The organism is Shewanella sp. SP1S2-4 (genome assembly GCF_031932075.1).
Taxonomy (GTDB): Bacteria; Pseudomonadota; Gammaproteobacteria; order Enterobacterales; family Shewanellaceae; genus Shewanella; species Shewanella baltica.
Genome location: NZ_JAUOET010000026.1, coordinates 1 through 57,671 on the forward strand (window position 1 = coordinate 1; position 57,671 = coordinate 57,671).

Here is a 57,671-nt window from a genome sequence, read left to right on the forward strand (position 1 = left end):
GCTACTGATTAATGCTCGCAAATGAGTGACTACACATTAAAGCTAAGCGTCGCTATTAGCGATTGATCTGTTGCTTCAATGCCGTTGAGGCTTTAAAGCTGGGCTGATTGTAGCCGTCGATTTCTATAGCTTCGCCCGTTTGTGGATTTCGGCCCGTTTTAGCGACATGGTATCTGAGTTCAAAGGTGCCAAATTGCGGCAGGAAAATTTTCTCGCCTTCGCTTAAGGCGACGTGGATCTGTTGCAATATCTGCTCAACCACAGGTTTAGTGCTCGCTTGCGATGCATTGAGCTCGGCGGCAATACGTTGGATAAGTTGTGCTTTGTTCATAGATACCTCTGAAGTCAGCTTAGGTTCAATCGAAGGGGAGTTATAACAAGCTCGCCTTAAGATTGAAAGTCATAGCTAGCTTAGCGCGGTTGATTGGTGTTTTATTGACAGACTTGTGATGCTTTTGGTGGCTGAGTGTTGCGAAAGTGAGCAGTAGTTTGTCAGTATTGAGTGGCCTAGAGGCTGAGTTAAAAGGCTTAAGCGCAAGGCGTGTTGCGCTTAAGCCATGAGTAACACTATTTAACAGCTGGCTGATGAGAAGCGAGCTGTTAAAAGCTCGCCTATGAAAAGAGCGTTTCTTCCAAGGTACGGCCTTTCAGCAGCATCTTGTATTGCCACTTATGTTGGTTGAATAGGGTAAATAGGCGCATTTCAATATCACTGCTCTGTGCTTTTTCTTCATCCGTTGCGAGCTTAATAATAAACACCTTGCTCTGCTTTGAGCTGACGTTCACCACGCCCGCCAGTTTCGCCACTTCCGCTTGCAGCAAATCACTGTCACAGCTTTGCATGGTTAACGTCAGGTAATCACTGTCGGTCGATGCATGCATAGACACGGCTTGGCTCAATTGTCCCTTGTCTAAATACAACACTTGATCGCACAGCTTTTCGAGCTCATCGAGATTATGCGAGCTGATCATAAAGGTCGTGGTGGGCGATAGGGCTTTGACCAGCTCGCGGACTTTTTTCGCATTGGCAGGATCGAGCCCCGCGGTCGGCTCATCCAATAACACTAATTCTGGCGAGCCAATGAGCGCCTGCGCAATCGATACGCGTTTACTCATACCGTGGCTAAGACTGGGTGGTTTTTGCTCGGCGACGTCAGCCAAATCGACTAAGGTCAATACGCGAATGGCCTCTTGTCTGGCTTGTTCAACGCCCATGCCCTGCAAACGCGCGAAAAAGCTTAATTGGCTAACAATGGTCAAATTGGGATCGAGCACCGCATCCTGGGGTAAAGCGGCAATTTTACCTAAAAGTTTAGGGCTATTAGGCGCTTCACCTAGCAGGGTTATTGTCCCGGCACTTGGCGACATATAGCCGCATAACAGGCTAAAAAGCGTGGTTTTACCCGCACCATTGGGACCAACAAGGGCGATGGGGGCACCCGCTTCTAGGCTGAAGTTAACATCATTCAGCGCCTTTTTGCTGCCGTAAAGTTGCGACAGCCCTTGGCATTGGATCAGACTCATAGCGAGCTCCTTTGCATATAAATTCTGCCGAGCAAGAGGGCCGCAGCGGTTTGGATTAGTGGAATAGGGGTATAGACTAAGCTGTTGATTCCATTGGTATTGAGCATGTCAGACAGCTGGGCTCCGGGTAATACCCATTGCAGCTGTGCCAATAAGCTAGATTGGCTGCCTAACACCATGATGGCGATGGAAATCACTGTCCATAAAATGGTCGCAAACACCATAGCTTGACGTGCCGTGCGCGCATACAGGGACAATAAGGTCATCACTGCCGTATAGGGCAAGATTACTATGATGAGGTTAAGGCCGACTAAGGCGCCAGAGGTTAACGCTGGCAAAAAAAGCTGGCTGTCACGGCTGAGTGCGAGGGCGACTGTGGCGATAATCGTCAATAGGATCAGCAAGCCTTGGATCAGAATTTGGCCGAGAAAACGCCCGAACAATAAGCTGTCACGGCTAGTGCGCAGGGTTAAAAAGCGCAGTGTGCCACGGGTTTTATCGGAAGAGAATTGATCGGCGGCGATCAAAATACTGAACAGTGGGAATAAATACAGCGCAAAGCACCAAAATACCGCCATTTCGGCTACAGGCCACTCAAAGAGCACGTTGAGGGTATTGGCCCCAAATAAGCTGTCGATGACATCTTTAACATTGGGCTGCAATAACATCGCCGATGCGCTTTGAATGGGATAAAGCAGGAGTACGCCCCACACTAAACCAAAGGCGACCAAGGCGATGATCCCTCGGGTATTAAATAAAAATTTACGCAGTTCAAACATGGCGATAATAAGCATGTTGTTGAAACTGCTGGGTGGATTATTGGTCATTTGCTGTCTCTATTATTCTTGACGCTATGATTAGCTTTAAAAGACGATTAACTCAACGAGGCGATTAACTCATCGAGCTTTTGCGTCAGTTCAGCCACCTGTTGCTCAAGCTCTGTCACTCTTTGGGTTAATTCATGCGGCTCAGCAGCCAAAGACACAGCGACATGGGCGGCACTATGGTTGGTAGTCTGGCTGGCAATATGAGTATTATCGAGCTGCGACGAGGCGGCAGAGAATAATTCCACATAACGGGATTCGCGGCGACCAGCTTCTCTGGGCAACTGTTTTAAGAAAGGTTTTTCGCGGCTCATTAATTGGCGGATGCAATCTTCCACTTCGATCACGTCTTTAAATTCGTGTAGGCGATTACTGCGGGTGCGCAGCTCTCCTGGCGTTTGTGGGCCACGTAATAGCAACAAACAGACGATGGCGAGTGCGGCGGAGGACAGTTGAAGTTCACTGAATTCGGTATTGCAGAATCTGTGCTTGTATTTCACGACGCGGCTGCCAAATCCCGACTGTTCGCTGATCAAACGTTTACGATTAAGGGAATCGACGGCAATTTGCACTTGGGTTTCACTGAGTTCGAGTATCGGCTCGCGACTGGTTTTTTGATTGCAGGCTAAGGTCAATGAGTTTAGCGAGAGAGGATATTGCTCTGGGGTGGTGATTTCTTTCTCAAGCAGGCATCCGATGACTCTGGCTTCGTGTAACGTGAGTTCCATATAAGCTCCAAAGAAAAAAGCATGGCTTTGTTTATAACAGAGCCATGCTTAATATCCTAGGAGTTGTCAGTCAAACTTTGCCTTAGTGGCGGTAAACTGTACAATTTTAACGCTAAGTACTGAACAGAGTTGATTATTCTGCTGTTTCAGTTAAACGCAGGCCATCATTATCTATACTCAGTTGACCATTCTTAAATAAGCCACCTATGGCTTTTTTGAAGGCTTTTTTACTCATACCAAGCTGATCGTAAATGATTTCAGCATCGGTTTTATCAGTCAGAGCTAAGAAGCCGCCAGCCTGTTTGAGTTTGATCAGAATGATGTGGGCGTGCTTATCTAATTCTTGTTTACTGCCTTGTTGCAGCACAAGATCAATTTTACCATCACGGCGCACTTGTTTGATGAAACCTTTGAGTCTTTGGCCGAAACGCAGTTTTTGGAACACTTCGTTTTCGTAAATCACGCCCCAATGGGCATGATTAATAATGGCTTTGTAGCCTAAATCTGTGGTGCCGCCGATATATAAATCGACCTGCTCACCGACAATGTACTCTGGCTCTGTCTTATCGAGGAACTTATCGATTTTTGATGAGGCCATGATGCGTTCATCGGCGCGGTTAGCGTGCACATAAACCAGATAAGAGCGACCTTCTTCGATAGGCTTGTGTTGCTCACCAAAGGGCAGCAATAAGTCTTTATCTAAGCCCCAGTCTAAAAAGGCGCCATAAGGACCGGTTGCAACGGCTTTTAAATAGGCAAATTCACCTACCTGTGCCAATGGACGGCGCGTGGTGGCAATCACGATATCTTCAGAATCTAGATACAGAAACACGTCAAGCAGATCACCGACTTGGCAGTCTTTTGGGGTGACTTTGTTTGGCAGCAGTACTTGCCCTAATTCGTGGGCGTTTAAATACACGCCAAAGCTGACTTGTTTTACAACCTCAAGTTTGCAGGTTTTACCTATCTGTACCATGGATCTCTCTGTGCATAATGGAATGTGATTCGGCTGCGATTATACACTTCGGTGCTGAAACTGCAGCATTATTGTCTTTGGGTTTTATCTTAGGGCGATTCAGCCGTTAATCATCACCGCTGTTTAGTTGGATGTTGGTAAGGGCTATGACAAGAAATGTGGTTGGAAAAGTGATGAGGATTGTTACTAGGAATGACCTCATATTGGTATCTGGGATTGTCTTAAGTTTTAAGGTGGAATTGCGCCTCGGTTTATGGCTTAGGTTTATGGCTTATTGGGGCTGAATTTTGCAATGTGATATTGAGCGCTAGGCTTTAGCCAATGACTGCACGTGGGCGGGGCTAAAGTGACACACAAAATGAAGGGTTATTTGCGGCAATAAATGTCAAAAAAGTTACAAAGGCTATTAAAAAATATTGAACAGACGAGTACGGCGTTCATGCGCTAACTAGCTAATATTATTCAGCTTAATGCTAATGCTCAGTAGGTGGTTGTTAAGCGGGTGTTTATTATATTTTAATGCGAAATATTAAATGAGATTCTTGCTTGCATTCTGTGACATTGCGCGGTTTAATTGCGCCGTTCAACGACTTCGCTCGTTAGAGACATTACAAATATTACGTGAGTAATAAAGGTTTTATGGTTCAGCAGTCATTAACCGTGTAATTGACAACATATCGAATTACATGGGGTTAAGAGGGTTTTTATTAGCTAATGCACAAGCATCCATTTTTTGCACTTTGCCTAAAAGTGTCACAATGCCAACGCTCGATTGTCGTGCCATACGATGATACTGGCCTTAAGCATCTCACGTTGATCCGCATCAATTCTGGCCGCGAAGAAGCCAATAGTCCCCTGTTAAAATAATCTTGCCTAGAGATAAGCTGGTTTGGCGTTTTCGCTAGTTCGGTTTTGTCGGTTTTCGTTTTCTACATGTGTTATCGGTTTCTGAAGGTCTTAACTTCTTTCGAACGTCTTTAAGCTGCTTATTAGCTTGATGTTTTAAGGATGCGACTTAGGACTTCATTCGGCTTTTTGGCGGTATTTTCGGCCTTTAGCCTTAAGATAAATACAAGCGAGGCAAGTAAAGATAGCTTTACTGGGAGAAGGGAATAAGCTTCTCCATCAATATGATAGGATATAGTGCGTTAAGATGAATTGTCTCTTGCGCTATTAATGAAAATCGCGGCAATGTCACTTACACTAGCGTGACGTTGCGGCATTAAGTAGAAGGTGAAATCCACCTTCGTGTATGTCAGGTAAGGTGTCCCTTTGCCTGGGTTTGTCGAACGGGCGGTTGTGCTATTAAGTCATAACCGTTTAACCCATTTTTTAATAGACGGGCTAAATAATAATGAATGATTGGTCTATTGATGATGCTCGTGCTGGGTACAATGTTACTCACTGGAGCCAAGGTTTTTATGGGATCAGCGATCACGGTGAGGTGACAGTGTCACCGGACCCAAAAAATCCTGATTACAAGATTGGCTTAAATGAGCTAGCCAAAGACATGGTTAAAGCGGGCGTCGCTTTGCCTGTACTAGTTCGTTTTCCGCAGATCCTGCACCACAGAGTGAACAGTTTGTGCCAAGCATTCGACCAAGCGATACAGAAGTACGAGTATCAGGCGGACTATTTGCTGGTTTACCCGATTAAAGTAAACCAACAGCAAACTGTGGTGGAAGAGATCCTGGCGAGTCAGGCATCAAAAGAAGTACCACAACTGGGTTTAGAAGCGGGCAGTAAGCCTGAGCTGATGGCTGTGTTAGCCATGGCGCAAAAAGCCAGTTCAGTCATTGTATGTAATGGTTATAAAGATAATGAATATATCCGTTTAGCACTGATTGGTGAAAAGTTAGGCCATAAGGTTTACATCGTTTTAGAAAAACTGTCTGAACTGAAAATGGTGTTAGCTGAATCTAAACGTTTGGGCGTTAAACCGCGTTTAGGTTTGCGTGCGCGTTTAGCATTCCAAGGCAAAGGCAAATGGCAGGCTAGCGGTGGCGAGAAGTCTAAGTTCGGTCTATCAGCAGCACAAATTTTGCTGGTGGTTGAACAACTTAAGCAACACGACATGCTGGATTCGCTGCAGTTACTGCATTTCCACTTAGGTTCGCAAATTGCGAACATCCGTGATATTCGCCAAGGTGTGAGTGAAGCGGGTCGTTTCTATTGTGAATTACGTGCATTAGGCGCAAGCGTTAACTGCTTCGACGTCGGTGGTGGTTTAGCGGTGGATTACGATGGCACACGTAGCCAAAGTAATAACTCGATGAACTATGGCCTGACCGAATACGCCAACAATATCGTTAACGTATTGACCGACATCTGTAATGAATACGAGCAGCCTATGCCACGTATTATTTCAGAGTCTGGCCGTTACTTAACCGCGCATCACGCTGTGCTGATCACCGATGTTATCGGTACTGAAGCCTATCAGCCTGAAGATATTCAACCGCCAGCGGAAGAGTCACCACAGTTATTGCATAACATGTGGCATTCATGGTCTGAGATCAGCGGCCGCGCCGATCAACGTGCTTTGATAGAGATTTATCACGATAGCCAAAGTGACTTACAAGAAGCGCATTCGCTATTTGCTCTTGGTCAATTGAGCTTGGCAGAACGTGCTTGGGCTGAACAAGCTAACCTGCGTGTGTGCCATGAAGTGCAAGGGCTATTGAGTGCGAAGAACCGTTATCACAGACCGATTATTGATGAACTCAATGAAAAGTTAGCCGATAAGTTCTTTGTTAACTTCTCATTATTCCAGTCATTACCCGATGCTTGGGGTATTGATCAAGTGTTCCCAGTATTGCCGTTATCGGGTTTAGATAAAGCCCCTGAGCGCCGTGCTGTGATGCTCGATATCACCTGTGACTCCGACGGTATTGTTGATCAATACGTTGATGGTCAAGGGATTGAAACTACATTGCCAGTACCAGCCTGGAGTGCGGATAGCCCGTACCTGATTGGTTTCTTCCTTGTGGGCGCATACCAAGAAATCTTGGGTGATATGCATAACCTGTTTGGTGATACTAACTCTGCGGTTGTTCGCATCGAAGATAACGGTGTGACTAACATTGAATCGGTATTGGCGGGTGATACTGTCGCTGACGTATTGCGTTACGTTAACTTAGATGCAGTGGCCTTTATGCGCACTTACGAAGAGTTAGTGAATCTGCATATTGCCGAAGATGAACGCGCACAAATTTTAGAAGAACTGCAAGTTGGCCTGAAAGGCTACACTTACTTGGAAGATTTTTCTTAAGATATTTTTCTTAAGATTTAGTGTGTTAAAATAAATCAGCCTAAGGTCACTTAGGCTGATTTTTGCTTTCTGGACGATATTTATTTATCGTTCGTGGGAGCCAAATTGGTATAAAGGATGTCGACAGCAAGGGCGCATAGCGTTTAATGGGGTTAAGGATTTGATGTTTTTTGAAGGCTCAGAAAAGAAACTTGAGATCATCGTGGCGGCGTCTGCGCTGAATTTACGCGAACTCGATGTGAGCTTTTGGTCAGCCTTAGTCAATTGTGCCCATGCCGAGATTTTGTCGCAGATTAGTAATGCTGACTGCGATGCTTACCTGTTGAGCGAATCCAGCTTATTCGTATGGCACGACAGATTTGTCATGCTCACCTGCGGCAATAGCACTTTAGTGGATGCCGCTTGTTATTTTATCGATGCGCTTGGCGTATCTGCGATGGCGCTGGTGAGTTATCAGCGTAAAAACGAATACCAAGCCCACCTGCAAGCCAGCAGTTTTGCCGATGATGTCGGCAAGCTGCGTCAGCGTATCGCGGGTAAGGCAATGAGAGTGGGGCATTTAGACAGTCACCATCATTATTTTTTCTGCTCTGACAGTGATTATCGAGCACCAAAGGATGATCAAACCAGTGAGCTGCTGATGTACCACATTCGTGGTGAATTGGCCGACAATCTTAATGGTGGCTCGCAAAGCAAAGCTGAAATTTGCGCCGCACTCGAACTTAACGATTTACTCCCCGAATTTGAGATTGACGCCCATTTATTTGACCCCTCAGGTTTTTCGATGAATGGCCTCTGGGGCAAATATTATGTCACCTTGCATATCACGCCCCAAAGCGAGAATGCCTGCGCCAGTTCCTATGTGAGCTTTGAAACGAATCTTGATTTAGCCCAGTATCCGCAAGATATCTTGGGACGGCTATTAGCGCTGTTTTCTCCCATCAGCTGGGACACCATCCGCTTTAATACCGACGACTTAACGCAGGGATTTCCTGCCCATTTATGCTTAGGGCGTGGCTCATTAACGACCGAGCAAGGTTATGACATTAGTTTTAGTCACTATCAGCAGCTTGAGGCTGAAGTGCTGATCCCTGAATTCATGTAATTTTTTGACATTTGTTTAAGGAAACCCCATGACAGATCTCAGTGATATCCGCCGCGAGTATGCTAAAGGCGGCTTAAGACGTGCCGACTTACCGCAAAACCCGATGGACTTGTTTGAATTGTGGATGACGCAGGCGAGGGATGCGGAACTTAGCGATCCAACCGCTATGTGTGTGGCGACTGTGGACGAACACGGCCAACCTTTTCAACGGATAGTGTTACTTAAGCGTTTTGATGACACTGGCTTCGTGTTTTTTACCAACTTAGGCAGCCGCAAAGCCCAGCAAATTGCCGCCAATAATAAAGTCAGTTTGCATTTCCCTTGGCATCCTTTAGAGCGCCAAGTATCGGTGCTCGGAGAAGCGCAGGCGCTGTCTACCGCCGAAGTGCTTAAATACTTTATGACCCGTCCTAAGGACAGTCAAATTGCCGCTTGGGTGTCGCAGCAGTCGAGTAAACTCAGCGCGAGACAAGTACTTGAAGGTAAATTCTTCGAAATGAAGGCTAAGTTCGCCAAGGGCGATGTGCCTTTACCCAGTTTTTGGGGTGGTTACTTAGTCAGACCTTCGAGTATCGAATTTTGGCAGGGTGGAGAACACAGGCTGCATGATCGTTTTATTTATACACGCCATGATGCTGAGTGGGAAATCGATCGTTTAGCACCATAGTAGGGCGCATAGTACGGCATAGCACTGTGTATAATTGAGCCAGTGAACCTAACACCAACAGAGTGAAAAGACATTGAGTGATTATAAAATTTGGGTTGACGCGGACGCATGCCCCAATCCCATTAAAGAAATTCTGTTCCGCGCGGCGGAGCGTAAAGCTTTGCCGCTGGTGCTGGTGGCCAATCAAATGATCCGTGTACCGCCATCGCCCTATATCAGCCAAATTCGCGTTGGTGCGGGTTTTGATGTGGCGGATCAATACATTGTCGACCATGTCGAGCCGACGCATTTAGTGATCACCGCGGACATTCCCTTAGCGGCTTTAATCATCGAAAAGGGCGCCTTGGCACTCAATCCCCGCGGCGAGCTTTATACCGTCGATAACATAAAACAAAAGCTGACGATGCGCGATTTTATGGAAGATTTGCGGGGTTCAGGTGTGCATACCGGCGGGCCGGATTCGTTTTCCCAAGCGGATAAACAGGCTTTTGCCAATAGCTTAGATAAATGGCTAGTTAGAGTATGAAGCATAGTTTACTGGTCGCTAATGGATAAAAAGAGTATCTTTAGCTTAAGTTAGGTGATGTGGGTCACGTTTAACTGGGCAGGATTTTCGCCTGCTGCAGATGTCGATTTGCTTTACTGCATGGCTTTTAAACTCACTTTTTGAGGACTGATACGATGAAAAAATGGATGGGAATTGTTGCCTTATCGGCTATGGCCAGTTTTAGCTGCGCCGCGCAATGGCAAGTGATGGATCAAGATTCGCGAGTCAGTTTTATTTCGGTAAAGAAAGGTGACATTGGTGAAGTCCATCACTTTAAACAACTCAAAGGTACGTTAAAAGAGGATGGTCAATTCGAATTAACCATTCCGTTAATTGGCGTCGCCACAGGTATTGATGTCCGCGATGAGCGGATGCAGAACTTATTGTTCGAAGTGTCTTTATATCCTGAGCTTAAACTGTCGTCTCAAGTTGACACTAAAATGCTAAAAGATCTCGGCATTGGTGAGACTAAAGTCGTTGATATCGATGGTAAAATTGCATTGCATGGTAAATCGCAAACTAAAACTTTTTCGGTAATTATCACTAAAGTTTCTGATAAAAAGCTGTTAGTGAACAGTTTTCAGCCGATAATTGTGAATGCCAATGAGTTTGATCTTGTCGCAGGCATTGATAAATTACGTGAAATTGCGGGTTTATCGAGCATTAGCCAAGCTGTTCCTGTGTCATTTGTACTAACCTTAACTCAGTAACTTCAATAAGATTGGTGTAGATCAATACGTCAGTTATCGAAGATAGGCTAGAGTTAAATAAGTGGCGTATGCTGGATCTCGATGAGAAGCCGAATTTTCGGCTTCTTTGATATTTCCGATTGTGGTATTAATAGCACCACACTAGATATTAAGTTAATGAGTTTAAAGGGTAAAAAATGGTCACAGATAAAGATGGTTACATGCATTTGGTCCAGTATTTAACTGAACATCTTGGCTTATTTGAAACACCAAGTTCTGAGGTGATTTCAGACGATACTGTGATGGAATTGTTTGAAGAGCAATTGTCGGCGCAGATCATTATGGTGTGTGGTCAAAATCCGTCATTGTCTTTCGCGCAGCGCAACATGATTATCCGCGAAGTTGATGCGATTGTGTATGATTTAGAAGAGATTTTAGCTTCAGTTGCCAATCATAAAGCTACACCTGCTCAGACGTTATTTATTACCGAATTTTCCGGTTTAATTAAGAATTTGTTCGATCAAGAAATCGCTAAACAACAAGTCAGCGCCTAATCAGAAGGGCGCTTTAGCTTTGAGTGGCAAGCCGCTCAAATCGGCTTAACGTAAAATAAACTACTCTCTTTTCCAGCATTTATGTCATTGTCTGTGTATCTTTAGTGTGTGAGCTTTAACTATTTCCCCTTCGTGTATTGATAAGGAGTATCCAATGCTAACGATCTCTTCGGGCCATGCCCATGACATATTGGCAGTCGTCGCATCTGGTCGTATTAACCATAAGGATATTGAAGGCTATCTAGTTCCCGCCATTGAAGCTAAGCTGCAAGATCACGCCAGTATTCGCCTCTGGTACGAATTTTCCCCTGAGTTTGAAGGTATATCCGTCGCTGCTCTGTGGGACGATGCAGTACTTGGCTTATTTCATTTAAGTGATTTCTCAAGAGTGGTGATGATTGCTAACCAAGCTCAAACAAGCGCTATGGTCAATGCGCTTGCCTGTATGCTGCCGTGCCCTGTAAAGGTATTTGCTGCCGATGAGCAAACCCAAGCAAAAGCATGGCTTGATCAGTAAGCCGACTTCTTTATTGCGACGCTAAGCTTATACTAAGCGGCCAATGACATTGTATGTGTGTGCCTTGGTTTAACAGGCTGCTTATGGTCAGGCTGCCATTAAGATCGTTTTTGAGCCAAAGATTGATACAGGTTAAGGTCCCGAGGCAGAGTTCTTGCTCCAGTTCCTGCCGCAATTGTGTGAGCTGCGCCTCCGTCATACCAATGCCATTATCGATAATACTGATCTGCAGCACGTCGTTCGATTTGTCGATGGCGATGGTGATTTCACGCTGTTCGTTGTGAGTCTTAAAAGCATGATTCAAAGTGTTAGTGATTAAGCGATAGAAGAGTTGCAGATATTGCCAAGCAGGGCCATCGATGATGATGTTTTCCTCGCAATTGAGCACTATCTCTACGTTTGCTTTCGTTAATTGCACTTTTAGCAAACCTAAGAGATGGCGCATAAATTGCGCGAGATGTAATGGACGAATATCGTTTTGATGATTGGTCAGCAGCTGGGCAATATGCCGCAATTTCTCGGCCTGAGTTACCATGATTTCGGTGATCTGAGCTCTGTAATTTGCCTCGTCCGTGTGCTGCAGTTGGCAAACTTTGGCGAGTAGCTGATCTTGCTCATGCATGAGCTGCGTCATCATTTCAGCTAAGAAGTTTTGCATTAGCTGTTGGCTTTGTTCACGGCTGAGATTGAGTTGATGATGCTTCTCAAGCATTTTAGTTAATGCTTCTTGCTCTTGGTAAAGCTCATTATTATTTTGATTGATAAGGCGAATTTGCTCTTGTAGATGATTGAGCGTCTCGACTTGCCCTAAGAGTAATTTATCCTGTTCTTGCTCTTTAATCTTTTTCAACGTGATATCAAAGGCGATAGCGCCGACCGCAATCACAGTATCGTCATCATCTTTTATCTTAAATTTGGTCACGATATAAATAAGATTCCCCAGTGGCGAGGGGATGGCCTCTTCAAAATTAATGGCTTCGTTATTGTGCAGTACGCGCCGATCATTTTGTTGATACTCGTGGGCAAATTGGCTGGGAAATACCTCAAAATCCGAGGCGCCAATAATGCGTCTGCGTTCTATGCCTAAAATTTCACAATACTTGTCATTCACCAGAATATATTTACCGTGCAGATCTTTGACATAGATAAGGTTTTGGGAAAATTTCAGCAAAGCCCTTAGTTGTTCTTTATGGCGCTTTAATTCAAGTTGGAATAGGTTCTGACTCTGTAATTGTTGCTCTAGGGCAAGATTACTGGCATCTAAACTCGCCATTGCCACTTCAAGTTGTTGAGTTCGCGACAGGAATGTCTTGGCTAATAAGCCAATTTCGTCGTGACTGTCTTTGGCTTTAAGTTCAATTGATGCGGAATCATTACGCTTTAAGGCTTGGACGATTTCAATAATCGGGGTAATAAACAGCCGGTGTTGGAGTAAGAATAGCAGGACCAAGCCTAAAAGCTGGATGCACACTAAATAAATACCAACCTTTTCAACTAAGTGTTTGGCGGTATCTTGCAGCGGCGAAATCGGGGTGACAACTAACACTTTCCAATAGGTATTGGGCATCAAAAATACCGAAACCAGGGACGCCGTTTTCAAAATGGGATCATGGGCTAAGGTCACTGAGGTCAGTAGTTTTGGGGTGGTGAAATGGTTTAAGGCATTGTTATTGACTATGGCGGCTAACATGTCGCGCTCATCTTGATGACTTAGCCGGGTCAAATGTTGCATCTGTTCTTGGGTAAAGACGCGCTCGGCCACGGCTTCTTCGATAAAGGCTTTATCCGCATTGTGTAATGCCGCTTCGATGGGGCTGAAGTCTGGCTGCTGGTCAACGAGATGATTAAAAGTGACAAAGGTGTGGCTGGTATTGGCTTGATGCTGAAGATTATTATTGCCATGGGGATAGGCGAGCACTTGGTTTTGATGATCTAAGGCAATGACATAACCCCTGACATCGACCATAGCATTGCGTAGTAGGGCATTGAGCTTTTCTAAGCTGATATCCACAGTGGCGGCACCAATAAACTGATGGTCCATCCACATAGCGCCTGAAGCCGTGATCATGGATTCATGGGTGGTGGGATCGAAATAAGATTTTGACCAGAAAATTTTGCCCGCGGGGAAATAGCGTGTCGGGCGATACCATTCTTCGGTGTGATAACTAGGAAACGTGTCCTTGTTATAGCTATCAATCGCGACTAACTCGTCGTTTACATTGTGGGCCCAGAATAGGCTATCGCGAAATTTTTGCTGATTAAACGCGCCGGGCTCCGGCCAGACGCCACCGCCAGAGATGATGCGTTGCTGGTTATCGAGCGTCAGCAAGCTGGGGATGGTTTTCACCAGTTGCTCATGATCATAGCGATAAAGTTTTGCAATACTGGAAATGGAGCCGACAACGGTTTCGACCTGTGAAGTCATTTCCTGCAGTTTGGCGATGATTAACTGGCCATAGTTTTGGTTTAACACGGCTTGTTGATCAAGCACTTGTTGACGCTGAATACTCAGAATCACCCAAGCTGTGCTGCAAATCAAAATAGCGGCAATGACGAGTTGGATAAGGCTAAATTTGAACGGCAAACTGTTTTGCCATTGGGTTAAGGCAGTATGTGGCTCAGAAGTCGAACTTTTTCCCATAATCACCAGTTTCCAAATCACCACTTTTCATTGAGCCAGTGTAGCGCGTTCTCGCTGTTTTGCTATGAGCAGATGTTTAAGTTGCGGGTATTGAATGGAATTAGCGGCGGGAATCAGTCGTAAACTGTGAATAAAATCGTTAATAAAAAAGGCAGGGTTGATCCCTGCCTTATCTCAAAGTCGTTACTTATAAAGAGAAGGTTTATTTGAACCACTCAAGATAGGCACAATAAAGAGTAACCAAGCCACTAAGAAGCCACTGAAAGCGACTACCATCCATTCGGCCATGGTTATACCCATAAAGACCCAAGGCACATCAGTACACATGCCAGTAGGCATCATAATGGAGGGGAACCATTCGTGTAATGGCATCCAAGCTGGGAATTCAGGTAAGAATGAACATGTTGAGAACGGCGATGGGTTGGTTTGCATGTCTACCAGCGATAGCGCCAGCTTTAATCCCCAAGTCGCACTGACTGCCCAAACAATAGCCGCGAGAATCCTTACGATGCGATACTTTGGCGCCGTCATGCCGATAAGGCCGGCTGCCAATAAACCAAAGACAGCAAGTCTTTGATAAATACACATAACACAGGGGTCGAGTTTCATTATATGTTGAAAATACAGTGCGCTTAACTCTAAGCCTAAGGCTGTGCCTGCGAGAATAAACCAAGATGAACGGGAATGGGCAAAGCGAGTAATAACAGTCAAAGTGAGCTCCATATCAACAAAAAACGCCCTCAGACATGGGGCGTTTTTTGGACTCTACTTATTTAATAAAGTTCAGTCAATAGAGAAGATTAATGTCCGGACACTGTGCCCAACACTTCTTTTGCACTGTGATGGATGATTGTATGGGAATCATAGAAATATTGAGTGGCTTGTTCTAAGAATCCCGTTTGGATCGCCATAACGCCCACAATGGATAGCACGATAGTGTAGGGCAATGCCATCCATACCATTCTGCCATAGGATAAGCGGATCAGCGGTGCTAAGGCTGACGTCAGTAAGAACAAGAACGCCGCTTGACCATTAGGTGTCGCCACCGAAGGTAAGTTAGTTCCGGTATTAATCGCAACGGCCAGTAAGTCGAATTGATCACGGGTGATTTGGCCGTTAATTAATGCCGCCTTCACTTCATTGATATACACAGTACCGACGAACACGTTATCACTCACCATAGACAATAATCCGTTGGCGATATAGAAAATCACTAATTGGGTATTGCCTTCATAACCCAGTGCCCATTGGATAACGGGGGCGAATAAATGTTGATCGATAATCACGCCAACAACCGCAAAGAACACCGCTAATAATGCGGTAAAAGGCAGTGCCTCTTCAAAGGCTTTACCAAGGGCATGCTCATCGGTGACGCCGTTAAAGGCTGTGGTTAAAATAATCACAGAAAGACCAATTAAGCCCACTGAAGCTAAATGCAAGGCAAGACCTGCGATCAACCAGACACCCACTAGGGCTTGGACGATTAACTTCATGTTGTCTTTGTTGGTACGGCGCGCATCTTCATGGGCGGCATATTCACATAAGATCCGATGAACGGCCGTTGGTAATTTAGCGCCATAACCAAAAATACCAAATTTTTCAACTAAGTAGCAGGTTAAAACACCAGAAATCAATACCGGAACAGTAACCGGTGACATACGTACGGCGAATTCACCGAACTGCCAATTGGCCTGTGCAGCAATGATCAAGTTTTGAGGTTCGCCCACCATAGTACATACACCGCCGAGTGCAGTACCGACACCCGCATGCATTAACAGATTACGCAGGAAGCCACGGAATGCACCGAGTTCTTCTTCGTTTAACTGATCTTCGCCCGCAGCGTTTTTACCTTCGGAGGTATGATCGTGATCGGCGCCGAAATCTTTTCCAGAAGCGACCTTGTGGTAAATAGAATAGAAACCCACAGCGACCGCGATAATCACGGCAATAACCGTTAACGCATCTAAGAAGGCAGATAAAAACGCCGATGCCAAACAAAACATCAGTGACACTAAAACTTTAGAACGCACTTTGGTAATAATTTTCGTGAAGCCAAATAGCAGCAATTGCTTCATGAAATAAATACCAGCGACCATAAACACCAAGAGTAATAATACTTCTAGGTTGGCTTCTATTTCATGTAAGACTTGGCTTGCCGATGTCATGCCAATTGCGACAGCTTCAATTGCTAATAATCCGCCAGGCTGTAATGGATAACATTTTAATGCCATTGCTAAGGTAAAAATAAATTCAAGCACCAATACCCAGCCGGCCACGAAGGGGTCGACATAGAAAAAGAGTAGTGGATTGATAATTAAAAATGACAGTATTGCGGTTTTGTACCACTTAGGAGAATTTCCTAAGAAGTTCCCAATAAACGCCTGACTCATTGTCGCCGGCATGGCAGCCTCTCTTCTAATTATGTTAAAAATTGCACGTGTTTAATATCAATACCTGCGTTTGTTAAATCAGTCTAGCCTAAAGAGAAAGCTAATGTAACGAGATACTGATACCCACATTTCAAAAAGCGGAGCTAATCGGCAAAATTGACGTTTGTTGCCTTGATCTTGGTCGTTTTTTTGAGCGATTGTGTGACATTTACACGGCGATAACACAGTGAATTTAAGTGAATGGTTTCCATTTTTTACCGCTCTGGTATGATCAGTGACCATTACGACGCACAACAACTGGATAAGTGGGCTGATGATTATCAATGCCAAAGGACCTGCAAGTTTTGCAGAGAAGTATATTGTGAGATCCATTTGGGATAATAAATTTCCTCCAGGGTCCATTTTACCGGCTGAACGTGAGCTTTCGGAATTGATCGGTGTGACTCGCACCACTCTGCGTGAAGTGCTACAGCGCTTAGCCCGTGACGGATGGTTGAAAATCCAACACGGTAAACCAACGCGAGTGAACAATTTCTGGGAAACCTCGGGCTTAAACATTCTTGAGACGATTGCCGATCTTAATCCAGAAGGATTTCCGGTATTGGTTGACCAACTCTTGTCGGCCCGTACTAACGTCAGTGCTATCTATTTCCGCGGTGCCCTGCGTTATAACCCAGACACGGCTGTGAATGTGCTCGCCAAAATTCATCAGCTTGAAGATACGGCTGAATCCTATGCCGAATTCGACTATTTATTGCATCATACCTTAGCTTTCTCCTCCGGGAATCCACTTTACGTATTGATATTAAATGGATTTAAGGGATTGTATAGCCGAGTCGGTCGCTATTATTTCACCAGTTCAGATGCGCGATTATTGGCCTTAAATTTTTACAAAGAGTTAGAGTTACTGGCTCAAGCGAAAAATTATCTCGACGTCCCAGCGCTGATGCGCACCTATGGCATGAACAGCGGTAAGATGTGGTTACAATTACGTGATGATATGCCCGCGTCTATTGCACAGGACAATTAATTGCGGCTATTGATGTCGCATTAAAATAGCGATAAATACACAAAAGCCGTTTCCAATGGAAACGGCTTTTTTATTCGGTTTATTATTCTGGTTTAGCCGCTTCAGGGCAGGATGCTAATACGGTTACACTCGCATCCTCATTTTTTTGCTCTAAGGTGACAGTGAAACCCCATAATCTATGTAAATGCTTTAATACTTCTTTATGGCTGCTGGCTAAGGGAATATCGTTATTCGGCACATAACGCAAGGTTAAGGATCTATCACCGTTGATCTCTACATTATGCACTTGGATATTCGGTTCAATATTCGACAAGTTATATTGCTGCGATAATAACTGGCGAATATCTTGATAACCTTGTTCATCATGAATTGCCGATACCGACAGATAATTGCGTTTCTCATCATCATGGATACCAAACAACTTAAATTGGCGGATGACTTTAGGTGAAAGATATTGGCTAATAAAACTTTCGTCTTTAAAGTTTTGCATTGCAAAGTGTAAGGTTTCAATCCAATTGCTGCCGGCGATGTCGGGAAACCAGGCTTTATCTTCATCGGTTGGATTTTCACAAATACGCCGAATGTCGGTAAACATGGCAAAACCTAAAGCATAGGGATTGATTCCACTGTAATAGCGGCTGTTGTAGTCGGGTTGGGCAACCACGCCTGTATGGCTTTGCAAAAACTCGATCATGAAGCGGTCAGTGACCACGCCATCATCATACAAGTGATTCAAAATAGTGTAGTGCCAGAAGGTGGCCCAGCCTTCATTCATTACTTGAGTTTGTTTTTGCGGGTAAAAATATTGCGCCATTTTACGTACAATGCGGATAATTTCCCTTTGCCATGGTTCCAGTAAAGGGGCATTTTTCTCAATGAAATATAAGATATTTTCCTGCGGTTCTGCGGGGAAACGACGTTTCTTCGATTGTGACTGTTCATGTTGCTGGGTAGGAATCGTGCGCCATAAATCATTCACTTGGCTTTGTAGGTACGCCTCGCGATCTTTTTGTCTTGCCTGTTCTTCTCGGAATGAAATTTCAGAGGGACGTTTATAGCGATCGACACCATAGTTCATTAGCGCATGGCAGGAGTCGATGACGCTTTCGACCTGTGCTACGCCATGTTTTTGCTCGCAATCACTGATGTAGTTTTTGGCAAAAACAAGGTAGTCAATAATCGAGCTGGCATCTGTCCATGTCTTAAATAAGTAGTTGTTTTTAAAAAAGCTGTTATGTCCGAAACAGGCGTGGGCGATCACCAGTGCCTGCATTGTAATAGTGTTTTCCTCCATAAGGTAGGCAATACAGGGGTTAGAATTAATCACAATTTCGTAGGCAAGCCCCATTTGGCCGCGCTTGTAACCTTGCTCGGTTTCGATAAAACGTTTACCAAAGGACCAATGGGTGTAACCAATGGGCATACCAATGCCCGCATAAGCATCCATCATCTGCTCAGCGGTGATGACTTCAATTTGATTTGGGTAAGTGCTGAGCTTATACAGTGCTGCTACCCGTTCAATTTCCTTGAGGTAGTCCTGCAGTAGCTCGAAGCTCCAGTCAGGACCATCGCTCAGTGGTGTCCAAGGTGTTGATTTAGTTATCCCCATAGTGCCTCCTTAAACCGCTTGTTTCTTGAATAGCTCCCTAAAGACAGGGTAAATATCTTCGGCTTGACGTATGTGCTGCACGGCGATGTTGTCGTAATGCTGTTGCAGGGATTCATATTCACGCCACAAGGTTTGATGGGCGCGATTGGTGATTTCGATGTAGCTGTAGTAGCGCACCAGTGGCAAGATTTTTTGTTCTAACAATTGCCTACAGGTTGGTGAATCGTCGGCCCAGTTATCACCATCGGATGCTTGGGCTGCGTAGATATTCCATTCATCGGCTGGGTAGCGGGCTTGTTGAATTTCATGCATTAATTTCAATGCACTGGACACTATGGTGCCGCCCGTTTCTTGGGAGTAAAAGAACTCGTGTTCATCGACTTCTTTAGCTTGGGTATGGTGGCGAATGTAGACCACTTCTAAATTTTTATAGGTACGGGTGAGGAACAGATACAGCAATATATAGAAGCGTTTTGCCATATCTTTAGTTGCCTGATCCATAGAGCCAGACACATCCATCAAGCAGAACATCACGGCTTGGCTAGAAGGGATTTCCCTTTTGGAATAGTTATTAAAGCGTAGATCGAAGGTATCGATAAACGGCACTCTGGCAATCTTTTGTTTTAACTCCTCAATTTGGGCTTTTAAATCCAAAATCAACTCGGCCTTAGTACCTGGAATATTTTCCAGTTCGGCAAGTTCTTGTGCTAACTCTTTTAACAATTTCTTTTTACTGGCTGACATCGCAATACGACGTGCTAGTGATGAACGTAATGAACGGACAATATTGATGTTAGCGGGGACGCCATCATTGGTGAATCCCGCACGGTAGATTTGGTATTCCACCAGTTTATTAAGGCGATTTTTTTGTAGATTGGGGAGTTCTAAGTCCTCAAACAGTAATTCTAGATACTCATCCTTAGAGATTTCGAACACAAAATCATCGTCGCCTTCACCCGAATTTGAGGCTTCACCTTTGCCCGAACCGCCGCCAGAGCCACCAGGTGGCCGATCAATTTTATCGCCACGGGTAAATTGGTCATTACCGGGATGCACTCTGTCTCTGACACCGCCTTTGCCTTGGTGAAACATAGGTTCACTGATATCCCGAGTGGGGATACTGATTTTTTCGCCTTTATCTACATCCGTTACGCTGCGGCGAGTCACTGCATCGCTGACGGCTTTTTTAATTTGTTGCTTATATCTATTGATAAAGCGTTGGCGGTTGACTGTGCTTTTTCCTTTCGCATTCAACCGTCTATCGATAAAGTTCGCCATACGCACCTCCCAAAACCCAGCGAAGGCTTTGGCAACACCAAAGCCCTGTACTTAGTTAGCGCAAGTTTAAGAAGATTTACGAACCCGTAAATACCACTCAGACAAGAGTCGGACTTGTTTCTTGGTATAGCCTTTCTCCATCATGCGATTGACGAAATCATCGTGTTTGCGTTGATCGTCGTTTGATGTTTTGGCGTTAAAGGAAATAACAGGCAGTAAATCTTCTGTGTTGGAGAACATTTTCTTCTCGATCACAGTGCGTAGTTTCTCGTAGCTGGTCCAGAGTGGATTATTACCCTCATGGTTCGCGCGGGCGCGCAGCACAAAGTTGACGATTTCATTACGGAAATCTTTTGGATTGCTGATCCCCGCGGGCTTCTCAATCTTCTCAAGTTCTGCATTGAGGGCGGCGCGGTCGAATAGCTGACCCGTTTCTGGGTCGCGGTATTCTTGATCTTGGATCCAAAAATCGGCGTAAGTGACATAGCGGTCGAAGATATTTTGGCCGTATTCAGAGTAAGACTCTAAGTAAGCGGTTTGAATTTCTTTACCGATAAACTCCACATACTTAGGGATCAAATAACCTTTTAGAAACTCCAGATAACGTTCGGCGGTATCGCCGGGGAACTGTTCTTGTTCAATTTGCCGTTCGAGCACATAGAATAAATGCACTGGGTTGGCGGCGATTTCTGAATGGTCGAAGTTAAATACCCGCGACAAAATCTTAAAGGCGAAACGGGTGGATAGCCCATTCATGCCTTCATCGACACCCGCATAATCACGGTATTCTTGGTAAGACTTAGCCTTAGGATCGGTATCTTTCAGGCTTTCACCGTCATACACCCGCATCTTAGAGTAGGTGGAGGAGTTTTCAGGTGGCTTGATGCGCGACAACACACTAAATTGCGCTAGGGTTTCTAAGGTCCCAGGCGCACAGGGCGCTTTTGATAACTCAGAGTTGATCAGCAGTTTTTGATAGATTTGCAGCTCTTCCGAAACCCGTAAACAGTAGGGGACTTTGACTATGTAAACACGGTCGAGGAAGGCTTCGTTGTTTTTGTTGTTTTTGAAGGTTGACCATTCTGATTCATTTGAGTGAGCCAGAATAATCCCGCTATAGGGCAGGGCCGATAAGCCTTCAGTGCCGTTATAGTTGCCTTCTTGCGTCGCAGTTAGTAGTGGATGCAGCACTTTAATCGGTGCCTTAAACATCTCGACGAATTCCATCACCCCTTGGTTTGCGCGGCACAATGCACCCGAATAAGCGTAAGCATCGGCATCATCTTGGGAGAAATGCTCAAGCTGACGAATATCCACTTTACCGACGAGGGATGAAATATCTTGGTTGTTTTCATCACCGGGTTCTGTTTTTGCTATCGCCACTTGGTCCAGAATCGATGGAAAAACTTTCACCACGCGAAATTTGGAGATATCGCCACCAAACTCATGCAGACGTTTTACCGCCCAAGGCGACATGATGGTTTTGAGATAGCGGTTGGGAATGTTGAATTCATCTTTTAACAGCTGACCATCTTCTTCTAAATCGAATAGACAGAAGGGATGATCGTTGACAGGGCTACGTACCCCATTTGCGCTCAGAATATAAATGGGCACTTTTTGCATCAGGGCTTTGAGCTTTTCGGCGAGCGATGACTTACCGCCGCCCACAGGGCCCAGTAGGTATAAAATTTGTTTGGATTCTTCTAATCCTTGAGCCGAGTGCTTTAGATAAGCCACTATTTGCTCTATGGCATCTTCCATGCCGAAGAAATCTTTAAATGCGGGATAGCGTGAAATAAGTCGATTCGAAAAAATACGGCTAAGTGTTGGATTTTTTGCGGTATCAATGACTTCTGCTTCACCGATTGCAAGCAGTAGTCGCTCTGATGCTGACATGTAAGCGCTGCGATCTCCTTTGCAGATATCCAGAAACTCTTGCAAAGAATATTCTTCATCGAGTTTTTGTTCGTAGCGCTTTTGGTAATGCTCGAAAATGCCCATATAAACCCCCTGAAACGCCAGTGATGTCATGGAACGGATAACTGGCTAACCAGCCTCCTACTCTAATCTTAGACATAAACTCACTATCTGTGTCAAAAAAATATCAAATAAAACAATAACAAATAGTTGCAAACGCAATTATTGCACTTGTAGTTTACGGCGGGGTAATCTGCGGGATAAGGGATGAACGGCAAATGAGGGGTATAAAAAAAGAGCCACTAGGGCTCTTTTTACTGGGATTAACTCACTGCTCGTACAGCAGTCAACTACGTTAGGTTAAATGAATTAACCAGCGAAGTTTTGGTTAACGAAGTCCCAGTTAACTAATTGCCAGAAGTGGGCAAGGTAGTCAGGACGCACGTTACGGTAATCGATGTAGTAAGCGTGTTCCCACACATCCACAGTCAGGATTGGTGTGACTGTGCTGTCAGTCAGTGGCGTTGCAGCATTGCTAGTGTTAACGATAGCAAGTGTGCCATCGGCTTTTTTCACTAACCATGTCCAAGCGCTACCGAAGTTGTTTACTGCTGAATCAGTAAATTGGGCTTTGAATGCGTCGAATGAACCGAAAGCAGCATTGATTGCATCAGCAACTGGGCCAGTTGGCTCGCCGCCAGCATTTGGTGCTAGGCAGTTCCAGTAGAAAGTGTGGTTCCACACTTGAGCTGCGTTATTGAATACGCCACCCGTAGAAGTTTTGATGATATCTTCTAAAGATTTACCAGCGAAATCCGTTCCTTCGATTAAGCCGTTTAGCTTAACAACATAAGTGTTGTGATGCTTGCCGTAGTGGTATTCAATGGTTTCTTGAGAAATGTGTGGTTCTAGTGCGTTCTTTGCATATGGTAATGCGGGTAATTCGAAAGCCATTAGTATCTCTCCATGGTCTTAGGTTATCGTTTTTAAACGTGCTCACTTAGGACTATTGTACCGATAAAATTTGTGATGTGAATCATTGTTTAGCTAATTGACTAGATAGACGCCATCGAAAAATCAAATGTCGGCATAACCTTACAAACTGTGGGATTTTGTTCTGCCTCTAGCTGACGTACAATAGCAGCATTGAGTCAATGTCATCCTACTTAGGAATCAAAATGGAAACAGTAGAGAAAATTAAGCAACAGATCACGGAAAACCCTATCATTGTTTATATGAAAGGTTCTCCAAAGTTGCCTAGCTGTGGCTTCTCGTCACAGGTCGCTCAGATCATGATTAACTGCGGTGAGCAGTTTGCATTCGTGGATATTCTTCAGCATCCAGACATTCGCGCAGAATTACCTAAGTTTGCTAACTGGCCGACTTTCCCACAATTGTGGATTGAAGGTGAGTTGATCGGTGGCTGTGATATCGTCGTGGACATGTTCCAAAAAGGCGAATTACAACCTTTGATTAAAGCCGCTGCCGCTAAGATCAAGACTGAAGAATAAGCGTTAATGCTTATTTTATAATTATGAATGAAAAAGCCGCTATGATTATTATCATGGCGGCTTTTTTGTCGCTGCTTTTCAAAGAGCTATCGCTACAAAAAACATGACAACAAACACTTCAATAAAACGGCGGTTCCTCAAACAACGACTAGTGAGGGGTAACATCTGACTCATTGTGTTTATCGTGTGGCTTGGTTGCGGGCAATAATAAGTTCATGGTAATCGCGACAATGCCGCACAAGCTGATACCGGTCAGACTAAACGAGCCTATGCCAAATGCCATGCCGCCGATACCAAATACTAAGGTGACACCGACAATGCTTAAATTACGCGGCTCAGACAAATCCACATGATTGCGAATAAGGGTGTTGAGGCCAACGGCTGCTATTGAGCCGAATAACAAACACATAATACCGCCCATCACAGGGACTGGAATGGTTTGCATCAGCGCACCTAACTTGCCAACAAAGGCCAACGTGATGGCGGTAATAGCTGTCCAAGTCATGATTTTCGGATCAAAATTGCGAGTTAAGGTCACTGCGCCTGTCACTTCTGAGTAAGTGGTGTTTGGCGGGCCACCAAAGGCTGCCGCCGCAATTGTGGCAATACCATCACCTGTTAGCGTGCGGTGTAGTCCCGGTTTTTTCATAAAATCTTTACCTGTGACATTAGATATCGCCAGAATATCGCCAATGTGTTCAACCGCCGGAGCGATGGCGACTGGGATCATAAAGGCGATGGCATGCCAGTTAAATTCGGGTGCGACAAATTTAGGAATCGCAATCCAACTGGCGGCAGTCACAACCGCAAAGTCAACAATACCAAAGGCAAGGCTTAAGCCGTAACCCACGATAATCCCCGCTAAAATCGGCATGACTCTCAGTAAGCCCTTGGCAAAAATCGCCACAGCTATAGTGGTGCAAAGTGATGCGAGCGAAATAAATAGCGCAGTATTGGTGTCAACGAGAGTCAAGCTGCCATCGCCACTTTTACCTAAGGCCATATTCACGGCGACAGGTGCTAAGCCAAGGCCGATGATAATGATCACAGGACCCACTACCACAGGCGGTAATAGCCTATGGATGAAGTCGGTGCCGCGCACTTTGACCAAGGCGCCGAGCATGACGTAGACCACGCCCGCGGCCATAATGCCGCCCATGGTGGAGGGAATTCCCCAAGTCTGCACGCCATAGAGTATGGGGGCAATAAAGGCGAAGGATGAGGCAAGGAAGATAGGCACTTGGCGTTTAGTGATCAATTGGAATAGTAGGGTACCGATACCAGCGGTAAACAATGCCACACTAGTGTCGAGTCCTGTCAGCAGCGGCATTAACACTAGGGCACCGAAGGCCACAAACAGCATTTGTGCGCCCTGTAGGGGGATAGCGAGTCGTCTCATTTATTATTCTCGTTAATTTTAGGGTAAACCGCCAGATGATATCAGTTTGTTGGATTTTCAGCAGAAGAAAATCGCCCGTTTTGCCGACTCGGATCACTGTTTGGGTTTTCCATGCCATGGTTGGCACTGAAATGGGGCTAAATTTTGTCAAGACTCGCTTAAGGCGCTAACTATGGTACAATTTGCCCCATCTGACGTTACTTCAACTACTCAAAGATGCTGAAATTCCTATTGAAGCCGAGCTTAATTGCATTTCTATATTGTCTGTTCACGATTAATAGCGTCAATGCTGTTGAGGTGAGTAAATTAGATGAGGCCAATGTGCCTGTGTCTTCGCGCGCGGTTGCTGAACGCGACAAAGCCCTAAAAAGTGCACTTGAGCAAGTCATTATCAAGAACACTGGTACGGCGCGGTCCCTCGATAACAGTCTGATCCAATCTCAGCTCAGTAATCCTGATACCTTGCTGAGCCAGTATGGTTATATCGAGCAGAATGGCCAATTACTGTTAACGGCCAGTTTTGAACACCGTCGCATCGTGGCGCTACTGCGTCAGGCGCAATTACCGGTTTGGGGAACACAACGCCCGCTGACCTTATTTTGGGTCGCAATGCCAGGTGATGGCGACACTGTGATATTGGGTGACTCGTCTGCGTTAGCCGAACGTAAACTCTTTAGTGATTTTTCCGATGCACGTGGTATTCCTGTACTTTTGCCTATCTTAGATCTTGATGAGTTGATGGGGATTAATCCTAACGATATCAAAGGTATGTTTGCAGATATCGTGGCCAGTGTCTCCGGCCGCTATCAAGCTGACTTTTTGGCGCTGGTGGCGATTGATGCCGCTGGCAGTCAAGTTCGTTATCGTTTAAATCTCTATACTAAGGCCACCATTGACTCTTTGACGCCACCGTTATTCAGCTACAACGGCACTGCTGAAAATTCGACTCAGGCGATTGAAGCCATGATGGCGGCGTTAGGCGAATACTATTTTACTAAGTACGCGATTGCCGATACTGGTACACAGCAAGGCGCGAGTGTCACTTTTGTTAATATTCAAAAAATGGCGCAATTAGTAGAAGTTGAAAGATATTTGAAGCAACTTAGCGCGATTAAAAATGCCACTTTAACGCATATTCAAGGCCATACCGCGACCTTCTCGTTAGATTTGTTTGGCTCAGAAACGGATTTACAACGTTTATTAAGCTTAGAGCCGCGGATTTCTGTGGTCGCACCTGTGGGTGCGGGGGAATTTAGCCCTGTCTCTTACCAAACAGGCAAGCCTGTATATGAATGGCGTTTACCTTAAAGATGTTATCGGCCGTGCTGAGTTATGCTAAGCACGGCATTGTTTTTATTTGATATTGAGAAGACCGAGTGCCCTTAAACTCACCTCTGCAACTCTCGTTACCTGTGCATTTGCCAGATGACGAAACCTTTAATAGTTATTACCCCGCCGCGGGTAATGATGAACTTATTCAAAAACTGAGAGCCAATGCCGAAGGACAGGGTGAAGCCGCCATTTATTTGTGGGGCCCAGTTAAATCGGGTCGAACTCATTTAATGCACGCCGCTTGTGCTCACGCCAACGAAGTTGAGCGTCGCAGCTTTTATATTCCCTTAGGCATACATGCGAGCATTTCGACCGCATTGCTTGAAGGACTAGAACAGTTAGATTTAGTCTGTATCGATGATGTCGATGCCATCGCTGGTCACCCCGTCTGGGAAGAAGCGATTTTTGATCTCTACAACCGTGTCGCCGAACATAAAAATTGTGCCTTAGTGGTCAGTGGCAGTTCGTCACCTGCGGACGCGGGTTTCCTGTTACCTGATCTCGTTTCACGCATGCAGTGGGGGTTGAATTATCAACTGCAACCTATGGCTGATGATGAAAAGCTTGCCGCTCTGCAACGCCGCGCCGCTATGCGTGGTCTGCAATTACCGGAAGACGTTGGGCGTTTTTTGTTGAACCGAATGGCTCGGGATTTACGTACCTTGTTCGATGTATTGGATAAGTTAGATAAAGCCTCATTAGTGCATCAGCGCAAGCTCACTATTCCCTTTGCCAAAGAGATGCTGCATCTATAAAAGCATGATTGGTTAGAGACACGGTTTGAGTGGTTTTGAATTAGCCTTGAGCGATGTAAACGCTAGAAAATGTAAAAAACCTAAAACCTAACAATCAAAAGCCCGTCATGCTGAGTGCAGACGGGCTTTTGTTTATCTACAACTTAAACACTCTATTGCTGAGGATGACGGTGACGGTCGCCACTTAAGCGAAGTTCAGGCTCAAAGCGTGGTTCTGCATCACGTGCTGGTGCATTATTTTGGCCTTTGAGCTGTGCATTTGTAGGTGATATAGCGAGCGCTTGACGCCAGCTTTGACCTTGGATCATGGCAATCGGCTCGGGCAGACTTTCAATCAGACTGATGCCATCAAGCTCTGGCAGAATTTCATCAATCACCAGTGCAGCGCGATTCTCTAGGCTGTCTTGTGCAATTCTACCTCTTTGTCCCCAGTCAATAATCAGCGTATCAGCGGTTAACACCGCAGGCTTATTGGTGACGGCGACATCACGTAATATTTTATAGCGATAACTCATCATGGCTTCTTCAAACAGCATAGCCGTGTCTTCACGGGTGCTGGAATAGGCATAGAAGTCACTGGCGATATCGGTAGAAAAGAAAGTGCTCACATCCGATGCTTGATAGGCTTTTTGCACATTATTCGCCGCTGCGCCGAGGAAACGGACATTGGCAAGTCCCATCATTTCATCACTCATTAATGGATAACTGCTGCTGACTTGATCGGATATCAGGCTCTTGTTGGCATTGCGGCGACTGTAATCATCTAGCAGTCTTGGTCCTGTGAGTGAGCCATGTACGCTGCGGGGGAAGAAGTCATTGGCATGGGCAAGCTCGTGATACAGCAATGAGGCTAGATCGGGATTGATTTGCGCTAACGTGCGGTCTGCCCTGACGGTGATAGGTACGCCAAGTGACGCATATTGATTGTCTTTCACATAACGCCAAGGCATCACAAAGTTAAGATCATCACCGAAATTACTGCGGTAATCCGGCGCTTCATTAATTGTGTCACGCTGGCTTGGCGTAAGCCATAAATCGTCGGGATCGAGATAAATCGCTCCTGTAACGACCCAATAGAAGGAAGGGCGCACGTCATAGCTAATCACCACGGCCGTGACGGATTGTAACAGGCGAGCAAAATCGCTGTTGGGGTCCATCTGAGCTAAAAAGGCGGCAAAGTTATCGCCCATCCAGTCGTGGGAAACCAGTACACGATTAAGAATGGTCTCGCGATTTAGATCGCTTGAGGTCTGGCCTATCAAGGGTAAGGTATTGATAGTGCAACTATCATTAAGCTGATTAGAGTAAACACAGCCCGCTAGTACATTAGCGTAAGGCGAGGCTGGACGATAGGCGTGGGTGCGCGCCACTGGAGTATCGAAATACTGCGAGCTGATCGCCGGCGCGGCGGTTGTTAGCACAAAAGCATCATCACTGAGTGGATTACCGTTGATGCTGGCGTTCACTTTGAGCCGAGTGATTGTATCTTGGGCGACGGTTGGCGCGGTAAATAAAGGTCTAAATGGGTCGCTCAAATCGACCATTAAATCCGGGCCAGACGCTACGCACCAAGAGATATTCGCAGCACTTAATCCTGATTGTTGTCCGAGCCTTAAGCTGACACTGTTGCCTTCAACCACTTGGTGATCTTGGCGAACGTTCAGTATAGCCGACGATGCGGGGTCGACATTAATGCCGATTTCTCCGCTGACATCTAGATGACTTCCCGTCACATGCAAGCTAAAACGGTAGTCGCCAGCGGTAGGAGCATCGAATGCTAATACAGGACTGTTTTGACTGACTAATTGTATGTTCGGCCCATCGATTTGCTGCCAGCGAAAGGTTAAGTTTTGGCTATCGCGATTAAGGATGTTGGCAATGATGGCACTGGATTGACCTGCCACATACGTCGGCTCAGTTTGAAAACGGATTGAGGATGATGTGGTAACAAGAAGCGGCGAAATGCTTTCTGTGCAGCGTGGCAACGAGCTAGAGGGGGGCGTGACTCCGCCATTATCTGTGTTGCTGTCTCCACCGCCTCCGCACGCCATAAGTAGGCTAGAGCAGGTTATTAATCCTAAAAGTTTCAGTGGTATCGATATCCCCATTACAACATTCTCCCATGTTAACTCAGCGGTGCAATCAGGCTTTTTGTGACTCGCGGGACATCAATACTCCACGATGAAAAACTGACTATAGCACGGGGGTTAAGTTGCAAAAAGTCGCTACAAGTATGTTAATTGTTAATTTTCATGCGATTTAGTTGTTCGATTAACTGTGCATTGAACTGAGGATGAAGAGGGTATTTGAACGCAGATCTTTAGCTGAGTTTGGCGTTGCGATTTAAAAATGCCGTCAAACCTAGTAAGGCAAGACGGCGCTGAAATCACATTGTATGCAATGGCTTATTCTTTGGATTTTTTCTTCAGGCCTAATCCCAGTTCTCGACCACGGATCCGAGCGTAGAAGGGGAAGGCAATCAGCAGCACGCCAATCAACAATACTTCGATTAATGCAAAGGCGAAGGCATCGGTAGTGACATAAAGCAGCGTCAGCCCATGTAGCATATAGAGGCACAGAATAAAACTCGCCCAAGCATAAGTATATGGATTACCTTGAAAAACCCCTTTTGCAGGCAGTAACAATGGCACTATCCATAAGAGGCTAAATAGCAGAGTATACTCACCGCTAATACCCTGACCAACAAACCAGCCGCCTAATAGCAGGACGAGCGCAAAGTAACCTAAACGGCTAAGAGTAAATAAGGTGTTGGACGTCATATGTCTACCTAAGAATTAAAATTAAAGCGATTTTATAAAAATCATAATTAAAGAATAGCGAGCACATTCTCTGGAGGACGGCCGATGGCAGCGCGTTGATTGGCGAGCACAATTGGCCGTTCGATGAGTTTAGGCGTGTTCACCATGGCTTCAATCAATTGCTGCTCAGTCAATGAGGTGTCGGCAAGCCCCAAGGCTTGATATTCCGTTTCTTTGGTGCGCATTAATTCGCGAGCACTGATGCCTAATTTTGTCAGAATGTCGCCAATGACTTCAGCCGTAGGAGGCGTTTTTAAGTATTCCACTAGGGTAATGTCACAACCTTGTTGCTCAAGTAGAGCTAAGGTTTCACGGCTTTTTGAACAACGTGGGTTATGGTAAATCGTCGCTTGGGTCATAGTGCTAGAGGCTCAATACGGGCTGAAATAACAATTGAGCGGATGATAACAGAAAAAACAACGCCCCGTCAGTGTGTTCGGGGCGTATAAATGGGTAATGAAGTTAAATCAATTTGTAAAACAACTGATTACTTAAGCGCTTCCATCTCTTTATCGGCCATTTTGAACTGGCGTATACGGGCTTCAATACGTGCAAGCTGTAAGGGATTACTTTCAGATGCACGGTAGGCAAAGTTTAGCTGATCGATAGCGCCCTTATAATTAGCTCCCAAAGCCATGAGCTCAGCGGTAGAAAAATATTCTAACGCCTGATTGCCTGTTTTTTTATAAACAGCGCTCAGTAATTGGTAGGGCAGCTGATTTTGTTTATCGAGGAATATCATGTCCTCCAATAAAGGAATAGCCTTAGGGGCTTGGTCAGCTTCGATGTAAATATTGGCTAAGTTGGCGTTAATCACTTGCGATGTTGGCTTCATTTTTCGCTGGGCTTCAAGCATAGCAATCGCCTTTGCGTAGTCCTTACGTTCGGTCAATAAGTCGGCTTTAGTATCGATATAAAACAGATTGTTATCATCAATTTTTAACAGTTCATCGACGATTTTTTCCGACTCATCAAACTTCTTCAATCTAAATAACGCCAGCGCTTTGCCATAGAGCGCCGCCTCTTTAAAGCTGTAGGTCTGTTTGTTTAGTTGCTTGTCAAACATGCTCAAAACCGCTTCGTCGCTATAACTGGAAAAACGGACTTGAATACGAGCTTTCGCCAGTTGGAAGTTCAGGTTATCGGGAATATAACGCTTAGGATATTGCTCGGCGCGGTTACGGGCTTCAGTGATCCGCGACTCTGGTAATGGGTGAGTTAGCAGCATTTGTGGCGGTGTGGTGGTAAAGCGGTAACGAGTGGCTAACTTACCAAAGAAATCCGCTGCAGCGTTGGGATCAAAGCCTGCATCCACCAAAATTTGCATACCGATGCGGTCGGCTTCTTTCTCGTGCAAACGGGTATAGTTGATTTTTGATTGTGTTGCCATCGCTTGGGTCGTCGCCAGTGCAGCCATACCGGCTTGTGGTACGGCAATGGTTAATAAAATGGCGCCGAGTAAACCCGCAATTGTCGCAGGATTGCTCTTTTGTTGTGCTTCGAGCGAACGCGCAAGGTGACGTTGGGTAACGTGGGTAATTTCGTGGCCGAGTACTGAGGCGAGTTCGCTTTCGTTATCGGCATTGAGAAATAAGCCAGTGTGCACAGCAACATGGCCGCCGAAGAAGGCGAAGGCGTTGATTTCATCATTTTGTAACAAGAAGAAATAGAAGGGCGTTTTTACCCCTGTGGCATGGGCGACCAGTTTGTTGCCAAGTTCTGTAAGGTACTGACTCAACACAGGATCATTTAACATCGGCGCTGAGGAGCGAATGATGCGCATATAGGCATCACCGTAAACCATTTCTTTTTCAAGGCTGAAGGTGTTAACTGCGGCCGTACCTAAATCCGGTAAGTCATTGTTAGCAAAGCTTTTAGCGGCTAAGGTTAGCAGCATCAAAGAGAATGCGCCTGCAACAAAAGGTTTTAATCGAGTCAAAAAAGTCAAGTTACGCAAGCGGATCCTTTATTTCTAATTATCTCAACTAAAGGCAGAGATACTGCACTTAGCTTGTAGTTTGAGGTGCAACTTAGGATAATAGCCCAAGTTCGTCTATAGCAAGTTCATTATGATTTTTATTGATTTAACGCTATTTCGCTGTCCTGTGCCTTTAGTTAAAGTGAAACTTGTATTGAAGCCAATGCGAGACGGCGAGCAATTGCATATCTTACTCTCAGACTCAGGTTCGCGGCGAGATGTTCCCCAATATTTAAAAAAACAAGGTCATATCGTGCAAGAGTTGCGTAATGATGTGAGTCTGTTAGCCTTGATGGTCACCAAAGTTGATCTATCTCAGAGATAAATTGAGGATTTTCATGTTTAAATCCTTTCCGAGTCGTGACCTAATTTAATGTGCACGCTAGATAAGTTCACCAAATGAGTTTGCTAGCTGGGCGTAAGATTTCCGTTCAGCTAACAAGTTGAAGTGAAAGTAGTTTGAGTAACGTCGTAGATAACACCATGATAAATAAACTTTCCTGAGCGTTTGGGAAGCCTAGCCAACCATCACTATTGGAATGATCCATGTTTACTGTTTTTTCTCGTTGGTATCAAGAGCGCTTTAGTGATCCACAAGCTGTGACCTTAATGGCTATTCTTGTTGGGTTCGCGTTAGTGATTTATTTTGCCGCAGGTTTACTTGCCCCCTTATTAGTCGCGCTGGTGTTGGCATTTTTATTGGAATGGCCCGTTGCGCAAATGCTGAAATTAGGCATTAATCGCACCGCTGGTGCGTCCTTAGTTATCGTGTTGTTTTTGGGCATTGTGGTCTTACTGACATTTGGCTTAATTCCGAGTGTGTGGCGTCAAGGCGTGAGCTTAATTGCCGATTTGCCGAGCATGATAGATAAAGGGCTGCTGACGCTACAAACCTTGATCAACCAATACCCGCAATTTATCAATCCTGAGCAATTAGATTTGATGGTCGCAGAGCTTAAAAAACTGCTCGATACTCAGCATGTACTGGATATTGCTAAGCAATTAATTGGCTATTCAGCGTCATTACTCGTCTTGATGGTATACGCGATTTTAGTGCCTCTGTTGGTGTTTTTCTTTTTAAAGGATAAAGACCAACTGATCAGCGGCAGTAAGCGCTTTTTCCCCGCCAATCGCCAGTTAGCTCGCAAAGTGTGGTTTGAAATGCATCAGCAAATTTTCAATTACATTCGGGGTAAAGTGATTGAAATCGTGGTGGTTGGCGTCGCAACCTATATCTTGTTTGCCGTAATGGGACTGAGATATTCAGTGTTGCTCGGGGTGCTAACTGGGTTGTCGGTATTGATCCCCTATGTTGGTGCAACCTTAGTCACCTTGCCGATCACCTTAGTGGCATTTTTTCAGTGGGGTTTTAGTTCTGAATTTGGTTATTTGATGTTGGGTTACGGCATTATTCAGGCGCTCGACGGTAATTTACTCGTGCCGATTTTGTTCTCCGATGCGGTGGATTTGCATCCGGTGATCATCATAGCCGCGGTGTTAGTCTTTGGCGGTTTATGGGGTGTGTGGGGGGTATTCTTTGCTATTCCATTGGCCTCGCTGGTCAAAGCCGTGATTAACGCTTGGCCTAAAACCGAGGTTGAAACTCTCCATGGACTCGATGCGAGTTGATGACGACTCGCTGAACGGTTTGCTTAGCTTGTCCTTGTGAGCATTGAGTTCCGTCATGGAACTTCAATGCCAGAGACGAGTAGGGCGTTCAGGCGCACATTTAGGCACATATATAGGCGCCACGTTTCGTCTCCATTATACATATTCATCAATCTCTCGCTGTATTTCCTGTTTAGCGTTATTGCCTTCGGGTTTGTCATTTGTCTTCAAGTTCCTTGAATAGAGCCCATATTGTCTAATTCAGGCTTTTTATTTTGTCCTTAGTCGCTCTAGGGATTTACATTATGTAACCTCTAGGTTAGGTATATGTAAAACTCTTATATAAGCATGTGGTTACATGATGCAGCGCACATTTTACCCTTGAGTATGTTGATAAAGTTGGGGGGCTTAGCATGGGTTTGCTTATTCGTTCATCCTTAGCTAAGTTATATCGAGTCGTGCTATTTACTTTTGGTTGCGAGATGGAAGTCACCCTGACAAGAATTTCCACTGACAATCGCCATTGGAGGATACTATTGTGAGCAAAAAACTATTAAGTGCGCTTTTCGGGGCTAGTCTCGCAGCGTTAGCGCTGTCGCCAACCGCATTTGCTGCAGATCAAAAATTGTCTGATTTCCACGCTGAGTCGGGTGGATGTGAAAGCTGTCATAAAGATGGTACACCTTCTGCGGATGGTGCCTTTGAATTTGAACAGTGCCAAAGCTGTCACGGTTCTCTTGCTGAGATGGACGCTGTGCATAAACCACATGACGGCAATTTAGTCTGTGCAGATTGTCATGCGGTGCATGATATGAATGTAGGTGAAAAACCGACCTGTGAAAGTTGCCATGATGATGGCCGCACACCAGCGACGATTCTGAAAAAATAATCAAAAAATGTTAGAAGCGTTGGCATCTGCCTTCAAGTCTACATAAATAACGCCAGCAAATGTTGGCGTTATTTTTATCAGTAAATGAATCAATTACTCGTCTTTTGGTTGGCCTTGGATGATCTTCTTACCAGAGAACATGGCTGAAATAATGCCAGGTTGACGTTTAACTTCGGTATAAACCACAGCGAATACGTGTAGTAAAATCAGTAGTAAAAGTAGATAAACCGCATAAACGTGAACTTGACCGGCTAGTCCCTTCAGCGGTTTAAGCGCAGCCGCTTTCTCAGTATTCACTCCAGTGGCATCATAGGGTTTTAAGCTTGCTGGGTCGACATTAGTATCGGCCAGATAGCTTTGTACTGCACTACCTAATGGCGGAAAGTAAATATCGGTTCCTGCACGTAAAAGCCCAGTAACCATGATAGTGATTAACAGCAGCATGATGCCGAGAACGGCAAATTTGCCTTTAGGATTATGGCCTAAATACTGCGGATTTTTTCCCGCGGCCAATTCTGACTTATAGGTCATTAATTCATTTTTGCTATTAGCATTGGGAAACATATGGCTGAAACGCGCATATTTGTTGCCGACAAAACCCCACACAAGGCGAATAATGAGGTTGATTGCAAACGCATAGCCTATGTACACGTGTAAAGTTTTTAAGCCAATTTTGCCCGTTAATTCAGTGATGCCCAGCTCAGCACGATACATCATGATGCCACCGACTAAGATGAGTGCGAGTACGAGAATGACATTAATCCAATGGAATAATCGCGTCGGTTTGTCCCAAACTGAGTAGGATTTAACTTCAAACGCGCTGGCTTTGCTGCTGGACATGGAATTTCCTTATTTTTTTGTTGGTATGATCTTACGCTTTTATCTCAAAATTTCAGTAATTTTTTTCAGTTTCAATTAAGACTTCTGATTGATAGTGTATTCAACGAAAGTGTTAGAAGTTTTTGATTTGCGTACGGTAAATATTTTTCACGTAAGTCTTTTTAATCTGTTTTATCTAATGCTAATATCGTCACCACGGTAGACTTGGAAGTCTATTGAACGGATGTTGAAGTTGTATTGAGAGGATTTTAGGTTCTCAAAGTGAATAATCGTTAATCAGACAGGGAGTGAGCAGGATGTTCAAAATATTACATTGGATTGTAGTGTCACGATCGCAAGTATTAATGGAACTGCTAGCAGGACGTTGGCCACAGGAGTTTCTCGTTAAGTTGACGCAAGTCAACCCAGATGAGATGTGTGAACAAATCAAGGATAATCATGCCTCCATGGTAGTGATTGATTTAGCGACTGTTGATCTTCAAAAAGCCCATCAATTTCAGCGTTTACTTGCCCGTGAACAACCAAGTGTACGAGTCGTCTATTTACAATTCCCTAAACAAGTGGATGCGCGCTTTTTAATGCAAGCTGCCACGACCGCAGGGGTGTTTTATCTCGATGCGGGTTTAACTGAGATTAGCCTAGGATTCTCGAATATTTTACGAGGCCATAGGGTGATCCCAATTCAACTCGTCAATGGGGTGAACGATGACTTTGGTTTGTTCGAAGATACTGAACCGCTGACGATTCGTGAGCGAGAAGTATTACAAGCCCTCTTAACGGGTAGCACTAACTTAGATATTGCCAATCAGTTGTTTGTCAGTGAAAGCACGATAAAAACCCATTTGTACCGAGTATTCCGTAAGATAGGTGTGTCGAGCCGTGGTCAAGCGATCGCGTGGGCGCAAACCTATTTGCACGATGTGGTGGTTTAAGTCTGTATTAGCACTGATAGAAGACACTGATTTGGCAAGGGAATACTGATCTAGACATAGATGTGTGCGTTTAGAGATTAGTACCTAAGTTAAGTGTTATCTCAGAAATGATAAAAGGGGCTTTTGCCCCTTTTGTTTTTCTTAAAACCTGTCTAATCAAAACGTTAAGTTAGCGTCCTAACCAAGCCGCGAGTTTAGTTTTGTCACTAATTGCTAGGGCGACAGTATCCTTAGGCGCAGCAGTTATCATCAATTCACCCGTCATCAATTCATCCCGTCTAAACCAATGTAGATTCAAGGATTCACCCAGCGGATATTGCTGTAGCTGCGACTCAAATTGCGCGCTGACTTGCAAGTTATCGGCGGCGATTAAGATATCCCCCGCACTTAATCCCGCAAGGTGGGCAGGGCTGCCTTGGGTAACAGTCACCACTTTCAATCCCATCGGCGCCGCTTGAGTTTTCGCACCAAAGGCAATGTCATAACCTTTCGCTTGCCCGCCGCCCACATCCTGCGGACCTTGGCTGACTCGAAGGTTAAACTCGACGCCAAATTTGGCGAGTAGCGGAGCCAGTGGAATATCGTCGGTGTTATCTAAGTAGACAAACAAATCGTGGCAATCACGGCCTAGGAGTCGCTCGACAATCGCTTGGTGGCAGCTGTCAGTCGTGCCTTTGTCTTGCAGAGCATATTCCTGCCATAAAATCTGCATAACATGGTCGAGATTGTATTTGCCTTGGGTTTCACTGCGCAGGGTTAAATCTAAGTACAGCGCAAACAGCGCGCCTTTGGTGTAATAACTGATGATGGCGTTTTGCGCGTTTTCATCCTGCTTATAGAACTTAGTCCAGGCATTAAAGCTGGAGTCCTTAACACTTTGTTTAAAGCGTCCTTGGCTGCGATAGACGCGAGTGAAGGTTTCACTCAGCATATCTAAATAGCTGTGTTCATCTACCAGTCCGGCGCGATAGGTAAGGAAGTCATCGTAATAGGAGGTTATGCCTTCATAGGCCCACAGTTGCGGCGTATAGGTTTCAGCCTCAAGTTTATAGGGTAAAAAGCACTCCGGCTTAATCCGCTTCACGTTCCAGCTGTGGAAATACTCGTGGCTGCACAGGGATAAATAACTGCGATAGTCGTTATTAATTGGCGCATCGAGCGACAACGGCAAATCCTTGCGTGAACACATTAATGCGGTAGAAGCTCTGTGCTCTAACCCGCCAAAGCCATTGTCTAATACTGTGGTCATAAACAAATAACGTTTAAACGGCGCAGGCGTGCCGAAGAGATTGATTTGATATTCGCAAATGGCTTTTAAGTCTTGGCAGAGCCTTGGCATGCAAGCGCGGTGGCGGCCATTGAGTACGATATCGTGTTGGACGCCGCAGGCATCAAAACTGGCTAAGGTAAATAAGCCCATTTCCACTGGATGATCGATAAGCTCGTCATAGCTTGTGGCACTAAATTGGCCGAAGGCAAAGTCGTCACCACTGATGCGGGTCATACTCGTAGCGACGCGCCAGTTACCTAATGTGGGCTCAGAGGGCGGTAACATAGTGACAGTGTGGGTTTGTTGTTCAAAACCGTGGGCGGATAAAAACACGCTACTGCCGTTAAAGAAGCCGTGGGTCATGTCCAAATGCGCGGTGCGCACCGACAGATCCCAAGCATACACTTGATAAGTTAGAATAATTTCGCTGCTATTATTGTCAACCGACCAAGTTTGCTTATCTAGTTGGGTGAGTTTAAGTGTTAGGCCATTAGCATCTTGTGCCTTGAGTTCAATGATATTTTTAGCAAAGTCGCGCACCATGTAACTGCCAGGTAGCCAAGCGGGGAGGCTAAAGACCTGTACAGGCTTGGGCTGGGATAATGTCATAGTGACTGCGAATAAATGGGCTTTCGGATTGACGGGGATTATCTGGTAATGGATCATATTTATCCTGCAAAACCTGAGTGTTTTAATGGTGGCCATGCTGCCAAAAATGCCTGCAACTGGCAAATGAAAAGCAAAATATCTACAGACACAAAGCATTGAATTACTAGTATACTATGCCAACTAACCCAAGGAGGACGCCCCATGGCCGAAGAAACGATTTTCAGCAAAATTATTCGTCGCGAAATTCCCGCGGATATTCTGTATCAAGATGAACTTGTGACTGCCTTTAGAGACATTTCCCCTAAGGCGCCAACCCATATTTTGATTGTGCCGAATCATTTGATACCAACGGCGAACGACATGAAAGCCTCTGATGAGCCGGTACTTGGCCGCATGATGACAGTTGCGGCGAAATTGGCGGCGGAAGCGGGTATCGCTAAAGATGGCTACCGACTGATCATGAACTGCAATCAACACGGTGGACAAGAAGTCTATCACATTCATTTCCACCTTGTGGGCGGGGAGCCTCTGGGGCCCATGTTGAGCCAAGGCAAATGAAGGTCAATTCGGATTTTTTCCCGCTGACCCAAATGGCGCAGCGGTTTGTGGATCAACTCGCTCAGTGTCGTCGTCTCGGTTTAACCGTATTAGAGGCGAGCGAGCACCATGTGTTGATTGAGTTGCCCTACAGCACTGAATTAATTGGTTATCCCGATACGGGCGTTATCCATGGCGGAGTCATTACTACTTTAATGGATACCGCCTGTGGTAGTGCAGTAGTCAGTGCAATTTTCCATAAATTCAAATTGTTAGAAATCTCACCGACGCTCGATTTGCGGGTGGATTATATGAAGCCCGCTCAGCCCCATAAACCTGTGTTTGGGTTTGCGGAATGCTACAAATTGTCCTCTAACATTGCCTTTACCCGCGCGATTGCTTATCAAGACAGCATAGATGATCCTATTGCCCATGCTGTTGGTTCCTTTATGCGGATCAGCCCAGAAATGGTGGGTGATGCCTTTAGACAAGCGCTGATGGGTGAAGCCGTGCCTGAAATAGGAGACACTGATGAGCGCAAATAATTCGGAACTTGGCACAGCCAGTGCAACTCAACACGCCCAAGTAAAAGCGCCTATCGATGTGCAAGGCATTGTTAAGCGCGCGACTGAGCTTAACGATTTCGGTCATTTACTTGAGCACGTTCCCTATGCCAAATTTATTGGTATGAAGGTTGAGCGTTTTGGTGATGAACTGATTTTTAAATTGCCTGCTAAGGACGACAATATCGGTAATCCTGTGTTGCCAGCTATCCATGGCGGCGTCATTGCAGGTTTTATGGAGATGTCAGCGATAGTGCAGCTGATGGTCTTTATGCAAACAGCCAAAGTGCCTAAAGTGGTTGATTTTTCCATCGACTATTTACGTGCAGGACTGCATAAAGATAGCTTTGCAGAATGTCGCATTACCCGCCAGGGGCGACGAGTGGCCAACGTGAATATCGATTGTTGGCAAACCAATCGTAAGCAGCTCATCGCTACGGCACGGGCGCACTTTCTGATTGATTAACTCGTTTTATTGAGCAGATGTTTGAGTGATGATTAAGTCTGTCTTGTTAAGCATAAGTTCAGCACAGTTCGATTAGCTTGTCGTTTAATGGGAAATGATGCGCGCTGGCCGCGCATTTTGTCGCGTGACTGGGAGAAAGAGATGAAACAAATTTATACAGGACTGTTATTGGCCGCGGCGCTGACCTTAGGTGCTTGTGCCTCACATACCGCAGGTATTTCAGTGAGTTCGCTCGGTGAAACCCGTGTCGATAATTCCAGCTTTGCCCGAGATATTGGAGTTGAAAGTGTGGATGCACGCCGAGTTGGCGATTTAGTGCAGGGCTCAGCGCTGATTGTTAGCAAATCATCAACTGACATGCGTGTGCAGTATAAATTCACTTGGTACGACGCCAGCGGCTTTACTATTGAAGATGAAGCGACGAGCTGGAAATCGGTCAAGTTGCATGGCAAGCAACAATTGCAAGTCGCCGCCGTGGCGCCCAATGCCCAAGCGGTTAAATTTGATGTGTACGTGCGCGAAACCTTTTCGAATTAAGCGGTGAGTTCGCCCAGAGAATGCCAGCTATGCTGGCATTTTTCATTTTATGAGGTAAATGTGTCATCCCATCCTATTACTCATGTATACTAGGCGTCGCCAAGGGGTGTTTGCAGCGAATGAATTTACATTGATTACTGCAAACTGAGATGTCAGTTGACGAACCCTTAGAACCTGATCCGGCTAATACCGGCGTAGGAATGGGCCAATCAACAGCACACTTCTGAATCGCTTATTCGTTGCCGGATCTCAAACTATGTATTTGAGGTCCTATGTTAAACAGTAAAACGCTAAACAGTAACACGTCAAAACGTCATTCCCCGTTTTCAACCGTATCGCCCAGCTTGTTTTTAACCCGAGCGCCGCTGGCATTAGCCATTGCTGCTGCGCTGAGCTCTGCTGCATTTGCACAAACAGATGCTATCGATAAACCCGATCCCAGCACTGAGATGGAAGTCATGGTGGTGACGGCGGATTTTCGCAGCTCAAGTTTAGAAAAAATGCCCTCCAGCATTACCGTTATCGACAGTCAAAAAATTCAAGATGAAAGCGCGCAGCACTTTGAAGATCTGCTCAATTCTATCGCCAACTTTAACTGGTCAGGTGGAAGTTCGCGGCCTAAATATTTTCAAATTCGCGGCGTAGGTGAGCAAGAGCAATACCAAGGTGCACCTAATTCTTCTGTAGGTTACATCATAGATGATATCGATTTATCCGGTATTGGCATGGTGTCGAGCATGTACGATCTACAACAGGTCGAAGTGCTACGTGGACCACAGGGCACACGTTATGGCGCGAATGCCTTAGCGGGACTGATTTATCTGAAAAGTAACGACCCCACCGATGTGTTTGAACATGGTGCAGAAGTCTCGTTAGGCGATGATGATTTACGCACGTTTAGCGGTTTCAGTTCTGGCCCATTAACGGATTCTGGCAAGCTACTTTATCGTGTGTCACTGCAGCAACATCAACAAAATGGCTACCACGACAACCTCTATTTAGGTCGTGACGATACCAATGGCCGCGATGAGTTCAGCGGCCGCGCTAAGCTGCGCTGGTATGCGACTCACGATTTGCAGTTTGATTTAACTGTGCTGCACGCCGATTTTGATAATGGCTACGATGTGTGGAGTTTAACCAATTCACCGACCCAGACGACATCGGATCAACCGGGTGTCGATAGCCAGCGCACCACAGGCGCAGGCTTTAAAGCGACCTATTCTGGCGCCGAAACCTTTGAGTTGACCTCGTTAACGTCCTTTGCGAATACCGATCACCATTACAGTTACGATGGCGATTGGTCGAACCCAGAGTATTGGGCTTCTAAGCAATGCAGTGATGACTATGGCAATCTGGCGCCGTGCCAATATGATTATTTTTGGGATAAAACGGGCCAACGTAAAACTGTGTCGCAAGAGTTTCGCTTAAGTTCTACCGAGCAGGGCCGAATCTTTGCGGATAGCACCGATTGGTTGCTTGGTGTGTACGGCATGAATCTGAAAGAAGATAACCAATTGTATTCTGAGTACAATACTTGGCCGGATGAAGTATTAGACTCTGAGTATGAAGCGACGAACTATGCCTTGTTTGGTCAGCTCGATACGGATCTGGGCTCAGATTATGCCTTATCTGTGGGCCTACGTTTAGAGCGCCGTAACAGCCATTACTCAGATACGAATAACGATAATTTCGACCCGAGTGAAACCATGTGGGGCGGTCATATTGCAGTGAGTAAAGTGCTGAATGACTCGCACAACGCTTATGTTCGTGTCGCGCGCGGTTACAAGGCGGGCGGTTTCAACATGACTTTACCTGTCGAATTGAACGATAAAAAAGAGTTTAGTACTGAGACGCTTTATAACTATGAAATTGGCCTTAAATCCCATTGGTTAGCGGGGCTTATCGATACTAATTTGGCGCTGTTCTATATGGACAGACAAGATCAACAGGTGGCGGCATCCCAGCAAGACCCTGATAAACCTCAGCGTTTTATCTTGTTTACCGAAAACGCTGGTAGTTCTAATAACTATGGTGCTGAGTTAGATGCGACCTGGTATGCCACGGATAATCTACAAATTTACTCAAGCTTAGGTTGGTTAGAAACGGCCTACGGTGATTACCAGTATCAGGATAAATACGGCACTGAGGTCGATTTAACTGGCCGCGATCTGGCTCATTCACCACACTTAACCTACAGCATTGGCGGGACTTATCGTACCAATTCGGGCTGGTTTACTAACCTAAACTTAAGCGGTAAGAGCGAGTTTTACTATTCCGACAGCAATGAATCCCGTTCTGAACCCTACACTATCGTCAATGCCCGCGTGGGTTATGAGGCGAGTGCATGGTCGGCTTATTTATGGGGCCGTAATTTGTTCAATGAAGAATACGGTGTGCGCGGTTTCTACTTCGGTAACGAGCCTGATAATGGCTGGGCAGAAAAGCAATATATTCGTTACGGTGATCCGCGTCAGATTGGCGTCACCTTTAACGTTAAGTTTATGTAAAAGCTGATGTAATGGCACATATCACTATGAGCCTATTGGGTTAACTCATGGCTAAGCTGTAGTCCAGCGTAAGGGATACAGCTTCTCTCAAATTTAAGGAATTAAAATGAAACTGACCGCAGAAATTAGCATGTATCCCTTCAATGAGAACTACCTCGATCCGATAAAGTGGTTCATTGGTCGCGTGGATAGCTATCCTAATATCGAGCGCGTGACCAATGCGATGGCAACCCAAGTGTGCGGCGATTATTTAGATGTGATGACTATGCTGGCGACCGAGATGCAAGCCGCCCATGAGAAGTGGGGCAAGGCAGTATTTGTGTGTAAGTTTATCGGTGGTGAGCTGAATTTAGCCCACAGCGAATAATGTTTTAGCGTCATATACGCGACAAATAGGCAGTGAGAACAACACAATGACAGATTTATGGTTAACCTTGGTCGAGAGTATGAATGCGGCCTTTGGTGAAGTCCATGTGATGACCGCATGGGAAGCCTTGGCTGTATTGCTGGCCATGGCATATCTACTGCTGGCAATGAAGGCGAGCGTCTGGTGCTGGGCGGCGGCCTTTGCCAGTACCGCCATTTACACTGTGTTGTTTTGGAAGGTGTCGTTACTGATGGAGTCAGTGCTGAATATCTATTATATGGCGATGGCGCTCTATGGATATTGGCTCTGGACCCAAGGCGGCGATAAACATCAAGGGGTCAAAGTGACCACTTGGCCGCTGAAAACCCACTTGAAGTTGATCGCGGTGACAGGCGTTATTTCGTTATTAGTCGGTCACGGCATGGCGACGTATACTCAGGCCGCATTCCCATATTTAGATGCGGCCACGACCTGTTTTGCTGTGATGACGACCTATTTAGTAGCGAAGAAAGTACTTGAGAATTGGCTCTATTGGGTCGTTATCGACATAGTGTCTATTTACCTTTATCTCAGCAAAGGCTTGATGTTGACCTCGTTATTATTCGTACTCTATGTAGGGCTTGCAGTTGTAGGGTATTTCCTGTGGCGCACTGCGTTAGCCGATGCCCGTGAGGCCAATGCCTTGAAGTTACTCAGTTAATGCTCGATGTCAATGCTGCTAAGCCATACTCAACGCGCGAATCATTCAATACACTCTTGCCCATACTCAAACGAGCTGGGCTTGAGCAAGTACTAAGTATTTGCGAGCTTTCGGGCGGCTTGAGTAATCATAATTATAAGATCACTACGCCAACAGGGTGTTATGTGCTGCGGGTCAATGCCGATGCGGCGGACAGTTTTTGCACCCGCCAGCAGGAGCGTTTTTACTGGCAACAACTCGCCCAAGCTAAACTTGCCCCAGCACTGCTGTGGGTGAGTGAAGATGAGCGCTACTACCTCAGTGATTTTATTGAGAGTGACCTTATTGCGAGTGACTTTATTGAGAGTGACCTTATCGAAAGTGCAGTAGCGAGCGCTGCAGAGTGTGCGGCAATTGAACACAATGTGATTGATAGCGAACGCTTTCAACGTAAACGCTTAATCCATTGGCCTGCCTTAGAGCGCCAAACCAGTGCCGCTGATTTTGTGCTGGGGCAGTCGTCTTTGGGCATTTTACATCACGGCTATTCACAACAAGCTTATTTAAATCATGAGCTTAGTCTGATACCAATACAGCAAGATAAGCATCCCAACTCAGCTGCGCGCTTACTGCTGGAATTATTGCTGCAATTGCGGGAACTGCCCACAGGTCATTATGCCATTAGTATCACAGAGCAATGGCAGGAATATCACCAGCAGATGCTTGCCTATCAGGCATCTCTTGCGCTCACGCACGATTGGAGTGAGCGAGTCGCTAAGCTGCTTAACATCCAAATCGACATCAAACATTGGTGTGATGACTTAGCGGCTTGTTTAATTAAACCGCAGTTTTGTCATCGCGATCTTAATCCCCACAACTTGCTACTCAAAAATAATCGTTTGTATTGTATCGATTTTGAGTATGCGACGGCGTCGCATCCCCTGTGTGAGTTAGCCGTAGTGTTAGCGACCCATGCGTTAACACCTGCCCAGCAAAACGAGTTAGTGACGCAGTATCTGAGTGAACACCCTTATGTCTCAGTAAACGCCGTAGCGGCCGTGCCCGCCGCCATTGACATGTACTGGGTATTTGCCTGTTACTGGGCATTATTGATGGCGGCGCAAACGGAGCCCAGTCGTAGCGCCGACTATCTCGCATGGTTTGATTGTTTTTGGCCGCTCATCACCCAAGCATCATAAGGATGGCTGCTCGATTGGAATCATAAAACAGGCAAAATATTAACATATTGAAAACCTTTATTGGACAAACTTGTTTGATATAAGAGGCAACTTTATATAGGCTCAAGCGTCATATTAGCAACAGTTCTAGGATGGATGATTCAGAATGAAAAAAGGCGTGATGCTACTTGTGTGTCTCTTAGGCTTAAGCGCCTGTTCCACTAAATTCAGTTACCATTTCCTCGATTGGGCCATCGGTTGGGAGCAAGAGGACTACGTTACTTTAGATAAACCACAGCAAAAGGCATTTGACGCCCTCATTGAAAAATTTGTCCTGTGGCATCAATCTAAAGAATTGTCCCACTATGTGGTGCAATTAACCGAAGTCGAAAGCCTCATCAAAACCAATACCTTAACACCAGTATTATGGGCCGAGCATGTGGAGATTGCTAAGCGGCATTGGTTTCGTTTGTTTGAGTTTGCTTTGCCAGAATTACTGCCCATCATCATGTCCTTGTCCGATGAACAGGTGAAGCAAATCCTCGCCAAATTACGGGAAGATGAGCAGGAGCTCGTCAAAGAGTTTGCCGGCAAAACTCCATCGCAGTTACAAAAAGAGGCCGACGAAAACCTTCAAGAGCAATTTGATGACTGGCTTGGCAGTGTGAGTGCAGAACAAAAAGTGCTTATTCATCAGTATAATCAACAGCGTTTATCCACCTTAGATATGTGGCTCGAATACCGCCACGAATGGTTACGTCAGTTTGAAGTTGCCCTTGGCCAGCGCGCCGACGAAGCGCTATTAACTGAGCGTTTGACCCTGTTGATGACGCAGCCCGATGAGCTTAAGTCTGAGCAACATAAAGTATTTTTACGCAAAAATACTGAGGCATTTGGGACCTTACTGCTAGCGATGAACACGAGTTTGTCGGACAAGCAGTCGAAACATTTTTATAAAAAGTTGGGTGGACTCATTCAAGATCTCAATGAGTTGAATCAAGAAGCCATTGAAAAAGAGGCAAGTGCAAAAAAAGCCTAGCTCATGAAAGATTTATTGGCTTGCTAGGGTCTATTCCTGCAAGTAAATTCATCAGTCAAAGAGAGACACTATGCCACTTGCATCCCTTTATCAAAAACTGCTCAATATGAGTCGTTATTTCGATGGTTTAGCGCCATTAGCCCTCAGGATTTACCTTGCGCCCGTGTTGATGCAAGCGGGCTATAACAAGCTCGCTCACTTTGACGATACGGTTGCTTGGTTTGCCAATCCCGATTGGGGTTTAGGCCTGCCAGTGCCGGCGGTAATGGCTGGATTGGCGGCGGGAACCGAGTTCTTTGGCGCTATATTATTACTGCTTGGGCTTGCGACTCGGCTGATTTCTATCCCTTTGATGGTCACTATGTTGGTGGCTGCATTTACTGTGCATTGGCCAAATGGCTGGTTAGCGATTGCCGATGGCAGTTCTTGGCTTGCCAACGACAGAGTGCTTGAGGCTGGGGATAAACTGGCGAAAGCCAAAGAAATATTGCAGGAGCACGGTAATTATGACTGGCTGACCAGCTCAGGTAACTTAGCTGTGCTTAATAATGGTATTGAGTTTGCGGCCACTTATTTCATTATGTTGTTGGCACTCTTCACCTTAGGCGGCGGCCGTTACACTAGCCTAGATTATTTCATCGCTAAGCGCTGCGGGGTTAAGTAAGCCTTTTATAAAGAGCTCACGATTTTAAAGCGCAATCAAAGCGTTAAATCCCATCCATGCGGTGGGATTTTTTTATGTCTCTTTGCCTGCAATTTGCTATGCTTGAACGCAATTTATATCGAACTAGGATAAGAACTTGGACGCTATTGAACTTTTGCTCACCCGTCAATCGACCCCGCGATTAATCGCTCCCGCTCCCGATGCGAGTCAATTAAAAATCATCTTAGATGCTGCCATTCGTGTGCCAGATCATGGTGCATTAGCCCCATGGGAATTTATTATTGCCACGGATCAAGGGTTAAACACCTTAGCCGATATCTTTGTTGAGGCGGCTAAAGCCAGCGGCGCCGACGAGGATTTCGTTAATAAAGCCAAGGGTATGCCAATGCGTGCGCCTATGGTGATCACTGTCGTTGCAAAAACGCAGCAACACCCTAAAGTGCCTGTACTTGAACAACAAATTGCAGCGGGCTGCGCAACGATGGCGATGCAACAAGCGGCTTTTGCCTTAGGCATAGGCGCGGTATGGCGCACGGGCGATTTTGCCTTCGATGCTAATGTGAATGCCGCCTTAGGCCTTGAACCACACGACCAAATTGTCGGCTTTTTGTATGTCGGTACGCCAGCGGTTGTGGCACCCCAAAAACCGCAAAAGGACGGCAGCCAATACGTCCGTTATTTATGAAAAAGCTTATGACTATATTTTTATAAACATTGTCTATTTTTAGTGGAGAAATCCTATGCAAGTGGCGCGTACTCCGAGATTAATCCTGCGGCAGTTAACCCCAGCCGATGCTTCATTTATGTTAGTCTTGCTCAATAGCCAAGGCTTTATTGAGAATATAGGGGACAGGGGAGTACGCACGCTTGTGCAGGCCAAGGATTATATCCTCAATGGACCAATGAAAAGTTATGCCGAATGTGGTTTTGGCTTTTATGCCGTGGTGCTTGCGGAGAACGGATTCACCATAGGAATTTGCGGTTTAATCAAACGGCCGACGCTTGATAATGTCGACATAGGCTATGCATTTTTGCCGCAATATTGGGGTAAGGGTTACGCATTCGAAGCCGCGAAAGCCGCTTTTGATTTAGGCAAAAGTTTAGGTATCGAGCGTATTGTGGCGATTGTGAGCGCCCATAATGGCGCGTCAAAGGCATTGCTGAACAAACTGGGATTACAGTTTGAGCAGTGTGTGCAGCTTAGCCCAGATGATGAGCCAGTTGAACTGTTTAGTTGAATTTAAGCTGTTGTTTATAGTGATTTTTATTTTATTGTAATTCGGCGTTCTTTACTCTAGAATTCTGAAAATTTACTGTTGAGATATGGCAATCATATCTCGTATCGACGCCCCTCGAAAATCAGGCTCATTTAATCCCTCCTTGAGCCCTTGAGTACAGCAAAAGCGTAGCCCTTTTATTGGATGTAGCATAATGGTTTCGCAATTAAGTGAAGCAATGCTGGACGTGATCGCTGATGCCTTAGTAGACAAAGGCTATATCTTTTTACCTGACTTAGTTCCAAACAATATAAGCCAAGTGCTATTGGAAAAAATTCAATCAACGCAAGCACATGAGCTAAAAGCTGCGTCCATTGGTCGTGGCGCAGAGCAGCAATTAAACCCCGACATTCGCCGCGACAGAATACAATGGCTAGAAGAGCACAACGAGCCTGATGCCCAATATCTTGAACTGATGACGCAACTCAAAAATGGCTTAAATCGTCGTTTGTTTATGGGGTTATTCGACTATGAAAGTCACTATGCGGTATATCAGCCTGGGGCATTTTATAAAAAGCATGTCGATGCGCTAAAAGGCAGTCAAAACCGTATCTTAACCACAGTGTTTTTCTTAAATCCTGACTGGAAAGCGGCTGATTGTGGCGAGTTGATTATCTATGATGAAGCTGATATTGAGATTGAACGCATCGCACCTAAAATGGGTCATTTTGTGATTTTTCTCAGTGAGCGATTTCCCCATGAAGTGACTAAAACCTTAGCCCAGCGCAATAGTATTGCGGGTTGGTTTAGGGTCAGTAACAGTGTGCATGGCTTTTAACTTTAGATTTTAACTTTTGCCTCTAACTATGGTGGCTAGCTTCAACGGATAGCAAACGCTTAAATACTGAACGCAGATTTAGGTGTTTGCTGTTATTGGCCCCGATTGCTTATCTCATTTCGCGACGTATTCTGTGATAGCAGTATTGACTCCAAGCGGATTTAACTGCCATTCACTCATTTCTCAAATTTTTTACACTCTTAAGCTTTAGGTAATCTAAGCCGTCGACAATAGGACAAATTTGTCCAATCATGCTGAAAATAGGGTGTTTTTTTATTCTCGTTTAATGTTAGGCTAGATAAAAATGTGCGCAACAACACACTTTTCTATTATTTAACGGAGGCGAGACTGTGGGCTGTGAAGATAACTTAGGTTGTTTAACGGGTGAGCATATTGTGCTTGAGCCTTTATCTTTGTCCCATGTGGCGGCATTGAGTTTAGCTGTAACAGATGGTCAGCTTTGGCGTTTGTGGTTTACTAGTGTGCCAGAACCCGCCGAGGTGAAGTCCTATGTGACTAAAGCCCTCGAAGAAAAAGCGCGGGGTCAGAGTTTTCCCTTTGCTGTGCGGGATAGAGTGAGCGGTGAAATTGTCGGCTGCACGCGAATTTGCAATTGGGAGCCTGAAAATCGTCGCCTTGAGATTGGCTACACTTGGTATGCAAAACGTGCCCAGCGTACGGGGATCAATACCGAAGCTAAGTTATTACTATTGACCTTTGCCTTTGAAACCTTAGATGCCATTGCCGTTGAGTTTCGAACTCACTGGCATAACCAAGCCTCCAGACAAGCGATTGCGAGACTAGGTGCTAAGCAAGATGGTGTGTTGCGTAATCACAAAATTCTTAAAGACGGCACAATTCGCGATACTGTGGTGTATTCCATTATTGATGCTGAGTGGCCAGCGGTGAAAAACAGTTTGCAATTTCGATTGCGACAACACCCGCCAACACTCTAACGATACCAAGGAAAGGCCCATGGCAAGCATTATAACTCGAGCAGATGTGACTCAAGCCCATGAGATTGCAGTGTTATTCAATGAGTACCGACAGTTTTATGGGCGCAGGGATGATGTTGCGGCGGCGGAGCAGTTTATTCAAGCAAGATTATTAGATGAGTCATCGGTGATATTTATTGCCAAAGATAATCAAGGGCTTGGATTAGGCTTTGTGCAAATGTATCCCAGCTTTTCATCGTTACGTATGGCTCCAATGTTGATCCTCAATGATGTGTATGTGACTCAACATGCCCGATGTGTCGGTATTGGGCGAGCGTTAGTGCAGCAGGCCGCCAGTTATGCCAAAGCGCATAATATGAGTTATTTGATGTTAGAAACACAGCAAAAAAACCAGCGCGCACAGGGCTTGTATGAAGGCTTAGGCTTTGTGCGTAACCAAGATTTTTATATCTACGAGCTTGAGATCCACCCAGGGCTTGAGTAGGTTTATTTATGACGATTAAAAGGAAAGTAACATGTTAACTCAGGTAAAAACATTGGTATTAGGTGGTTTAGTATTGAGTGCCAGTACCGCAGTTTGGGCTGATGAAGCAGAAAAAGCGTTTAGTAAAGAAGCCATTGAGTGTGCCGCTTATTACCAAATTAGCTCAGAAGCTATTGGGGCGATGAATGCACCGCAAATGCAGGCTGTGGGTGAGCGTTTAAAAAGCTCTAAAATTGAATCTGAGAATTTAGCCAAGAAATACAGCTCTGAAGCTGAAGTGACTCAAGCAGTTGCCGACGCGAAAGCGCGTCAAATCGAAAGCTTAGGGGGCTCAAGTAACTTAGGTGCGTTAATGGGCAAATATAAAGAAGAATGTAAAAACCTATTAGCCGATCCACAAAAGCGTTTAGATTATTGGACTATGGCGACTATGTAGTCGGCAGGTTTGAGTCAGCACAGGTTTTTAAGCATGTGATTTTGAGCATTTGACTTTGAGCATTGTGAATTGAAATATGTGATGTAAGGGAGCCTAAGGGCTCCTTTTTGCACTCTGCTGAAACTCAACTGGGGTTTTCAGGGTCTTATCGCTAGGGTTGCAATTTTAGTTCTGTTTACGCTTTATCTTCAAACACCAGCCAATATGAGCAATAACGAGGAGCAGTATGGTTTTAACATTAATGGCAGCAACTGTCTTGAGTGCTGGAGTCTGTGGATACCATTTGATCTATGGTAAGCGTGTTCTATTGGCGCCGCTGTTAAAGGCCAATGTTTCCCAGCAGAGCAAGCAAATGCTGCGCTGTTTATTTCATTGTCAGTCAGTGTTTTTTGTGGCCTCAACTGCGGTACTTTTGGCCTGTGCACTTAGAGTGATCCCAGGTATGTATGCCTATAGCTTATTGTTATTTCTTGGGATGAATTACGGGATCTTTGCAATTTGGCAGTTTTATATTGCCACTTTAAGCCCGCCAAATAGTGGCCAGATGATTATAGTGCAGGCTTTAATTTTTTTGCTGATTGGCACTTTGGCAATGCTTGGGCCTCTGTTGTCTGTCGCATAAATCGCTAATCATGCTCAGATAATCATCGCGCTTGACGCGTTAACGACTTGGCGAAACTAACTGCGCTAATAGTGTGAATAAAAAATTATTGGCTCGACTGGATTGCGTATTGGGCAGCGAGTTCGGTGAGTTTGCCATTGTTGATGAGCTGCTGAATCCAGTGTGTTAGCTTCTTAGCATCGAGTGATGAACTGTGGTTAAGCAAGATGCCATTATCGTACTTTTGGTCCCATTTATCTGATATTAAAAGTAAATGCCTGTCTTGTGGGTTAGCCTTTAAATAATACTGTAAATAGGAATGAGTGACAGGAGCGATATCAGCCCGTTCGCGCAGAATGCTTTCGATAGTGGCTCTGTTGTTGCTGACAAACAAAGGGCGAAATTGCTTTTTCAGCGTTTCAGTATCGGTTTCAAAGTGGGCAAACTGATAGTGATAGCCCTTAACGAATGCGATTGATTTATTGGTTAAGTTTTTGAAATAATTTTGATTATGGGCTTTGGTCTTAAGCGCAATAAACACTTCTCCATCTATCATATTTAGCGGAATAAACTGATCCGCAATTTTTTGCCATCCCCAGGCGGGATTCTCAAATATCATCATGTCGAAGCGGCCTAACATATAGGCTTTATATCTGTGCTCAATACTGGTGACGGTAAATTCAAAAAACACTTCTTGTTGTATTTGATTCAATGCATTGATGATATCGAGGGTGAGGCCTGTGTAACGGCCATCCTGTTGTAGATCCACATAGGGGGCAAATGGATAACCACCGACACGAATAGTCGGTATCGTGTTGGGTGCTGTTGTATTGGGTACTATTGTATTAGGTGCTGTGGGTGACTGATTGTTATCTTGGGCGATTGCGGCCGAAAATACGCTGATCCCTAAGACGAAGCTAAAGAGTAGACGATACAACTGTCTTATTACCATGGTCACCCCTAATCATGCCAAAGGTTAATGATTTTTTTACAAGTATACACAATTTAATTTACTCAACGCTGTCGATGTTGTGCGAATTTTGAATAGGTCATAGTAAGCTAGCGCAAACAGGATGAGGGAGAACTCACATTGAGCCAGATAAAATCTCAAGTGTGTGGCTGGGTTGAACAGGGACATATCACGCAAGAGCAAGCGAATACGCTTTATCGGCAGGTCACAGAGTTGCCTGATGCGTCGAGCTGGCGTGGCTTAATCGCTAACTTATTACTCTGGTTTGGCGCCTTGAGCTTTGCCTCTGGGGTAATTTTTTTCTTTGCCTACAATTGGCAATCCCTCGGGCGTTTTGCCAAATTTGGGCTTATTGAAGTGGCGATAGTGCTCGCCATCGGCGCATTTGCTTGGCTCTATTATCGTGCTAATTCCCTTTCAGCTGCTTCCCATTTCCATAGTCATAGTAACCAAAGCAACGACAGTAGATTTGGTGGGACGACAGCCAATGGTGTTTTATTGGCCGCGAGCGTATTGGTGGGCGGCTTATTAGCACTGGTTGGGCAAACCTATCAAACGGGCGCCGATCCTTGGCAGTTATTCGCCCTGTGGGCGTTAGTGATTTTGCCTTTCGCTTGGGTGGCGGGATTCGATGGTTTATGGCTGCTGCTGGTGGGACTTATTAACCTAAGCATAGGGATATTTTTAGATTCCTTTTCCCATTTATGGGGAGCCTTCTTGGATGAACAAGGCCAACTGCTGATCTTTATCTGTTTGAATTTAGCTATCTATTACGCTTTTGTTTTTCTAGACCGCAACGTCGTGGGGCGCTGGCATGCGCCAATTCTCGAATATGCGTGTTCACTGTTTGCGATGGGCTGTTTTACTTGGTTAATCACTTGGTTGATTTTCGACGATCTTTTTAAGTCTGATGGCGCGAGGACTTGGATCATTTGTGGTTATTTTGCCCATCTGATATTTGGATTCGTTATCTTTCGCTATCGCTTACCGCGCATATATCCCTTGGCCTTGGGCGGTTTTAGCTTGATTGCCGTGGGCGCTGCGTTACTGATACGGTTGATGTTTGAGGACAATGATCCCATAGGCGGGTTTCTGTTTATTGGGCTTTACATCATTTTGGCGAGCACAGGCTTGAGTATTTGGTTAAAGGCACTCAGTCGCAAGCTTAAACCACAGTCAGAATCTATGCCTGAATCAGAGCCTGAATCTATGCCTGAATCTATGTCTGAATTAGAGCCTGAGCCCGTAGCGAGAGCGACCCAAGGGAAAGTGGGAGACATTCATGAGCAACAATAATGGCTTACCGGATGGCGACATGGTGACCAATTCTTTAACGAGTTCGGTAGCGACTGCTTTAAAGTCTCCTTCAAAAGAGAATGCCGCTTCAATTGATGCATCGGGTGAATCCAGTCTGATAACACTGTGGCAATCCTTGTATGCCGAGGGCAAAGTCAGTACGCCCCAAATGCCAGAAAACCAGGATATTCCTTGGTATATTGCCGCTATGCAGGCCTTCGCCGCTTGGATAGCCGCTTTGTTTCTATTGGGTTTTATGATGGCGGCATTTGGCGCCATTTTTGAGCGGGTAGGTGAGGGCGTCGCCTTATTTATCGGCTTAACTTATTTAGCCGTGGGCATTGGGTTGTATTTTTTGCCGCGGCAACAGATCTTCATTGAGCAATTTGCTTTTGCCGCCTGTTTGAGTGGTTTAATCAGTGTGGCTTGGGGATTCTATGATTTAATCGACAATGATTTTAGCCTCAACTGGTATCTGTGTATGGCGGGTATTACATTATTACTGTGGGGCTTGATTGCCCATGGGCTAGCCCAGTTTGTATTCGCTTTTTGCTTTAGTTGGTGCGTGATTGGCCTGATGGCAAAATTTGAACTGCTCAATTTTAGCCCAAGCCTTTTTGCCGTAGTCATTAGTCTAGTGTTATTAAATATCAATCAGTTCGGGCGTCATTATCGTAGGGCTCGGATGCTCATCTATGGCTTCGCACTCGCCTTGCTTTCGTTGCAGTTGATGCACGCTTTTAGTATGGACAGTATTTTTGAAGCCTTATTCAGTCCTTGGCAACAAAGTCTGTGGTTCACGCTAAGCCATCTGTCGATTATTTTTGTCATTTGCGGATTATTGTTGGTCAGCGTTTTTCGCGAACACAAACAATCACTTAGCTCAATGGCGGCGATAGGCTGTTTTCTCGGTTTAATGGTTATTAGCGATTTATCTTTACCCATGCAGGGATTATCGACGGCTATCCTATTGATCTTGCTTGGCCATTATTGCAATGAGCCTTGGCTAAAAGGCATGGGAATTGTGTCGGCGCTGTTGTTTGTCAGTGGATATTATTATTCATTAGAAACAACACTACTGCTGAAATCTGCTTATTTGATGGGTTTAGGCGCGCTGTTGCTGGTGGCAAGGATGCTGATGTGGCGGTTATTTCCTGCCAATGAAAATGCCAAGGAGACTATGTGATGGGAAATGTGATGGGAAAACTGGCGGCTTCACATAAATGGGCGCTGGGCATAGTACTTTTTACGACCGTTGCGATTCTTGCTGGCGTGAATTGGCGCATTTTCAAATTCGAACAACTGCTTAATCACGGCCAAGTCGTGCGCTTTGCATTAGCGCCAGTCGATCCGCGCTCGTTAATGCAGGGGGATTACATGGCGCTGGAATATGCCATTGCCCGCGATGTGCGCAGCGCCTTAGCGCCGCAACAAATGCAGGGTCAGTTGTTGCTGGCACTAGATGAGCAAAAAGTGGCGCGTTTTATGGATTTTTATACCGACCAAGCGCTGGGTAAAGATCAACTGCGGGTGCAATTTCGTGTTCGTGGTAATCAAATCAAGCTCGCATCGAACAGCTTTTTCTTTGAAGAAGGGCAAGCCGATCATTTCAGTGCGGCTAAATACGGCGAGTTTAGGGTGAACGCCCAAGGTGAGTTACTGCTGGTCAGTTTACTTGATGAAAAACTTGAGCCCTTATAGCCCTGCGTCAGGGCTTTTATCCATTGGCTCTGCTTATGTTGTTAAGAGCGATTTATCCCCATCACATTGATTATTTCTGGCCGCATTGTTAATGGGCGGCCAGCATTCCCCGTACTGCTTTTTTCCTAGCTCTGATCGCTAAATTGCACCAATAATATCAATCTTAAGTTGCAACTTTGGCGCAACCAATTTGTAACCTTGGTCGCCTATAGTATCGTCAGTCTTCGAGGTGACATCATCTTGAAGCATCTAAGCACATCAATTAAATCGCAATTCAATACAAAATATTAAAACAATACATTTAGGGGTCTCAATGTTTAACACTAAAACTGTGCTGGCGTTAGCCATCAGCAGCGTTTGTGGGCTTGCCCATGGCGCGGATAATTTGATCATTTCAGAATACGTCGAAGGCAGCAGCAACAATAAAGCCATCGAATTGTATAACCCAACTGCGGGCGTTATTGACTTAAGCCAATACCAATTGCGTTTCTATTTTAATGGCAGCACTAACGTCGGTACGACCATTGCGCTCACTGGCTCATTAGCCGCGGGGGCGACTTATGTGGTTGCCGATAACGATGCGTCGGCCGATATTCTTGCGGTGACCAATCAACAAAGTACCGCCAGCTTCTTTAACGGCGACGATGCGATTGAACTGACTTATCAAAATCAAGTGATTGATAGTTTGGGTCAAGTCGGTGTCGATCCCGGTGCCGAATGGGGCAGTGGTGATTTATCCACTCAAGACAACACCCTGCGCCGTAATCCTGAACAGCTAATTGCCGATCCCATCAGTGACGATGCGGTCAGCTTTAGCACTTGGTTAGGTTTTGCGAAGGATGACATTTCTGATCTCGGTAAATTCAGCGCTGGCACACCAACCGATCCCATCGACCCTCCACCGAGTTCTTTAGTGTGCGGCGAAGAAGCCACAGCAATTCATGCGCTTCAAGGCGCGGGCGCTGCCAGTCCTCTTAATGGTCAAACCTTAGTGGTTGAAGCGGTTGTCGTCAGTAATCAAGAAGCCGGTCTTAAGGGCATTTTTGTACAAATGGCTGATAACGAAGCCGATAGCGATCCACAAACCTCGGAAGGGGTGTTTGTGTATACCGGCACTGCGCCTACCGCGTATGTGGCGGGCGATCGTATTCGTTTAAAAGCCAAAGTCACTGAATATCAAGGCTTAACTGAACTAACGACTTTATCTGATCACAAGTTGTGTGCCACAGGACAAACGTTACCAATGGCCGCGCTAGTGACCTTACCGGTTAACAGCAGTGATGATTTTGAGTCATTTGAGGGCATGCGTGTTCGTTTCAGCCAAGATTTAGTGGTGAACGAAGTCTACAACCTCGGTCGTTACGGCGAGATTTCATTAGGCAGTCAGCGCCACTTTATCGGTACGCAAGTGGCTGCACCGGGCACGGATGCGCTGGCAGTGAGCGCAGCCAACCAACGTGACAGTATTTTATTGGATGACGGTTTAACGGCGCAGAATCCTGATCCTGTGCAATTCCCCGCTCCTGGTTTGAGCGCATCAAACACTGTGCGTGTAGGCGATAAAGCCACATCGCTTACGGGTGTAATGCACTATGGCTTTAATTTGTATCGCATTATGCCAATCGAGACGGTGAACTTTGTGGCGGAAAACCCACGTCCTGTCGCCCCCACATTGAATGATGGCGGTAATCTAAAAGTCGCTAGCTTTAACGTGCTTAACTACTTCAATGGCGACGGCCAAGGTGCAGGTTTCCCAACCGCCCGTGGTGCCAATACGTTGAGCGAATTTGAGCGTCAAAAGGCGAAGATTGTCAGCGCCATGGTGGGCATTAGTGCCGACGTATTTGGTTTGATGGAAATCGAGAACGATGGCTTTGGCGCCAACTCGGCCATTGCTGATTTAGTCGCAGGCTTGAATGCCGCTGTGGGTGAAGCGCGTTACGCTTATATCGCGCCAACAGGCATCAATGCGATTGGCACCGATGCCATAACAGTTGGCTTGATTTATCGTAGCGATAAAGTCACGCCGCAGGGCGCTGCACGCATTCTATCCAGTGCCAATTCGCCATTAGATAGCGATCAAAAGCCCCTGTTTGACGATAGCAAAAACCGTCCAATGCTGACGCAAGCCTTTAGCGTGAACGGCAGTGAAGAAGGCGTGGTTGTTGCGGTTAATCACCTTAAATCTAAAGGCAGTGAATGTGCGGGCGAACCTGATCTTAACGACGGTCAAGGCAACTGTAATATCACTCGTACCCGTGCGGCGACGGCTGCAGGTCAATGGATTAGCGAGCAATATCCAGATCAAGGCGTATTGCTGATTGGCGATTTGAACGCCTATGCGAAGGAAGATCCATTAACGGCTTTAGGTAATGCAGGCTTTAGTGAGCTGTTTGCCAAACTTGAAAAGCCAAATCCTTATTCCTATG

57 protein-coding genes and 1 riboswitch (1 of these 58 running past the window's edge) are annotated in these 57,671 nt (G+C 45.5%); of the genes, 37 read left to right on the forward strand and 20 right to left on the reverse strand.

What is annotated here, in order from left to right; all coding sequences use genetic code 11:
* Positions 1-55 precede the first annotated feature (55 nt).
* The 5 genes from Q4Q52_RS18150 to Q4Q52_RS18170 form a co-directional block, all read right to left on the reverse strand.
* Complete coding sequence (locus Q4Q52_RS18150; RefSeq protein WP_006086318.1) at positions 56-331, reverse strand: HU family DNA-binding protein; 276 nt, start codon at positions 329-331, stop codon at positions 56-58.
* A 281-nt stretch (positions 332-612) separates the two neighbouring features.
* Positions 613-1,524, reverse strand: coding sequence for an ABC transporter ATP-binding protein (locus Q4Q52_RS18155; protein WP_311991279.1), 912 nt, complete (start codon positions 1,522-1,524; stop codon positions 613-615).
* A complete protein-coding gene (locus Q4Q52_RS18160; RefSeq protein ID WP_311991280.1) occupies positions 1,521-2,351 on the reverse strand; it encodes an ABC transporter permease subunit in 831 nt (276 codons plus the stop codon). Before Q4Q52_RS18160 ends, Q4Q52_RS18155 begins: the two co-directional genes overlap by 4 nt.
* A 47-nt stretch (positions 2,352-2,398) precedes the next feature.
* Positions 2,399-3,076 (reverse strand): DUF480 domain-containing protein, encoded by a 678-nt coding sequence (locus Q4Q52_RS18165; RefSeq protein WP_311991281.1) that lies wholly within the window; start codon positions 3,074-3,076, stop codon positions 2,399-2,401.
* A gap of 133 nt (positions 3,077-3,209) precedes the next feature.
* The gene (locus Q4Q52_RS18170) at positions 3,210-4,052 is read right to left on the reverse strand and encodes a S1-like domain-containing RNA-binding protein (RefSeq protein ID WP_311906892.1); all 843 of its coding nucleotides are present in this window, start codon (positions 4,050-4,052) and stop codon (positions 3,210-3,212) included.
* A 714-nt stretch (positions 4,053-4,766) separates the two neighbouring features.
* On the opposite strand from Q4Q52_RS18170, the gene Q4Q52_RS18175 reads away from it, so the two are divergent.
* From Q4Q52_RS18175 to Q4Q52_RS18210, 8 genes are all read left to right on the forward strand, one after another.
* Positions 4,767-4,919: a hypothetical protein gene (locus tag Q4Q52_RS18175; RefSeq protein ID WP_011846564.1), complete on the forward strand. Its 153-nt coding sequence runs from the start codon at positions 4,767-4,769 to the stop codon at positions 4,917-4,919.
* A 487-nt stretch (positions 4,920-5,406) separates the two neighbouring features.
* The gene (gene speA / locus Q4Q52_RS18180) at positions 5,407-7,320 is read left to right on the forward strand and encodes a biosynthetic arginine decarboxylase (protein WP_300483097.1); all 1,914 of its coding nucleotides are present in this window, start codon (positions 5,407-5,409) and stop codon (positions 7,318-7,320) included.
* Between the two features lie 163 nt (positions 7,321-7,483).
* Positions 7,484-8,425 (forward strand): adenosylmethionine decarboxylase, encoded by a 942-nt coding sequence (locus tag Q4Q52_RS18185; protein WP_311891167.1) that lies wholly within the window; start codon positions 7,484-7,486, stop codon positions 8,423-8,425.
* 28 nt (positions 8,426-8,453) lie between these two features.
* Positions 8,454-9,092 (forward strand): pyridoxamine 5'-phosphate oxidase, encoded by a 639-nt coding sequence (pdxH, locus tag Q4Q52_RS18190; RefSeq protein ID WP_006081276.1) that lies wholly within the window; start codon positions 8,454-8,456, stop codon positions 9,090-9,092.
* 73 nt (positions 9,093-9,165) lie between these two features.
* Positions 9,166-9,618: a YaiI/YqxD family protein gene (locus Q4Q52_RS18195; RefSeq protein ID WP_006081277.1), complete on the forward strand. Its 453-nt coding sequence runs from the start codon at positions 9,166-9,168 to the stop codon at positions 9,616-9,618.
* A 155-nt stretch (positions 9,619-9,773) separates the two neighbouring features.
* The gene (locus Q4Q52_RS18200; protein ID WP_311891168.1) at positions 9,774-10,349 is read left to right on the forward strand and encodes a YceI family protein; all 576 of its coding nucleotides are present in this window, start codon (positions 9,774-9,776) and stop codon (positions 10,347-10,349) included.
* A gap of 176 nt (positions 10,350-10,525) precedes the next feature.
* Entirely contained in the window at positions 10,526-10,882 is a 357-nt protein-coding gene (locus tag Q4Q52_RS18205; protein ID WP_220776284.1) for a DUF3802 family protein, read from the forward strand.
* A 154-nt stretch (positions 10,883-11,036) separates the two neighbouring features.
* Positions 11,037-11,399: an STAS/SEC14 domain-containing protein gene (locus Q4Q52_RS18210; RefSeq protein WP_311891169.1), complete on the forward strand. Its 363-nt coding sequence runs from the start codon at positions 11,037-11,039 to the stop codon at positions 11,397-11,399.
* A gap of 10 nt (positions 11,400-11,409) precedes the next feature.
* Here the strand turns inward: Q4Q52_RS18210 and Q4Q52_RS18215 are convergent, their stop codons facing one another.
* From Q4Q52_RS18215 to nhaB, 3 genes are all read right to left on the reverse strand, one after another.
* Positions 11,410-14,040: a PAS domain-containing protein gene (locus Q4Q52_RS18215; protein ID WP_311891170.1), complete on the reverse strand. Its 2,631-nt coding sequence runs from the start codon at positions 14,038-14,040 to the stop codon at positions 11,410-11,412.
* 183 nt (positions 14,041-14,223) lie between these two features.
* Positions 14,224-14,751 carry a disulfide bond formation protein DsbB gene (dsbB, locus tag Q4Q52_RS18220; protein WP_311891171.1) on the reverse strand — a complete coding sequence of 176 codons (528 nt, stop codon included), beginning with the start codon at positions 14,749-14,751 and terminating at the stop codon, positions 14,224-14,226.
* An 89-nt stretch (positions 14,752-14,840) separates the two neighbouring features.
* Complete coding sequence (gene nhaB / locus Q4Q52_RS18225) at positions 14,841-16,442, reverse strand: sodium/proton antiporter NhaB (protein ID WP_311891172.1); 1,602 nt, start codon at positions 16,440-16,442, stop codon at positions 14,841-14,843.
* 301 nt (positions 16,443-16,743) lie between these two features.
* Between nhaB and fadR the strand changes: the two genes are divergently transcribed.
* On the forward strand, positions 16,744-17,460 hold the full coding sequence (gene fadR, locus Q4Q52_RS18230) for a fatty acid metabolism transcriptional regulator FadR (protein WP_106650260.1): 717 nt from the start codon (positions 16,744-16,746) through the stop codon (positions 17,458-17,460).
* 82 nt (positions 17,461-17,542) lie between these two features.
* Here the strand turns inward: fadR and Q4Q52_RS18235 are convergent, their stop codons facing one another.
* The 4 genes from Q4Q52_RS18235 to sodB all read right to left on the reverse strand — a co-directional run bounded on the left by Q4Q52_RS18235 (position 17,543) and on the right by sodB (position 23,218).
* Entirely contained in the window at positions 17,543-19,069 is a 1,527-nt protein-coding gene (locus Q4Q52_RS18235; RefSeq protein ID WP_126492163.1) for a SpoVR family protein, read from the reverse strand.
* A gap of 9 nt (positions 19,070-19,078) precedes the next feature.
* Complete coding sequence (locus tag Q4Q52_RS18240) at positions 19,079-20,347, reverse strand: YeaH/YhbH family protein (RefSeq protein WP_311891173.1); 1,269 nt, start codon at positions 20,345-20,347, stop codon at positions 19,079-19,081.
* A gap of 66 nt (positions 20,348-20,413) precedes the next feature.
* Positions 20,414-22,348, reverse strand: a complete 1,935-nt coding sequence (locus Q4Q52_RS18245; RefSeq protein ID WP_006081287.1) for a PrkA family serine protein kinase — start codon at positions 22,346-22,348, stop codon at positions 20,414-20,416.
* 285 nt (positions 22,349-22,633) lie between these two features.
* On the reverse strand, positions 22,634-23,218 hold the full coding sequence (gene sodB / locus Q4Q52_RS18250) for a superoxide dismutase [Fe] (RefSeq protein ID WP_220776283.1): 585 nt from the start codon (positions 23,216-23,218) through the stop codon (positions 22,634-22,636).
* Positions 23,219-23,442: 224 nt separating this feature from the next.
* On the opposite strand from sodB, the gene grxD reads away from it, so the two are divergent.
* Positions 23,443-23,775 (forward strand): Grx4 family monothiol glutaredoxin, encoded by a 333-nt coding sequence (gene grxD, locus Q4Q52_RS18255; protein WP_011846572.1) that lies wholly within the window; start codon positions 23,443-23,445, stop codon positions 23,773-23,775.
* A gap of 148 nt (positions 23,776-23,923) precedes the next feature.
* On the opposite strand, the gene Q4Q52_RS18260 is transcribed toward grxD, so the two are convergent.
* The gene (locus Q4Q52_RS18260; protein WP_006081290.1) at positions 23,924-25,174 is read right to left on the reverse strand and encodes a uracil-xanthine permease family protein; all 1,251 of its coding nucleotides are present in this window, start codon (positions 25,172-25,174) and stop codon (positions 23,924-23,926) included.
* A gap of 216 nt (positions 25,175-25,390) precedes the next feature.
* Here Q4Q52_RS18260 and Q4Q52_RS18265 point away from each other — a divergent pair, with 216 nt between their 5' ends.
* Positions 25,391-26,482 (forward strand): DUF2066 domain-containing protein, encoded by a 1,092-nt coding sequence (locus Q4Q52_RS18265; protein WP_311991282.1) that lies wholly within the window; start codon positions 25,391-25,393, stop codon positions 26,480-26,482.
* 68 nt (positions 26,483-26,550) lie between these two features.
* Positions 26,551-27,261, forward strand: coding sequence for a DnaA inactivator Hda (gene hda / locus Q4Q52_RS18270; protein ID WP_006081292.1), 711 nt, complete (start codon positions 26,551-26,553; stop codon positions 27,259-27,261).
* A gap of 152 nt (positions 27,262-27,413) precedes the next feature.
* Here hda and Q4Q52_RS18275 read toward each other — a convergent pair whose 3' ends face one another.
* The 4 genes from Q4Q52_RS18275 to Q4Q52_RS18290 all read right to left on the reverse strand — a co-directional run bounded on the left by Q4Q52_RS18275 (position 27,414) and on the right by Q4Q52_RS18290 (position 32,037).
* Positions 27,414-29,369 carry a hypothetical protein gene (locus Q4Q52_RS18275; protein ID WP_311991283.1) on the reverse strand — a complete coding sequence of 652 codons (1,956 nt, stop codon included), beginning with the start codon at positions 29,367-29,369 and terminating at the stop codon, positions 27,414-27,416.
* Between the two features lie 297 nt (positions 29,370-29,666).
* On the reverse strand, positions 29,667-30,041 hold the full coding sequence (locus tag Q4Q52_RS18280) for a DUF2069 domain-containing protein (RefSeq protein WP_107947135.1): 375 nt from the start codon (positions 30,039-30,041) through the stop codon (positions 29,667-29,669).
* Positions 30,042-30,088: 47 nt separating this feature from the next.
* On the reverse strand, positions 30,089-30,439 hold the full coding sequence (gene arsC, locus Q4Q52_RS18285) for an arsenate reductase (glutaredoxin) (RefSeq protein WP_106650269.1): 351 nt from the start codon (positions 30,437-30,439) through the stop codon (positions 30,089-30,091).
* Positions 30,440-30,567: 128 nt separating this feature from the next.
* A complete protein-coding gene (locus Q4Q52_RS18290) occupies positions 30,568-32,037 on the reverse strand; it encodes a M48 family metalloprotease (RefSeq protein WP_107947137.1) in 1,470 nt (489 codons plus the stop codon).
* 112 nt (positions 32,038-32,149) lie between these two features.
* Here Q4Q52_RS18290 and Q4Q52_RS18295 point away from each other — a divergent pair, with 112 nt between their 5' ends.
* The 3 genes from Q4Q52_RS18295 (at position 32,150) to cctA (ending at position 34,555) form a co-directional block, all read left to right on the forward strand.
* Positions 32,150-32,383, forward strand: coding sequence for a sulfurtransferase TusA family protein (locus Q4Q52_RS18295; protein ID WP_259521421.1), 234 nt, complete (start codon positions 32,150-32,152; stop codon positions 32,381-32,383).
* 221 nt (positions 32,384-32,604) lie between these two features.
* Positions 32,605-33,687 carry an AI-2E family transporter gene (locus Q4Q52_RS18300; RefSeq protein WP_311991284.1) on the forward strand — a complete coding sequence of 361 codons (1,083 nt, stop codon included), beginning with the start codon at positions 32,605-32,607 and terminating at the stop codon, positions 33,685-33,687.
* Positions 33,688-34,204: 517 nt separating this feature from the next.
* Positions 34,205-34,555: a tetraheme c-type cytochrome CctA gene (cctA, locus tag Q4Q52_RS18305; protein WP_006081299.1), complete on the forward strand. Its 351-nt coding sequence runs from the start codon at positions 34,205-34,207 to the stop codon at positions 34,553-34,555.
* Between the two features lie 93 nt (positions 34,556-34,648).
* On the opposite strand, the gene Q4Q52_RS18310 is transcribed toward cctA, so the two are convergent.
* Positions 34,649-35,395, reverse strand: a complete 747-nt coding sequence (locus Q4Q52_RS18310; protein WP_311991285.1) for a cytochrome b/b6 domain-containing protein — start codon at positions 35,393-35,395, stop codon at positions 34,649-34,651.
* 296 nt (positions 35,396-35,691) lie between these two features.
* Between Q4Q52_RS18310 and Q4Q52_RS18315 the strand changes: the two genes are divergently transcribed.
* Positions 35,692-36,327 carry a LuxR C-terminal-related transcriptional regulator gene (locus tag Q4Q52_RS18315; RefSeq protein WP_311991286.1) on the forward strand — a complete coding sequence of 212 codons (636 nt, stop codon included), beginning with the start codon at positions 35,692-35,694 and terminating at the stop codon, positions 36,325-36,327.
* A 169-nt stretch (positions 36,328-36,496) separates the two neighbouring features.
* On the opposite strand, the gene Q4Q52_RS18320 is transcribed toward Q4Q52_RS18315, so the two are convergent.
* Positions 36,497-38,263 carry a PDZ domain-containing protein gene (locus Q4Q52_RS18320; RefSeq protein WP_311991287.1) on the reverse strand — a complete coding sequence of 589 codons (1,767 nt, stop codon included), beginning with the start codon at positions 38,261-38,263 and terminating at the stop codon, positions 36,497-36,499.
* 144 nt (positions 38,264-38,407) lie between these two features.
* On the opposite strand from Q4Q52_RS18320, the gene hinT reads away from it, so the two are divergent.
* The 17 genes from hinT (at position 38,408) to Q4Q52_RS18405 (ending at position 51,296) form a co-directional block, all read left to right on the forward strand.
* Positions 38,408-38,764 carry a purine nucleoside phosphoramidase gene (gene hinT / locus Q4Q52_RS18325; RefSeq protein ID WP_006081303.1) on the forward strand — a complete coding sequence of 119 codons (357 nt, stop codon included), beginning with the start codon at positions 38,408-38,410 and terminating at the stop codon, positions 38,762-38,764.
* The gene (locus Q4Q52_RS18330; protein ID WP_006081304.1) at positions 38,761-39,288 is read left to right on the forward strand and encodes a PaaI family thioesterase; all 528 of its coding nucleotides are present in this window, start codon (positions 38,761-38,763) and stop codon (positions 39,286-39,288) included. Before hinT ends, Q4Q52_RS18330 begins: the two co-directional genes overlap by 4 nt.
* Positions 39,275-39,772: a PaaI family thioesterase gene (locus Q4Q52_RS18335; RefSeq protein WP_006086342.1), complete on the forward strand. Its 498-nt coding sequence runs from the start codon at positions 39,275-39,277 to the stop codon at positions 39,770-39,772. The genes Q4Q52_RS18330 and Q4Q52_RS18335 overlap by 14 nt, the downstream gene beginning before the upstream one ends.
* Before the next feature lie 141 nt (positions 39,773-39,913).
* Positions 39,914-40,309 (forward strand): YcfL family protein, encoded by a 396-nt coding sequence (locus Q4Q52_RS18340; protein WP_226059116.1) that lies wholly within the window; start codon positions 39,914-39,916, stop codon positions 40,307-40,309.
* 92 nt (positions 40,310-40,401) lie between these two features.
* A riboswitch (TPP riboswitch) is annotated at positions 40,402-40,527 on the forward strand.
* A gap of 54 nt (positions 40,528-40,581) precedes the next feature.
* Entirely contained in the window at positions 40,582-42,816 is a 2,235-nt protein-coding gene (locus Q4Q52_RS18345; protein ID WP_311991288.1) for a TonB-dependent receptor domain-containing protein, read from the forward strand.
* Positions 42,817-42,922: 106 nt separating this feature from the next.
* Positions 42,923-43,183 (forward strand): hypothetical protein, encoded by a 261-nt coding sequence (locus tag Q4Q52_RS18350; protein WP_028760297.1) that lies wholly within the window; start codon positions 42,923-42,925, stop codon positions 43,181-43,183.
* A 46-nt stretch (positions 43,184-43,229) separates the two neighbouring features.
* A complete protein-coding gene (gene pnuC / locus Q4Q52_RS18355; RefSeq protein ID WP_012196928.1) occupies positions 43,230-43,883 on the forward strand; it encodes a nicotinamide riboside transporter PnuC in 654 nt (217 codons plus the stop codon).
* The gene (locus Q4Q52_RS18360; protein ID WP_311991289.1) at positions 43,883-45,061 is read left to right on the forward strand and encodes a phosphotransferase; all 1,179 of its coding nucleotides are present in this window, start codon (positions 43,883-43,885) and stop codon (positions 45,059-45,061) included. The genes pnuC and Q4Q52_RS18360 overlap by 1 nt, the downstream gene beginning before the upstream one ends.
* A 145-nt stretch (positions 45,062-45,206) precedes the next feature.
* A complete protein-coding gene (locus Q4Q52_RS18365; RefSeq protein WP_311991290.1) occupies positions 45,207-46,079 on the forward strand; it encodes a DUF6279 family lipoprotein in 873 nt (290 codons plus the stop codon).
* A 70-nt stretch (positions 46,080-46,149) separates the two neighbouring features.
* A complete protein-coding gene (locus Q4Q52_RS18370) occupies positions 46,150-46,743 on the forward strand; it encodes a DoxX family protein (RefSeq protein ID WP_311991291.1) in 594 nt (197 codons plus the stop codon).
* A gap of 136 nt (positions 46,744-46,879) precedes the next feature.
* On the forward strand, positions 46,880-47,428 hold the full coding sequence (locus Q4Q52_RS18375) for an NAD(P)H nitroreductase (protein WP_011846586.1): 549 nt from the start codon (positions 46,880-46,882) through the stop codon (positions 47,426-47,428).
* 55 nt (positions 47,429-47,483) lie between these two features.
* A complete protein-coding gene (locus tag Q4Q52_RS18380; protein ID WP_106650284.1) occupies positions 47,484-47,981 on the forward strand; it encodes a GNAT family N-acetyltransferase in 498 nt (165 codons plus the stop codon).
* 193 nt (positions 47,982-48,174) lie between these two features.
* On the forward strand, positions 48,175-48,798 hold the full coding sequence (locus Q4Q52_RS18385) for a 2OG-Fe(II) oxygenase (RefSeq protein WP_259512915.1): 624 nt from the start codon (positions 48,175-48,177) through the stop codon (positions 48,796-48,798).
* 350 nt (positions 48,799-49,148) lie between these two features.
* Complete coding sequence (locus Q4Q52_RS18390) at positions 49,149-49,754, forward strand: GNAT family N-acetyltransferase (protein WP_106650286.1); 606 nt, start codon at positions 49,149-49,151, stop codon at positions 49,752-49,754.
* A gap of 19 nt (positions 49,755-49,773) precedes the next feature.
* The gene (locus tag Q4Q52_RS18395) at positions 49,774-50,238 is read left to right on the forward strand and encodes a GNAT family N-acetyltransferase (RefSeq protein ID WP_311906566.1); all 465 of its coding nucleotides are present in this window, start codon (positions 49,774-49,776) and stop codon (positions 50,236-50,238) included.
* 31 nt (positions 50,239-50,269) lie between these two features.
* Positions 50,270-50,674, forward strand: coding sequence for a hypothetical protein (locus Q4Q52_RS18400; protein ID WP_106650288.1), 405 nt, complete (start codon positions 50,270-50,272; stop codon positions 50,672-50,674).
* Positions 50,675-50,900: 226 nt separating this feature from the next.
* Entirely contained in the window at positions 50,901-51,296 is a 396-nt protein-coding gene (locus Q4Q52_RS18405; RefSeq protein ID WP_106650289.1) for a hypothetical protein, read from the forward strand.
* A gap of 85 nt (positions 51,297-51,381) precedes the next feature.
* Here Q4Q52_RS18405 and Q4Q52_RS18410 read toward each other — a convergent pair whose 3' ends face one another.
* Positions 51,382-52,227 carry a transporter substrate-binding domain-containing protein gene (locus Q4Q52_RS18410; protein WP_311991292.1) on the reverse strand — a complete coding sequence of 282 codons (846 nt, stop codon included), beginning with the start codon at positions 52,225-52,227 and terminating at the stop codon, positions 51,382-51,384.
* Positions 52,228-52,365: 138 nt separating this feature from the next.
* Here Q4Q52_RS18410 and Q4Q52_RS18415 point away from each other — a divergent pair, with 138 nt between their 5' ends.
* The 4 genes from Q4Q52_RS18415 to Q4Q52_RS18430 all read left to right on the forward strand — a co-directional run.
* Positions 52,366-53,541 carry a DUF2157 domain-containing protein gene (locus Q4Q52_RS18415; RefSeq protein WP_311991293.1) on the forward strand — a complete coding sequence of 392 codons (1,176 nt, stop codon included), beginning with the start codon at positions 52,366-52,368 and terminating at the stop codon, positions 53,539-53,541.
* The gene (locus Q4Q52_RS18420; RefSeq protein WP_311991294.1) at positions 53,528-54,727 is read left to right on the forward strand and encodes a DUF4401 domain-containing protein; all 1,200 of its coding nucleotides are present in this window, start codon (positions 53,528-53,530) and stop codon (positions 54,725-54,727) included. Before Q4Q52_RS18415 ends, Q4Q52_RS18420 begins: the two co-directional genes overlap by 14 nt.
* Complete coding sequence (locus Q4Q52_RS18425; protein ID WP_012587847.1) at positions 54,727-55,242, forward strand: GDYXXLXY domain-containing protein; 516 nt, start codon at positions 54,727-54,729, stop codon at positions 55,240-55,242. Before Q4Q52_RS18420 ends, Q4Q52_RS18425 begins: the two co-directional genes overlap by 1 nt.
* A 313-nt stretch (positions 55,243-55,555) precedes the next feature.
* Positions 55,556-57,671 carry the 5' portion of an ExeM/NucH family extracellular endonuclease gene (locus tag Q4Q52_RS18430; RefSeq protein WP_311991295.1) on the forward strand. The gene runs 719 nt beyond the window's last position, so the window shows 2,116 of its 2,835 coding nt (coding positions 1-2,116); the start codon lies at positions 55,556-55,558; its stop codon lies beyond the right edge, outside the window.

Coding starts and splice junctions, on each gene's coding strand:
- sodB (WP_220776283.1), bottom strand. CDS start 23,218: ATGGCTTTCGAATTACCCGCATTACCATATGCAAAGAACGCACTAGAA.
- Q4Q52_RS18360 (WP_311991289.1), top strand. CDS start 43,883: ATGCTCGATGTCAATGCTGCTAAGCCATACTCAACGCGCGAATCATTC.
- Q4Q52_RS18330 (WP_006081304.1), top strand. CDS start 38,761: ATGAAGGTCAATTCGGATTTTTTCCCGCTGACCCAAATGGCGCAGCGG.
- Q4Q52_RS18150 (WP_006086318.1), bottom strand. CDS start 331: ATGAACAAAGCACAACTTATCCAACGTATTGCCGCCGAGCTCAATGCA.
- pnuC (WP_012196928.1), top strand. CDS start 43,230: ATGACAGATTTATGGTTAACCTTGGTCGAGAGTATGAATGCGGCCTTT.
- Q4Q52_RS18425 (WP_012587847.1), top strand. CDS start 54,727: ATGGGAAATGTGATGGGAAAACTGGCGGCTTCACATAAATGGGCGCTG.
- Q4Q52_RS18350 (WP_028760297.1), top strand. CDS start 42,923: ATGAAACTGACCGCAGAAATTAGCATGTATCCCTTCAATGAGAACTAC.
- Q4Q52_RS18340 (WP_226059116.1), top strand. CDS start 39,914: ATGAAACAAATTTATACAGGACTGTTATTGGCCGCGGCGCTGACCTTA.
- Q4Q52_RS18170 (WP_311906892.1), bottom strand. CDS start 4,052: ATGGTACAGATAGGTAAAACCTGCAAACTTGAGGTTGTAAAACAAGTC.
- Q4Q52_RS18155 (WP_311991279.1), bottom strand. CDS start 1,524: ATGAGTCTGATCCAATGCCAAGGGCTGTCGCAACTTTACGGCAGCAAA.
- Q4Q52_RS18410 (WP_311991292.1), bottom strand. CDS start 52,227: ATGGTAATAAGACAGTTGTATCGTCTACTCTTTAGCTTCGTCTTAGGG.
- Q4Q52_RS18370 (WP_311991291.1), top strand. CDS start 46,150: ATGCCACTTGCATCCCTTTATCAAAAACTGCTCAATATGAGTCGTTAT.
- fadR (WP_106650260.1), top strand. CDS start 16,744: ATGATTATCAATGCCAAAGGACCTGCAAGTTTTGCAGAGAAGTATATT.
- Q4Q52_RS18175 (WP_011846564.1), top strand. CDS start 4,767: ATGCACAAGCATCCATTTTTTGCACTTTGCCTAAAAGTGTCACAATGC.
- Q4Q52_RS18380 (WP_106650284.1), top strand. CDS start 47,484: ATGCAAGTGGCGCGTACTCCGAGATTAATCCTGCGGCAGTTAACCCCA.
- Q4Q52_RS18265 (WP_311991282.1), top strand. CDS start 25,391: ATGCTGAAATTCCTATTGAAGCCGAGCTTAATTGCATTTCTATATTGT.
- Q4Q52_RS18400 (WP_106650288.1), top strand. CDS start 50,270: ATGTTAACTCAGGTAAAAACATTGGTATTAGGTGGTTTAGTATTGAGT.
- pdxH (WP_006081276.1), top strand. CDS start 8,454: ATGACAGATCTCAGTGATATCCGCCGCGAGTATGCTAAAGGCGGCTTA.
- Q4Q52_RS18280 (WP_107947135.1), bottom strand. CDS start 30,041: ATGACGTCCAACACCTTATTTACTCTTAGCCGTTTAGGTTACTTTGCG.
- Q4Q52_RS18405 (WP_106650289.1), top strand. CDS start 50,901: ATGGTTTTAACATTAATGGCAGCAACTGTCTTGAGTGCTGGAGTCTGT.
- grxD (WP_011846572.1), top strand. CDS start 23,443: ATGGAAACAGTAGAGAAAATTAAGCAACAGATCACGGAAAACCCTATC.
- Q4Q52_RS18205 (WP_220776284.1), top strand. CDS start 10,526: ATGGTCACAGATAAAGATGGTTACATGCATTTGGTCCAGTATTTAACT.
- nhaB (WP_311891172.1), bottom strand. CDS start 16,442: ATGCCGGCGACAATGAGTCAGGCGTTTATTGGGAACTTCTTAGGAAAT.
- Q4Q52_RS18300 (WP_311991284.1), top strand. CDS start 32,605: ATGTTTACTGTTTTTTCTCGTTGGTATCAAGAGCGCTTTAGTGATCCA.
- Q4Q52_RS18260 (WP_006081290.1), bottom strand. CDS start 25,174: ATGAGACGACTCGCTATCCCCCTACAGGGCGCACAAATGCTGTTTGTG.
- Q4Q52_RS18215 (WP_311891170.1), bottom strand. CDS start 14,040: ATGGGAAAAAGTTCGACTTCTGAGCCACATACTGCCTTAACCCAATGG.
- Q4Q52_RS18420 (WP_311991294.1), top strand. CDS start 53,528: ATGAGCAACAATAATGGCTTACCGGATGGCGACATGGTGACCAATTCT.
- Q4Q52_RS18310 (WP_311991285.1), bottom strand. CDS start 35,395: ATGTCCAGCAGCAAAGCCAGCGCGTTTGAAGTTAAATCCTACTCAGTT.
- Q4Q52_RS18345 (WP_311991288.1), top strand. CDS start 40,582: ATGTTAAACAGTAAAACGCTAAACAGTAACACGTCAAAACGTCATTCC.
- Q4Q52_RS18335 (WP_006086342.1), top strand. CDS start 39,275: ATGAGCGCAAATAATTCGGAACTTGGCACAGCCAGTGCAACTCAACAC.
- Q4Q52_RS18365 (WP_311991290.1), top strand. CDS start 45,207: ATGAAAAAAGGCGTGATGCTACTTGTGTGTCTCTTAGGCTTAAGCGCC.
- Q4Q52_RS18200 (WP_311891168.1), top strand. CDS start 9,774: ATGAAAAAATGGATGGGAATTGTTGCCTTATCGGCTATGGCCAGTTTT.
- Q4Q52_RS18235 (WP_126492163.1), bottom strand. CDS start 19,069: ATGGGGATAACTAAATCAACACCTTGGACACCACTGAGCGATGGTCCT.
- Q4Q52_RS18395 (WP_311906566.1), top strand. CDS start 49,774: ATGGCAAGCATTATAACTCGAGCAGATGTGACTCAAGCCCATGAGATT.
- Q4Q52_RS18320 (WP_311991287.1), bottom strand. CDS start 38,263: ATGATCCATTACCAGATAATCCCCGTCAATCCGAAAGCCCATTTATTC.
- Q4Q52_RS18245 (WP_006081287.1), bottom strand. CDS start 22,348: ATGGGCATTTTCGAGCATTACCAAAAGCGCTACGAACAAAAACTCGAT.
- speA (WP_300483097.1), top strand. CDS start 5,407: ATGAATGATTGGTCTATTGATGATGCTCGTGCTGGGTACAATGTTACT.
- Q4Q52_RS18185 (WP_311891167.1), top strand. CDS start 7,484: ATGTTTTTTGAAGGCTCAGAAAAGAAACTTGAGATCATCGTGGCGGCG.
- Q4Q52_RS18275 (WP_311991283.1), bottom strand. CDS start 29,369: ATGGGGATATCGATACCACTGAAACTTTTAGGATTAATAACCTGCTCT.
- Q4Q52_RS18160 (WP_311991280.1), bottom strand. CDS start 2,351: ATGACCAATAATCCACCCAGCAGTTTCAACAACATGCTTATTATCGCC.
- arsC (WP_106650269.1), bottom strand. CDS start 30,439: ATGACCCAAGCGACGATTTACCATAACCCACGTTGTTCAAAAAGCCGT.
- Q4Q52_RS18315 (WP_311991286.1), top strand. CDS start 35,692: ATGTTCAAAATATTACATTGGATTGTAGTGTCACGATCGCAAGTATTA.
- Q4Q52_RS18385 (WP_259512915.1), top strand. CDS start 48,175: ATGGTTTCGCAATTAAGTGAAGCAATGCTGGACGTGATCGCTGATGCC.
- Q4Q52_RS18295 (WP_259521421.1), top strand. CDS start 32,150: ATGATTTTTATTGATTTAACGCTATTTCGCTGTCCTGTGCCTTTAGTT.
- Q4Q52_RS18210 (WP_311891169.1), top strand. CDS start 11,037: ATGCTAACGATCTCTTCGGGCCATGCCCATGACATATTGGCAGTCGTC.
- hinT (WP_006081303.1), top strand. CDS start 38,408: ATGGCCGAAGAAACGATTTTCAGCAAAATTATTCGTCGCGAAATTCCC.
- Q4Q52_RS18240 (WP_311891173.1), bottom strand. CDS start 20,347: ATGGCGAACTTTATCGATAGACGGTTGAATGCGAAAGGAAAAAGCACA.
- Q4Q52_RS18165 (WP_311991281.1), bottom strand. CDS start 3,076: ATGGAACTCACGTTACACGAAGCCAGAGTCATCGGATGCCTGCTTGAG.